This window comes from Pseudomonas sp. 21615526 (assembly GCF_013386245.1).
Taxonomy (GTDB): domain Bacteria; phylum Pseudomonadota; class Gammaproteobacteria; order Pseudomonadales; family Pseudomonadaceae; genus Aquipseudomonas.
In genome coordinates this window covers 1-57,015 of record NZ_JACAOM010000065.1, presented here as the reverse complement: position 1 = coordinate 57,015, position 57,015 = coordinate 1, and the positions used below count along the sequence as shown (strand labels likewise).

53 protein-coding genes, 1 tRNA gene and 1 pseudogene (1 of these 55 only partly in view) are annotated in these 57,015 nt (G+C 61.3%); 29 read left to right on the top strand and 26 right to left on the bottom strand.

What is annotated here, in order from left to right; all coding sequences use genetic code 11:
* On the top strand, positions 1–210 hold the 3' portion of the coding sequence (locus HX786_RS19035; protein WP_003208975.1) for a LysR family transcriptional regulator. It extends 693 nt beyond the left edge of the window; the window shows 210 of its 903 coding nt (coding positions 694–903); its start codon lies off the left edge, out of view; the stop codon is at positions 208–210.
* 9 nt (positions 211–219) lie between these two features.
* On the opposite strand, the gene HX786_RS19030 is transcribed toward HX786_RS19035, so the two are convergent.
* From HX786_RS19030 to HX786_RS19000, 7 genes are all read right to left on the bottom strand, one after another.
* Positions 220–1,566, bottom strand: coding sequence for an OprD family outer membrane porin (locus HX786_RS19030; protein WP_178912467.1), 1,347 nt, complete (start codon positions 1,564–1,566; stop codon positions 220–222).
* Positions 1,567–1,667: 101 nt separating this feature from the next.
* Positions 1,668–3,020: a citrate-proton symporter gene (locus tag HX786_RS19025; RefSeq protein WP_008436037.1), complete on the bottom strand. Its 1,353-nt coding sequence runs from the start codon at positions 3,018–3,020 to the stop codon at positions 1,668–1,670.
* Between the two features lie 95 nt (positions 3,021–3,115).
* The gene (locus HX786_RS19020) at positions 3,116–4,504 is read right to left on the bottom strand and encodes an amidase (RefSeq protein ID WP_008436038.1); all 1,389 of its coding nucleotides are present in this window, start codon (positions 4,502–4,504) and stop codon (positions 3,116–3,118) included.
* A 181-nt stretch (positions 4,505–4,685) separates the two neighbouring features.
* Positions 4,686–5,513, bottom strand: coding sequence for a hypothetical protein (locus HX786_RS19015; RefSeq protein WP_087694888.1), 828 nt, complete (start codon positions 5,511–5,513; stop codon positions 4,686–4,688).
* Positions 5,514–5,516: 3 nt separating this feature from the next.
* Positions 5,517–5,705 carry a hypothetical protein gene (locus tag HX786_RS19010; protein ID WP_003208968.1) on the bottom strand — a complete coding sequence of 63 codons (189 nt, stop codon included), beginning with the start codon at positions 5,703–5,705 and terminating at the stop codon, positions 5,517–5,519.
* Positions 5,706–5,827: 122 nt separating this feature from the next.
* On the bottom strand, positions 5,828–6,418 hold the full coding sequence (locus HX786_RS19005; protein WP_173406084.1) for a helix-turn-helix domain-containing protein: 591 nt from the start codon (positions 6,416–6,418) through the stop codon (positions 5,828–5,830).
* Positions 6,394–8,349, bottom strand: coding sequence for an FAD-dependent oxidoreductase (locus HX786_RS19000; protein ID WP_177049414.1), 1,956 nt, complete (start codon positions 8,347–8,349; stop codon positions 6,394–6,396). Before HX786_RS19000 ends, HX786_RS19005 begins: the two co-directional genes overlap by 25 nt.
* Positions 8,350–8,480: 131 nt before the next feature.
* Here HX786_RS19000 and HX786_RS18995 point away from each other — a divergent pair, with 131 nt between their 5' ends.
* The 11 genes from HX786_RS18995 (at position 8,481) to HX786_RS18945 (ending at position 21,692) form a co-directional block, all read left to right on the top strand.
* Positions 8,481–9,239 (top strand): class II aldolase/adducin family protein, encoded by a 759-nt coding sequence (locus HX786_RS18995; RefSeq protein ID WP_087694886.1) that lies wholly within the window; start codon positions 8,481–8,483, stop codon positions 9,237–9,239.
* Between the two features lie 41 nt (positions 9,240–9,280).
* On the top strand, positions 9,281–9,919 hold the full coding sequence (locus HX786_RS18990) for a TetR family transcriptional regulator C-terminal domain-containing protein (protein ID WP_003208961.1): 639 nt from the start codon (positions 9,281–9,283) through the stop codon (positions 9,917–9,919).
* Positions 9,920–10,073: 154 nt separating this feature from the next.
* Complete coding sequence (locus tag HX786_RS18985; RefSeq protein ID WP_023658721.1) at positions 10,074–10,865, top strand: enoyl-CoA hydratase/isomerase family protein; 792 nt, start codon at positions 10,074–10,076, stop codon at positions 10,863–10,865.
* 41 nt (positions 10,866–10,906) lie between these two features.
* Complete coding sequence (locus HX786_RS18980) at positions 10,907–12,067, top strand: acyl-CoA dehydrogenase family protein (RefSeq protein WP_008436052.1); 1,161 nt, start codon at positions 10,907–10,909, stop codon at positions 12,065–12,067.
* An 18-nt stretch (positions 12,068–12,085) separates the two neighbouring features.
* Positions 12,086–14,185, top strand: coding sequence for an acetate--CoA ligase family protein (locus tag HX786_RS18975; protein WP_178912466.1), 2,100 nt, complete (start codon positions 12,086–12,088; stop codon positions 14,183–14,185).
* 11 nt (positions 14,186–14,196) lie between these two features.
* Positions 14,197–15,807: a 5-guanidino-2-oxopentanoate decarboxylase gene (locus HX786_RS18970; RefSeq protein WP_008436054.1), complete on the top strand. Its 1,611-nt coding sequence runs from the start codon at positions 14,197–14,199 to the stop codon at positions 15,805–15,807.
* Positions 15,808–15,819: 12 nt separating this feature from the next.
* The gene (locus HX786_RS18965) at positions 15,820–17,406 is read left to right on the top strand and encodes an ABC transporter substrate-binding protein (RefSeq protein ID WP_177040169.1); all 1,587 of its coding nucleotides are present in this window, start codon (positions 15,820–15,822) and stop codon (positions 17,404–17,406) included.
* 165 nt (positions 17,407–17,571) lie between these two features.
* A complete protein-coding gene (locus HX786_RS18960) occupies positions 17,572–18,531 on the top strand; it encodes an ABC transporter permease (protein WP_178912465.1) in 960 nt (319 codons plus the stop codon).
* A gap of 3 nt (positions 18,532–18,534) precedes the next feature.
* Positions 18,535–19,362, top strand: coding sequence for an ABC transporter permease (locus tag HX786_RS18955; RefSeq protein ID WP_178912464.1), 828 nt, complete (start codon positions 18,535–18,537; stop codon positions 19,360–19,362).
* Positions 19,363–19,364: 2 nt separating this feature from the next.
* The gene (locus tag HX786_RS18950) at positions 19,365–20,984 is read left to right on the top strand and encodes an ABC transporter ATP-binding protein (RefSeq protein WP_177022042.1); all 1,620 of its coding nucleotides are present in this window, start codon (positions 19,365–19,367) and stop codon (positions 20,982–20,984) included.
* 9 nt (positions 20,985–20,993) lie between these two features.
* Positions 20,994–21,692, top strand: coding sequence for an NAD(P)H-dependent oxidoreductase (locus HX786_RS18945; RefSeq protein ID WP_177020177.1), 699 nt, complete (start codon positions 20,994–20,996; stop codon positions 21,690–21,692).
* A gap of 124 nt (positions 21,693–21,816) precedes the next feature.
* Here HX786_RS18945 and HX786_RS18940 read toward each other — a convergent pair whose 3' ends face one another.
* Entirely contained in the window at positions 21,817–22,893 is a 1,077-nt protein-coding gene (locus HX786_RS18940) for a 3-deoxy-7-phosphoheptulonate synthase (RefSeq protein ID WP_003208943.1), read from the bottom strand.
* 618 nt (positions 22,894–23,511) lie between these two features.
* On the opposite strand from HX786_RS18940, the gene HX786_RS18935 reads away from it, so the two are divergent.
* Both HX786_RS18935 and HX786_RS18930 read left to right on the top strand, forming a co-directional pair.
* Positions 23,512–24,264 (top strand): carbon-nitrogen hydrolase family protein, encoded by a 753-nt coding sequence (locus HX786_RS18935; RefSeq protein ID WP_178912468.1) that lies wholly within the window; start codon positions 23,512–23,514, stop codon positions 24,262–24,264.
* A gap of 13 nt (positions 24,265–24,277) precedes the next feature.
* Complete coding sequence (locus tag HX786_RS18930; RefSeq protein ID WP_178912463.1) at positions 24,278–24,712, top strand: GNAT family N-acetyltransferase; 435 nt, start codon at positions 24,278–24,280, stop codon at positions 24,710–24,712.
* Between the two features lie 64 nt (positions 24,713–24,776).
* Here the strand turns inward: HX786_RS18930 and HX786_RS18925 are convergent, their stop codons facing one another.
* Positions 24,777–25,016 carry a DNA-binding protein gene (locus tag HX786_RS18925; RefSeq protein ID WP_003208935.1) on the bottom strand — a complete coding sequence of 80 codons (240 nt, stop codon included), beginning with the start codon at positions 25,014–25,016 and terminating at the stop codon, positions 24,777–24,779.
* A gap of 81 nt (positions 25,017–25,097) precedes the next feature.
* On the opposite strand from HX786_RS18925, the gene HX786_RS18920 reads away from it, so the two are divergent.
* The 5 genes from HX786_RS18920 (at position 25,098) to HX786_RS18900 (ending at position 28,828) form a co-directional block, all read left to right on the top strand.
* Positions 25,098–25,463 carry a helix-turn-helix domain-containing protein gene (locus HX786_RS18920; protein WP_023658724.1) on the top strand — a complete coding sequence of 122 codons (366 nt, stop codon included), beginning with the start codon at positions 25,098–25,100 and terminating at the stop codon, positions 25,461–25,463.
* Between the two features lie 151 nt (positions 25,464–25,614).
* Positions 25,615–26,256: a UvrY/SirA/GacA family response regulator transcription factor gene (uvrY, locus tag HX786_RS18915; RefSeq protein WP_008436066.1), complete on the top strand. Its 642-nt coding sequence runs from the start codon at positions 25,615–25,617 to the stop codon at positions 26,254–26,256.
* 1 nt (position 26,257) lies between these two features.
* A complete protein-coding gene (gene uvrC / locus HX786_RS18910; RefSeq protein ID WP_032899474.1) occupies positions 26,258–28,096 on the top strand; it encodes an excinuclease ABC subunit UvrC in 1,839 nt (612 codons plus the stop codon).
* A gap of 32 nt (positions 28,097–28,128) precedes the next feature.
* Entirely contained in the window at positions 28,129–28,689 is a 561-nt protein-coding gene (gene pgsA / locus HX786_RS18905) for a CDP-diacylglycerol--glycerol-3-phosphate 3-phosphatidyltransferase (protein ID WP_003208929.1), read from the top strand.
* Between the two features lie 63 nt (positions 28,690–28,752).
* Positions 28,753–28,828, top strand: a tRNA-Gly gene (locus HX786_RS18900).
* A 297-nt stretch (positions 28,829–29,125) separates the two neighbouring features.
* Here HX786_RS18900 and HX786_RS18895 read toward each other — a convergent pair.
* On the bottom strand, positions 29,126–30,169 hold the full coding sequence (locus HX786_RS18895) for an LLM class flavin-dependent oxidoreductase (protein ID WP_102368697.1): 1,044 nt from the start codon (positions 30,167–30,169) through the stop codon (positions 29,126–29,128).
* A gap of 188 nt (positions 30,170–30,357) precedes the next feature.
* Between HX786_RS18895 and HX786_RS32340 the strand changes: the two are divergent.
* A pseudogene (locus tag HX786_RS32340) lies at positions 30,358–31,446 on the top strand (cache domain-containing protein); the annotation flags it as partial.
* Between the two features lie 72 nt (positions 31,447–31,518).
* On the top strand, positions 31,519–32,304 hold the full coding sequence (locus tag HX786_RS32335) for a methyl-accepting chemotaxis protein (protein ID WP_372847089.1): 786 nt from the start codon (positions 31,519–31,521) through the stop codon (positions 32,302–32,304).
* A 42-nt stretch (positions 32,305–32,346) separates the two neighbouring features.
* Here HX786_RS32335 and HX786_RS18885 read toward each other — a convergent pair whose 3' ends face one another.
* Entirely contained in the window at positions 32,347–32,832 is a 486-nt protein-coding gene (locus tag HX786_RS18885; RefSeq protein ID WP_087694309.1) for a flavin reductase family protein, read from the bottom strand.
* 321 nt (positions 32,833–33,153) lie between these two features.
* On the opposite strand from HX786_RS18885, the gene HX786_RS18880 reads away from it, so the two are divergent.
* Complete coding sequence (locus HX786_RS18880; RefSeq protein WP_087694308.1) at positions 33,154–34,560, top strand: cytosine permease; 1,407 nt, start codon at positions 33,154–33,156, stop codon at positions 34,558–34,560.
* 183 nt (positions 34,561–34,743) lie between these two features.
* On the opposite strand, the gene HX786_RS18875 is transcribed toward HX786_RS18880, so the two are convergent.
* From HX786_RS18875 to ribBA, 5 genes are all read right to left on the bottom strand, one after another.
* Positions 34,744–35,898, bottom strand: coding sequence for an ABC transporter ATP-binding protein (locus HX786_RS18875; protein WP_087694307.1), 1,155 nt, complete (start codon positions 35,896–35,898; stop codon positions 34,744–34,746).
* Positions 35,899–35,915: 17 nt separating this feature from the next.
* The gene (locus HX786_RS18870) at positions 35,916–36,725 is read right to left on the bottom strand and encodes an ABC transporter permease (protein WP_087694306.1); all 810 of its coding nucleotides are present in this window, start codon (positions 36,723–36,725) and stop codon (positions 35,916–35,918) included.
* Positions 36,726–36,731: 6 nt separating this feature from the next.
* On the bottom strand, positions 36,732–37,649 hold the full coding sequence (locus HX786_RS18865) for an ABC transporter permease (protein ID WP_168197505.1): 918 nt from the start codon (positions 37,647–37,649) through the stop codon (positions 36,732–36,734).
* The gene (locus tag HX786_RS18860; protein ID WP_087694314.1) at positions 37,646–38,671 is read right to left on the bottom strand and encodes an ABC transporter substrate-binding protein; all 1,026 of its coding nucleotides are present in this window, start codon (positions 38,669–38,671) and stop codon (positions 37,646–37,648) included. The genes HX786_RS18865 and HX786_RS18860 overlap by 4 nt, the downstream gene beginning before the upstream one ends.
* Before the next feature lie 228 nt (positions 38,672–38,899).
* On the bottom strand, positions 38,900–40,009 hold the full coding sequence (gene ribBA / locus HX786_RS18855) for a bifunctional 3,4-dihydroxy-2-butanone-4-phosphate synthase/GTP cyclohydrolase II (RefSeq protein ID WP_178912461.1): 1,110 nt from the start codon (positions 40,007–40,009) through the stop codon (positions 38,900–38,902).
* Between the two features lie 68 nt (positions 40,010–40,077).
* Here ribBA and HX786_RS18850 point away from each other — a divergent pair, with 68 nt between their 5' ends.
* Complete coding sequence (locus HX786_RS18850; protein ID WP_178912460.1) at positions 40,078–40,371, top strand: DUF1330 domain-containing protein; 294 nt, start codon at positions 40,078–40,080, stop codon at positions 40,369–40,371.
* 47 nt (positions 40,372–40,418) lie between these two features.
* On the opposite strand, the gene HX786_RS18845 is transcribed toward HX786_RS18850, so the two are convergent.
* Genes HX786_RS18845 through HX786_RS18815 form a run of 7 tightly spaced genes read right to left on the bottom strand, consistent with a single transcriptional unit; the run spans position 40,419 to position 45,604 of the window.
* Positions 40,419–40,982 (bottom strand): NUDIX hydrolase, encoded by a 564-nt coding sequence (locus tag HX786_RS18845; protein WP_087694303.1) that lies wholly within the window; start codon positions 40,980–40,982, stop codon positions 40,419–40,421.
* Positions 40,983–40,984: 2 nt separating this feature from the next.
* Positions 40,985–41,737 (bottom strand): GntR family transcriptional regulator, encoded by a 753-nt coding sequence (locus tag HX786_RS18840; protein ID WP_087694302.1) that lies wholly within the window; start codon positions 41,735–41,737, stop codon positions 40,985–40,987.
* Positions 41,738–41,760: 23 nt separating this feature from the next.
* Positions 41,761–42,150, bottom strand: a complete 390-nt coding sequence (locus HX786_RS18835; protein ID WP_178912459.1) for a carboxymuconolactone decarboxylase family protein — start codon at positions 42,148–42,150, stop codon at positions 41,761–41,763.
* 11 nt (positions 42,151–42,161) lie between these two features.
* Entirely contained in the window at positions 42,162–42,647 is a 486-nt protein-coding gene (locus HX786_RS18830) for a flavin reductase family protein (RefSeq protein WP_010567340.1), read from the bottom strand.
* Positions 42,648–42,659: 12 nt separating this feature from the next.
* On the bottom strand, positions 42,660–44,141 hold the full coding sequence (locus tag HX786_RS18825) for an aldehyde dehydrogenase (RefSeq protein ID WP_087694300.1): 1,482 nt from the start codon (positions 44,139–44,141) through the stop codon (positions 42,660–42,662).
* Positions 44,138–44,971, bottom strand: a complete 834-nt coding sequence (locus tag HX786_RS18820; RefSeq protein WP_102368700.1) for an alpha/beta fold hydrolase — start codon at positions 44,969–44,971, stop codon at positions 44,138–44,140. Before HX786_RS18820 ends, HX786_RS18825 begins: the two co-directional genes overlap by 4 nt.
* Before the next feature lie 42 nt (positions 44,972–45,013).
* Positions 45,014–45,604, bottom strand: a complete 591-nt coding sequence (locus HX786_RS18815) for an amino acid synthesis family protein (RefSeq protein WP_087694298.1) — start codon at positions 45,602–45,604, stop codon at positions 45,014–45,016.
* A gap of 278 nt (positions 45,605–45,882) precedes the next feature.
* On the opposite strand from HX786_RS18815, the gene katG reads away from it, so the two are divergent.
* A complete protein-coding gene (katG, locus tag HX786_RS18810; RefSeq protein ID WP_178912458.1) occupies positions 45,883–48,153 on the top strand; it encodes a catalase/peroxidase HPI in 2,271 nt (756 codons plus the stop codon).
* A 44-nt stretch (positions 48,154–48,197) separates the two neighbouring features.
* Here the strand turns inward: katG and HX786_RS18805 are convergent, their stop codons facing one another.
* A complete protein-coding gene (locus HX786_RS18805) occupies positions 48,198–49,958 on the bottom strand; it encodes an EAL domain-containing protein (protein WP_178912457.1) in 1,761 nt (586 codons plus the stop codon).
* 216 nt (positions 49,959–50,174) lie between these two features.
* Positions 50,175–51,014 carry an EcsC family protein gene (locus tag HX786_RS18800; RefSeq protein ID WP_003208925.1) on the bottom strand — a complete coding sequence of 280 codons (840 nt, stop codon included), beginning with the start codon at positions 51,012–51,014 and terminating at the stop codon, positions 50,175–50,177.
* A 163-nt stretch (positions 51,015–51,177) separates the two neighbouring features.
* Between HX786_RS18800 and HX786_RS18795 the strand changes: the two genes are divergently transcribed.
* The 5 genes from HX786_RS18795 to HX786_RS18775 all read left to right on the top strand — a co-directional run bounded on the left by HX786_RS18795 (position 51,178) and on the right by HX786_RS18775 (position 56,333).
* Positions 51,178–52,305 (top strand): alpha/beta hydrolase, encoded by a 1,128-nt coding sequence (locus HX786_RS18795; RefSeq protein WP_178912456.1) that lies wholly within the window; start codon positions 51,178–51,180, stop codon positions 52,303–52,305.
* A gap of 142 nt (positions 52,306–52,447) precedes the next feature.
* The gene (locus tag HX786_RS18790) at positions 52,448–53,317 is read left to right on the top strand and encodes an oxaloacetate decarboxylase (protein ID WP_003208921.1); all 870 of its coding nucleotides are present in this window, start codon (positions 52,448–52,450) and stop codon (positions 53,315–53,317) included.
* 165 nt (positions 53,318–53,482) lie between these two features.
* Positions 53,483–54,469 (top strand): taurine ABC transporter substrate-binding protein, encoded by a 987-nt coding sequence (tauA, locus tag HX786_RS18785; RefSeq protein WP_178912455.1) that lies wholly within the window; start codon positions 53,483–53,485, stop codon positions 54,467–54,469.
* Between the two features lie 2 nt (positions 54,470–54,471).
* Positions 54,472–55,305, top strand: coding sequence for a taurine dioxygenase (gene tauD / locus HX786_RS18780; protein WP_178912454.1), 834 nt, complete (start codon positions 54,472–54,474; stop codon positions 55,303–55,305).
* 14 nt (positions 55,306–55,319) lie between these two features.
* Entirely contained in the window at positions 55,320–56,333 is a 1,014-nt protein-coding gene (locus tag HX786_RS18775; protein WP_178912453.1) for a GNAT family N-acetyltransferase, read from the top strand.
* A gap of 2 nt (positions 56,334–56,335) precedes the next feature.
* On the opposite strand, the gene HX786_RS18770 is transcribed toward HX786_RS18775, so the two are convergent.
* Complete coding sequence (locus HX786_RS18770; protein WP_177036940.1) at positions 56,336–56,887, bottom strand: GNAT family N-acetyltransferase; 552 nt, start codon at positions 56,885–56,887, stop codon at positions 56,336–56,338.
* Positions 56,888–57,015 lie beyond the last annotated feature (128 nt).

Here is a 57,015-nt window from a genome sequence, read left to right as displayed (position 1 = left end):
CGGCAACGGGCAGCGGTGCTGATTTTGCCCCAGGTCGAGGCAGACGTGCGGGACCTGGGCGACGGCCTGGTCGCCGTGCCGATCGCCGATGAAGACCTCGGCCGCATCCGCATCGACCTCTGCGTGTACCGCAACCGCCCCCGCTCGGTGGCGGTGCTCAAGTGCCAGGAAATGCTGGCGGGGGCGATGCAGCGTTGTTCGCTGAACTGAGCCTGAGCCTCAGAAGATGTTGATCGGCACATTGGCGACGAGGCGGAACTCATCGTAGCTGCCGTCAATCTGCCCGCCGCTGGCGCGATGGTTGTAGACGATGGTGCGCAGTACGGTGTTCTTGAGTGTTCCGGACTGAATCACATAGGCCAGCATCAAGCCGTTTTCGTTGTGCTTGGCGCCATCCAGGCTGCGCACGTTGTAGCCGGTGTTGTGGCCGTTGCGGTCGCCATCGTAATGGGTGCCGTCGATGTCCCAACCCTTGGCGTGCCACAGGCTGGCGGTGAGGCCGGGCACACCGTAGGCGGCGAAGTCCAGGTCGTAGCGCAACTGCCAGGACTTTTCGTTGGGGCCGTTGTAGTCCGAGTACAGCGAGTTGGCCATGTAGTTGCCGGTGGACTCCCACACGTAGTCGAAGTATTCGTTGCCGAATACCTGCTGCCAGGCCAGGGTCAGGCTGTGGGCCAGGTGCGTGGCGGTGAAGGCCAGGCTGGCGGCGTTATTGTCGATGTAGCCGAGGTTTTTGTCGCCCGAGTCGCTGGTGTGGTAGTAGTTGAAGGCGGTCTTCAAGGCGATGTCGCTTTTGTCACCGATGCGGTGGGTCAGGCCGACGTAGGTCTGGTCCCACATGTCTTCGAAACGCGACGCGTAGAGGCTGGCTTCCAGCCCGTAACCCGGTTTTACCGTGGCTCCCAGGTAGCTGATGCGTGCGCCGCTGTAGGCGCGGTTGCCGAAGGTGGTGGTGAGCTTTTCGGCGCCGGTGCCGGTGCGTGGAATCGCCCGCTCGAAGCTGCCGCCCTGCACCGACAGCCAGTCGAATTCGTTGCTGAACAAGCCCACGCCCTGGAAGCTGGAGGGCAGGGCGCGGTTGTCCTTGTAACGCAGGATCGGATTGTCGGTCATCAGCCGGCCAGCCTTGATCTCGGTGCTGGACAGGCGAAAACGCACGTCGCCCACCCCCAGGCGGCTCCAGGTGGGAATCGCATCGCCGTCGCCGTCCACCAGCACCCGGTCGCCGCCATTGGCCACCTTGCCGTGGCCGCGTTCCAGGTTGACCGCGCTGAAGATCCCCGCGTCCACACCCACGCCAATCAGGCCCTGGGTGTAGCCGGAGCTGTACTTGAGCATGCTGGTCTGCACCCAGGTTTCCCGTACACGCGTGGGCTCGACGCCGCCGGCTTTCTTGATGCTCAAGTGGGTGGTGCGTTGGGTGTGCTGGTTGGAATAGTAGTGACGCAGGTTCAGGTCCAGGGTGCTGCCTTCGAGGAAGCCCGGTGCGCTGGCCTGGGCGTTTTCCTGGGCGAAAGCCTGGGTGCTGGACGCCAGGGTGACGGCCAGCAAAAGACGTGGATACATGGTAAATCCCCATACAAATCAGACGTAAGGCGACCGTCCCGGCAGGCCTTCAGGTGCTGCCGGTCGGTGGCGAAAAGACGCGGGACAGTGGGAAAAGGTATTCAGCGAACCGAAGCTTCTGTGAGCCGGGTTTCGCGGGCCGGGCTGCCGGGCAGCGGCGGACGGGTTTCCTTGGCGAACCAGGCGGCGGTGAGGCACACCAGGTTGGCGATCAGCAGGTACCAGACCGGCGACATCGGATCGCCGGTGGTGCCGATCAGCCAGGTGATGATGATCTGCGCGGTGCCGCCAAACGCCGCCACACCGAAGGCGTAGACGATGGAGAAACCGGTGGAGCGCACGGATTTCGGGAAGCTTTCCACCAGCAACACGATCAGCGCCGCGCCACTCATGCCGTGCAGGCCCGAGAGTACCGCCAGGGTCAGCAGGAAGGTCGCCGGGCTTGGGTGCTCGGTCATCAGTTGCAGGGCCGGGAACAAAATCAACAGCAACACCACCCGCGGTGTCATCAGGATCGTACGGCGCCCGAAGCGGTCGCAGAGCATGCCGCCGGCCACCGCGCACACGGCCATCGCTGCGCCGGCCACCAGGGTCGAGAGCATCGAGATGCTGGTGGGCAGCTTCAGTTCGGTGAGGGCGAAGGTGGTCATGTAGTTGAGGAAGTACTGGGTGATGGTGCTGCCGGAAAGGATCAGCAACCCCAGCACCAGTGCGCGCCGGTGCTTGCCGCAGACTTCCCGTACCAGGTCGCCGGTGCTGGTCTGCTCGCCGTGGCCGTGGAAGGTTTCGGCGAGGTTGCGGCGGATGTAGATGCCGATCGGCAACACCAGCAGGCCGAACACGAACGGCACGCGCCAGCCCCAGCTGTTGAGGTCTTCCGGGGACATGACCTTGGTCAGGGTGAACCCTACCAGCCCGGCCACCATGGCTGCGACGCCCTGGGCGACTACTTGCCAGCAGGCGTAGGTCCCGCGTTTGTGGGGTGGCGCCGCTTCGAGGATGTAGGTGGTGGCGGGGCCGGCTTCACCGCCCCAGGCCAGGCCCTGGATCATGCGGGTGAGCACCAGCAGGATCGGCGCCGCGATACCGATGGTCTCGTAACCGGGCAATATCGCGATGCTGCCGGTGCCCACGGCCATCATCACCAGGGTCAACAGCATCGCCGGTTTGCGCCCGACGCGGTCGGCGTAGGCGCCGATCAGTACTGCGCCCAGGGGCCGGACGATAAAGCCGATACCGAACGCCGTGACCGACAGCATCAGGCTGACGAAAGCGCTGTCGGACGGGAAGAACGTGTGGCCGATCATCACCGCAAAGGTTGCGTACACACCAAAGTCGAAAAACTCCACGGCGTTGCCCAGGACCACGGCGAAGATGCTCTTTTTGCCGGCGTCCGGGGACGGTGTTTCGGGTGCGTGATCAGGATCGGATCGTGTCAATTGCTCAGTGTGCATACCAGCCCCTCGATTTTAGTTATAGGTCGTCCGAGCTCCAGGCCAAGAGGGCCCGGAGCTGGCGTGTGGGTGGGCAGTTCTTACAGCGTCAAAAGTCAGGAAGGATTCGGCCAGTGGTGGATTGCGCCACGCCAGCTCTCGTAGGTTTTAGCGATTTGCAGCAGCCATTGATCGGCAAAACGCGGGGCGATCATCTGCAGGCCGATGGGCATGCCATCGGCGGCGAAACCGCAGTTGATCGACAACGCCGGTTGCTCGCCCATGTTCCACGGCACCGTGAACACGATGTGTTCGAACGGCAGTTGCGGGTTGTTGCTCGGTGATGGCCACTCGGCCGGGAACGCATTGACCTGGTTGGTGGGGGACAGCACCAGGTCGAGTTCGGTGAACACCTGCGCGGCGCGGCGGCGCATTTCAAAGGTCTGGTTGAAACCCTTTACGGCTTGTACGCCGCTGATCTCGGCGCCCGGCGCGGCCCAGTCGCGGATGTACGGCAAGACCTTGTCGAACTGCTCGCTGCTCAGGGCCGACAAATCGCCCCACTGGCGGGCGCGCCAGAAATGGTCGAGGCCATCGAGTTGTGCGCGGTCCATGATTGGCGGGATCAGTGTGACCTTGGCGCCGTGGGCTTCGAACAGCCGCGCGGCTTGCTCCACGGCTTCACACACGAAGCCCTCAGGCTGCATGCCTGCGCCGGGTTCAAGCATCAGGCCGACGCGCAGGCCCCTGACTGACAGCGGCTGGTTACTCCACTGGGTGGTGAGCGGCGGAAGGCTGGTGGCATCGCGGGCATCGGGGCGGGCCAGGTGTTGCATCAACAGCACGCAATCATCGACGGTGCGGGTCATGGGCCCGGCGGCGCGGCCGGTGTAGTACGGGTCGATGGGGATGCGGCCCAGGGTCGGCTTGAATCCCACCAGGCCGCACCAGGCGGCGGGCAGGCGCACCGAGCCACCGATGTCGGTGCCCACGTGCAGCGGGCCGTAACCGGCGGCGGCCGCTGCGGCGGCACCGGAGCTGGAACCGCCGGTGTTGTTGGCGGTGTTCCACGGGTTGCGGGTGATGCCGTGGAAGCTCGACAGGCCGGAAGACAGCATGCCGAAGTCCGGGTTGGTGGTCTTGGCCAGGATTATCGCGCCCGCTTCACGCATGCGGGCTGCGGGCGGTGCGTCCCTGAGGGCCGGGGTCAGGCGGGTGGCCGCGCTGCCGAGGGGAATGGGCACGCCTTCGGTGGCGATCAATTCCTTGAGAGTCACCGGTACGCCATCAAGGGCGCCGTTGGGTTGGCCCTTGTTCCAGCGTTCGGTGGAGGCCTGGGCCTGCTGACGCACCTGTTGCGGGTCGAAGGCATAGAGCGCGTTGATCTGCGGCTCCCAGCGGTCGATGTGGGCCAGGAGTTGGTCGTAGTAGTCGATGGGCGCGAGTTGCCGGCTGGCAAATTGCGCCAGCAGTTCGGCGGCCGTAAGGGTATGCAGGTCAGTCATCGAACGCTTCCTTGTGATGGGCCGGCTGGCTCATGGCGGGTTGCAGTAGGAACGACTATATAAACCCCGGTGTGAAGCGGCCATCACAATCGATGCAGTTCAGTGTTGCGTTTTTGTGTGCACTGAAACCGGCGGGTAGATGTGGGAATGGCTGGAAGGTTTACTGTTTGGCGGGAGGACCTCAGGCGCAGGCACCTGGCGTCTTTTTCCTGCGTGCCGACTCACGACGATAGCTCCGGATAGGCTGGGGTTTCGCCCGTATGCGGGATTGGAAAGACATCCACGTCGCAGGGTCAAAGCGGGTGGCTGATACCACCGCTTCCTGGAGCAGCATGATGGAAATAGCGTCTGACGCATCCGGGTATTCAGTATCGAGGATGATTTCCAAGGTGTCCTTGTCGCGATAGCCGCTGCAGGTCGGAATCAGACTGAAGGCGTGATCTATACCTTCGGACTCATTCGGCTCGCAGATGGATGAAACAACGCCCACATAAACATTCCGATCGTTCAGCGTGAACATGCATTGAGAGCCGCGCGCAATGGATTCCCTGAGTAGGGTCCTGAGGGGGCGCCCCGTTAGAAGCTCGAGCATCAATTGCTGGTTCAGTTCCTCCTCTGAAGCAAGTTGCAGTCTTCGTCGACGCCAACGCACAAATAATCGCGCCCAGCAGTAGGGAATGATCATGGCTGTCAGGCCGACCTGGAGCAAAAATACCCAGAGGCCATGATTTCTCTCGGTGGCAATATCCAGCTCTATCAGCAGCTTGCCCAGATAAGCACTGTAATCAATGGGGATTGTCTGGCCAGCCAGTTGCAGCGGCTGTTTGGACAGGCAAAGAATCAAAGTGGTCAGTACGAACGACAGTACGAGGCAGGTCCAGCCTAATCTTGCGACCTGTAGATAGAGTAACTGGCCCTCAAAGCGGTGGAGGCGGCAGTAATGGCCGGGGTGTTTCAAACACACCAAATAGCCACTCACCAGTAACGGCAGTATCAGTAGTAGCCCCATGGGTTATTTGAATATCAGTTCACGTATCTTGCGCTTGTGTTCCTTGAACTCGGGTGAGTTGGCGATTTCCGCCGGGTCGACAGAAATACCCCACTCACCCACTATCCTCATGGTTTTGTACCGCTTGATAGCCCTGATATTTTCCAGATCTTCCTCAGTGGGTTTCTTGAACCACGCAAACGACTCAAACATGACCGGCACCCTCATAAAAAAGTAGTCGGTTTTATAGCAAGAGCCGTTTTTACCGACTACTGATGGCCCCCATCCAGAACTCCCCGCGTATCGTAGGAAACGTCCTTAGTTGCCCCAACGGTCTAAAACGTCGGCGGCGTAATCACCCAGATCACCACCGCATCCACCTTTCCGGGGTTGCCATAGCGATGGGGCTCACTGCTGGGGAAGCTGAAACTGTCGCCTTCAGCCAGCTGAAAATGCCGCTCGCCCACCCATAACTCAAACGTTCCGCTCAACACATAACCCGCCTCTTCACCCTCATGGCTATAGCTCTGCTGGCTATAGGTGCCCGGTGGAAAGCGCGAGTGCAGCATCTCCAATTGATGATTGGGCAGGGGCGTCAGCAACTGGTCGACGATCCCGTCCTCATAGTGAATGCTCTGGCGATTGTTCCTGCGCACCACAAAACCTTCATCCTCCGCTGCCGGCGTGGTCTCACTGGCAAAAAACCACTGGATCGTCACCCCCAGGCTGCGGGCGATGTTGAACAAGGCCGGGATCGACGGGTAGGCGAGGTTGCGTTCCAGTTGGCTGATATAGCCGGCCGTCAATTCGCTCATCTGCGCCAATTCGGTAAGCGTCATGCCCCGGGCCTTGCGCAAGCCGCGGATGCGGGTGCCGAGAAACAGCTGTGGCGGTTGGTCGTTCAAATGTCCCACGCTACTTTCAATCCTTCATAAATCGCCTCTTCGGCGGTACGCGGCGCCAGGCAATCGCCGATCCGCGTGAACGCCACCAGGCCTTCCAGTTCTGCGCCCAGAGTGTCCACCGGCTGGTGGCCCTGGCACAACACCAGGGTGTCGATATTTTCCAGCAGCATCGGCTCGCCGCTGGCGGTGTGTTGCAGGTAGACGGTAGTGTCGTCGCAGCCGTACAAACGGGCGTAAGGGATGATCGGAATGCCCAGCCGATGCAGTTCGCCGGCCAGTTGGTCACGCACGTACAACGGCAGGTTTTCCCCGCAATGGGTGCCGTTCACCGCCAGTTGCACCTGATGGCCGGCACGGGTGAGGCGCTCGGCAATGCCCGGGCCGATCCAGTCGCAACGCCAGTCCACCACGACCACCGAACGGCCCAGTTGCACCTCATCGCGCAGCACTTGCCAGGCATCCACCACCTGTAGCTCGCCGCCGCGTTCGAAGGCCGGCCAGTAGGGCTCGGCGCCGGTGGCGATGATCACCCGGTCAGGTTGTTCGCGTTCCACCAATGGGCGGTCGACGCGGGTGTTGCGCACCACGCGGACCCCGGCCAGTTCCATCTCGCGCTGCAGGTTGGTACTGGCGCCGCCGAACTCGCTGCGTCGGGGCAGTAACTGCGCCAGAAGCACCTGGCCGCCCAATTGGGCACTGGCTTCATACAAGGTCACCTCATGTCCGCGCTGCGCCGCCACCGCTGCCGCTTTCATCCCTGCCGGGCCGCCACCGGCGACCATGATCCGCTGGCGTCGCAGTGCCGGTTGCAGTTGGCCAAACTGCAATTCGCGGCCGGTCTCGGGATGCTGGATGCAGGAGATCGGCAGGCCTTTGTGGAAGTGGCCGATGCACGCCTGATTGCAGGCGATGCAGGCGCGTACATCCTCGGCATGGCCGCTTGAGGTCTTGGCCGGCATGCGCGGGTCGCAGATCAGCGCGCGGGTCATCCCGCACACATCGGCCTGGCCGCGTTGCAGCATCAGTTCGGCCTCCTGGGGCTGGTTGATGCGCCCGGTGACGAACAGCGGAATCGACAGGTGCGTCTTGAACGTCGCCGCTTCTGTCGCCAGGTACGCCGGGGCAATGGCCATGGGCGGCACGATATGGATCGCGCCGCCGAGGGAGGCCGAGGTGCCGGCAACGATGTGCACATAATCCAGGTGTGATTGCAGCTGTTGCACGGCGGCCAGGGAATCCTCTTCGGTCAGGCCTTCGGGGTCGCGTTCATCGGCAGAAATGCGCAGCCCGATGATGAAGTGCTCGTCGGTTTCGGCACGCACCGTGGCGATGATTTCCCGCAGGAAACGCAGGCGTTGTTCCAGCTCGCCGTTGTAGCCGTCGGTGCGGCGATTCACCCGCGGGTTGAGAAATTGCGCAGGCAGGTAACCATGGCTGGCGACCACTTCCACACCGTCAATCCCGGCCTGATACAGGCGCCTTGCCGCAGCGCCGTAGCCGGCGACGATCTCGTCGATCATTGTCTGGTCAAGGGCGCGCGGCATCACCCGGAAGCGTTCGTTGGGCACCCCGGAAGCCGAGTAAGCCACCGCCAGCAAACCGTCGGCCGACTCCATGATTTCCCGCCCTGGATGGAAAATCTGCGACAGCACCACGGTGCCGTGGGCGTGGCAGGTTTCGGCCAGTCGGCGATAGCCGTCGATGCAGCTGTCATCGGTGGCCATCAGCACATGGGAGGTGTAGCGGGCGCTGTCGTGCACCCCGGCCACCTGCAACACAATCAACCCCACGCCGCCTTCGGCGCGTGCCCGGTGGTAGGCGATCAACTGCTCGTTGACCTGGTTGTCGGTGGGCATCGAGGTGTCGTGCCCGCTGGACATGATGCGATTTTTCAGGCGTTTGCCACGCAGTACCAACGGTTCAAAAAGATGCGGAAAGGCATGGGGCGACATGGTGCGGATACTCCAGGCGCTGTTGTTATTATTTTTCTATAGGAGGTCAGCCTCAGTAAAAAATCAACTTGTTTTTTTACTGGCGACTGGATTAGCGTCAACCACATCACCCACCCGCCTGGAGAATAAAAATGCCTGGGGCCACCGAACGACAGCTGCGCGAAGAGCTTGCCGCCTGCTACCGGCTGATCGCGCACTTTCGCATGAGCGATTTGATTTTCACCCATATCTCGGTGCGTATCCCGGGGCCCGAGCATCACTTTTTGATCAACCCCTATGGGCTGATGTTCGAGGAGATCACCGCCTCCAGCCTGGTGAAGATCGGCCTGGACGGACGTGCGGTCGAGGCTTCGGCCCATGGCGTCAACCCGGCGGGGTTTGTGATTCACAGCGCGATTCACGGCGCCCGCGAAGATGCGCAGTGCGTGCTGCACACCCATACCCGCGCCGGCTGTGCGGTGGCGGCCCTGGAATGCGGGCTGTTGCCGGTGAACCAGATTTCCATGGAGTTCTACGGCAAGGTCGCCTACCACGACTACGAAGGCGTGGCGCTGGACATGGACGAGCAACAGCGACTGGTGCACGACCTCGGCGACAAGCCGGTGTTGATGCTGCGCAACCATGGTTTGTTGACGGTAGGGGAGACGGTCAGTCAGGCGTTCCTGCGCATGTATTACCTGGAGAAGGCCTGCGATATCCAGATCGCCGCCCAGGCGTGCGGCAAGCTGATCCTGCCGCCTGCGCACGTGTGTGAATACACCGAGCGGCAGTTCAACGAGCCAGGCCGGCCACTGGAAGAGGGCGAACTGGCAGACCCGGACGCCATGCAACTGGCATGGGCGGCGTTGCTGCGGTTACTGGATCGGGTGTCGCCGGGGTTCCGGGAGTGAGGTAGAGTCGTCCAGCCGACTCAACCCAAGGACACCGCCTCATGACCCAGGAATCCCGTTTCTCCCGCATGGAACCGGAGTTGCGCAAGGCCAATCTGGTGCAGGCGACGTTGGCCTGCCTCAAGCGCGACGGCTTCCAGGGCGCGTCGATCCGCAAGATCAGCGCCGAGGCCGGGGTGTCGGTGGGGCTGATCAGTCATCACTACTCGGGCAAGGATGAGCTGGTGGCCGAGGCCTATCGGTCAATCACCCGGCAGGTCATGGACCTGCTGCGGGATGCGATGGCCAAGGCGCCGCCCAGTCCGCGGGAGCGGCTGTCGGCGTTCTTCCGCGGCTCGTTCTCCCCCGAATTGCTCGACCCGCAACTGCTGGATGCCTGGCTGGTGTTCTGGGGGGCGGTCAAGACGGCCCCGGCGATCAACCAGGCCCACGAACACTCCTATGGCGAGTACCGCACCATCATGCGTTCGGCCTTGGTGGACATGGCCGGGGAGGAGGGCTGGAAGCAGTTCGATGCCGATTTGGCGGCCATCGCCTTGAGCGCCTTGCTCGACGGCTTGTGGCTGGAATCGGGGCTCAATCCCGGCACCTTCACCCCGGAGCAGGGCATCCAGATCTGCGAAGCCTGGGTCGATGGCTTGCAGTCGGGCGGGCGCAAGCGCTTCCAGATCAAACCCTGACCTGACGATTCCGCGCCGCCTGGACGCAATGTCCGGGCCGGCATTTTCCCCTCGAAAAATATTTGCAGTTACCCGATTGCCTCCTTACTGAACACTCGTTTAGTATCGCCCCATGTCGCACCCCTCAAGCCAATTAAAATAATTCGAGGATTCCATGACTACAGATCCGTCCGTGCTCACTCAGGTGCAGGCAGGTGTTGCCTGGATCACCCTCAATCGCGGCCCTCAGCGCAATGCCCTGGACATCCCGACCCTCAAGCACCTGCACGCCTTGCTGGACGGTTTCAACCGCGACCCGGCTGTGCGCGTGGTGGTACTGACCGGCAGTGGTCGCAGCTTCTGCGCCGGTGCCGACCTTGCCGAATGGGCCGATGCCGAAGCCCGTGGCGCCCTCGAAACCTACGGCTGGACCGAAACCGCCCACGCCCTGATGACCCGCCTGCACACCCTCGACAAACCTACCCTCGCCGCCATCAACGGCACGGCGGTCGGTGCCGGCATGGACCTCACCCTGTGCTGCGACCTGCGCGTCGCCGCGCAATCGGCACGCTTCAAGGCCGGCTACACCAGCATGGCCTACTCGCCGGACGCCGGCGCCAGCTGGCATCTGCCGCGCCTGATCGGCAGCGAGCAAGCCAAGCGCCTGCTGTTCCTCGATGAATTGTGGAGCGCCGACCGCGCCCTGGCCGCCGGGCTGGTGGGCGAAGTCGTTGCCGACGAGCAACTGCATACCCACGTCGCCGAGCTGGCCACGCGCCTGGCCAACGGCCCGACCTTTGCGTTTGCCCAGACCAAAACCCTCATCCGCGAAGGCGCCGGGCGCAGCCTGCCCGAGCAGCTCCAGGCGGAACTCGCCGCCGGCCTGCTGTGTGGACGCAGCGCCGACGGTGCTGAAGCCCTGCGCGCCTCGATGGAAAAGCGCCCACCGAACTTCTCCGGCAACTGATTCCCCTTCAAAACACCCTCGAACGATCGACAGGTAGCGCCATGAATTTCCAGCCCAGCCAAGAACAAGACATGTTGGTGGACGCGGTACGCAGTTTTGTTGCCAAGGAGTTGTTGCCCCACGAGGAGGCGGTGGACCGCGCCGATGAAGTTTCGCCGGAGCTTGCCGCGCAGATTCGTGACAAGGCCATCGCTGCCGGTTTCTATGCCTTCAACATGCCGGAAGACGTCGGCGGTGGCGGCCTGGATTACCTGTCACAGGCGTTGATTGAGCGCGAGTTGTCGAAAGTCTCCTGGGCGCTGCATGTGTTTGTCGCCCGGCCGTCGAAAATCCTCATGGCCTGCACCGGCGCGCAGATTGGCGAGTACCTGTTGCCGTGCGTGCAGGGCAAGAAGATCGACTGCTTTGCCCTGACCGAACCGGGTGCCGGTTCCGACGCCAATGCGATCAAGACCCGCGCCGTGCGCAGCGGTGATGACTTTGTGCTCAATGGCAGCAAGCACTTCATCAGCCACGCCGGCCACGCGGATTTCGCCATCGTGTTTGCCGTTACCGACACCTACGAACACAACGGTCGCCAACGCAATGCCGTGACCTCGTTCCTGGTGGACCGTGGCACGCCGGGCATGACCATTCGCCGGGGCCCCAAGTGCGTCAGCAACCGCGGCTACCACACTTATGAAATGTTCTTCGACGACTGCCGCGTACCAGCCTCCAAAGTCCTCGGCGAAGTCGGCAAAGGTTGGGAAGTCGCCAATGCCTGGCTGACCGCAGGCCGGGTGATGGTGGCTGCCAACTGCGTCGGCCAGGCCCAGCGTGCGCTGGACGTTTCCCTGCAATGGGCGGCCGACCGCAAGCAGTTCGGCCAGCCCATCGGCACCTACCAAGGCATCTCGTTCAAGCTCGCCGACATGGCCACGCAAATCCGTGCGGCCGAACTGCTGACCCTGAACACCGCCTGGAAAATGGACCAGGGCACCATGACCGACGGCGAGGCCGGCATGGCCAAGTTGTTTGCCAGCGAAGTACTGGGCAAGGTTGCCGATGAAGCAGTGCAGATCTACGGCGGCATGGGTTTGATGGACGAAGGCCCGGTGGAGCGCATCTGGCGCAACGCGCGGATCGAGCGGATCTGGGAAGGCACTTCGGAAATCCAGCGCCACATTATTGCCCGCGAACTGTTGCGGCCACTGTTGCGTTGATCGGGTCGGAGAACGCTTATGTCCCAGGCTATTCGCGACAATCTCAAGCGCCTGCTGGCGCCCCGTCACTTGGCGTTTGTCGGTGGGCGCAGCATGGCCCGTGCCCTCAAGCGCTGCGCCGACGGTGGTTTTGCCGGCCAGATGTGGCTGGTCAACCCGCAACATGACAGCCTCGATGGCGTTCCCTGCGTGCGTCGCGTGGCCGATTTGCCGTGCGGTCCGGATGCGGTGTTTATCGCTACCAATCGCGAGCTGACCCTGACCTGTGTCGCCGAACTGGCGGCCATTGGCACCGGTGGCGCCATCTGCTACGCCTCCGGGTTTGCCGAAACCGGCGCCGAGGGCCAAGCCTTGCAGCAACAACTGCTCAAGGCCGCTGGCGAGATGGCACTGCTGGGCCCCAATTGCTATGGCCTGCTGGATTACCTGCACAGCTCGGCGTTGTGGCCGGTGGCCCATGGCGGCAAGCCGGTCGAGAAGGGCGTTGCGGTGCTGACCCAGAGCGGCAACTTTGCCTACAACCTGTCCATGAGCGACCGTTCGCTGCCGGTGGCCTATATGGCGTCGGTGGGCAACCAGGCGCAGTTGGGGGTTGCCGAGTTGATGGACGTGCTGCTCGACGAGCCGCGCGTTACAGCGATTGGCTTGCACCTGGAAGGCTTGAAGAATGTGCCGGGGTTCGCCCGTGCGGCCCACAAGGCCCTGGAGAAAGGCATTCCGATCATCGCCCTGAAAACCGGGGTGTCACAGATCGGCGCCGAGTTGGCTTTGAGTCATACCAGTTCGTTGTCGGGTTCCGATGCGCTGTACGACAGTCTGTTCGCGCGCCTGGGTGTGATCCGGGTCAGCGGGCCGGTGAGTTTTGTCGAGACCCTGAAGGCGGCGGCCTGCGGTAATCTGCCGGCGGGCAACAGCCTGATCGCCCTGGCCTGTTCCGGTGGTGATGCCGGGTTGATTGCCGACTACGCCGAGCGCAACGATTTGAGCCTGCCGAAGCTCGACGAAGGCCAGCGTGAAGAGTTGGCGCAGGTGCTGCCCAGCTACGCCAATCTGGTCAACCCGCTGGATTTCACCACGGCCATCTGGGGCAACAGCGACGCGCTTAATACGATGCTCGACACGGCACTGCGCACCGAAGCGGATGCGGCAATGCTGGTGCTCGACTACCCGGCGGAATTTACCGGTGAGCGCAAGGAGTGCGACCTGCTGCTGGAGCTGTTTTGCAGTGCGCTGACTCGCCACGGCAAGACTGGCTTTGTCACCTCTGCATTTCCCGAATTGCTGCCGGCCCACGCTCGCGAGCGTCTGCATGCCCAGGGCGTTGCCGCGTTGCAAGGCGTGGAAGATGCGCTGGCGGCCTGGGGCCGGATTGCTGACTATCAAAACAATCGCCGGGCGTTGTTGGCGCGGGGTGAGTCGATACTGGTGCCGCTGTGCCCGCAAGCGCTTGAGCAACACGGACAGTCGCTTGATGAGTGGGATTCCAAGCAGGCTTTACGGGCTTTCGGCCTGACCACGCCAGCCGGTGTCTTGAGCACTCCCGAGCGGGCCATAGCCGATGCCAAAGTGCTGGGTTACCCGCTGGTACTCAAGGCCGTCAGTGCCGACTTGCCGCATAAAACCGAAGCCGGCGCCGTGGCGCTCAACCTGCAGGACGGCTTCGCCTTGACCGCCGCCCTGGCCCATATGCGTGAGCGGATCGCGGCCCATGCACCGAATGTACCTTTCGATCAGCTGCTGCTGGAGTCCATGGCTACGCCGCCGCTGGCCGAGCTGATTGTGGGCATCAAGCGCGAAAACGACTTCGGCCTGGCGCTGGTGATCGGCGCTGGTGGAATCCTTGTGGAGTTGCTCAAGGACAGCCGCAGCCTGCTGCTGCCCACCACCGACGACGCAATCCGCAACGCCTTGCTCGGCCTGCGCAGCGCCGCATTGCTGCAAGGCTTTCGCGGACGGGAAGTTGCCGACATGGAAGCTCTGGTGGCGGCGATTCGTGCGGTGGCCGACTACGCCTGCGCCAACGCCGGGCAATTGCTGGAACTCGATGTAAACCCATTGCTGGTCAATGCCCGGGGCGCCACGGCGGTCGATGCATTGATCCGTCTCGCCCAGGCGTGAAGGAGATGACAATGCAAAGCAAAACCTTGACGGGCGGCCAGGCCCTGGTGCGATTGCTGGCCAACTATGGTGTCGACACGGTGTTCGGGATTCCCGGCGTGCACACGCTGGAGCTGTATCGCGGCTTGCCGGGCAGCGGTATTCGGCATGTGCTGACCCGCCACGAGCAGGGCGCCGGCTTTATGGCCGACGGTTATGCGCGGGTCAGCGGCAAGCCGGGGGTGTGTTTCATCATCACCGGGCCGGGGGTGACCAATGCCGCGACGGCGATCGGCCAGGCGTATGCCGACTCGATTCCGCTGCTGGTGATTTCCAGCGTCAACCACACCGCCAGCCTCGGCAAAGGCTGGGGCTGCCTGCATGAAACCCAGGACCAGCGGGCGATGACCGCGCCCATCACTGCGTTTTCGGCAGTAGCGTTGAGTGCCGAGGATTTGCCGGAGTTGATCGCGCGGGCCTACGCGGTGTTCGACAGTGAGCGACCGCGCCCGGTGCATATTTCGGTGCCGCTGGATGTACTGTCGGCGCCGATCAAACGGGACTGGAGCAATGAGGTGGTGCGCCGTCCCGGACGCGGTTTGCCATCGGCTGAAAGCCTTGATCAGGCAGTGGCAAAACTGGCCGCGGCCAAGCGCCCGATGATCATTGCCGGTGGCGGTGCGCTGTTGGCGGCCGATGCCTTGCAGCGCTTGAGTACGCAGTTGGCGGCGCCGTTTTTCAGCAGTGTCGCCGGCAAGGGATTGTTGCCGGTGGAGCATCCGCTGAATGCCGGTTCGACCCTGTGTGTCGAGCCCGGCTGGCAGCTCATCGCCGAGGCGGATGTGGTGTTGGCCATCGGCACCGAAATGGCCGATACCGACTTCTGGCGTGAACGCCTGCCGATTAATGGCGAGCTGCTGCGGGTGGATATCGACCCGCGCAAGTTCAACGATTTCTATCCTTGCGCCGTCGCGTTGCACGGTGATGCCCAGCAAACGACGCTGGCTTTGCTGGAACGCTTGCCAGCCACGCCGCGCAACGCGGATGCCGCCACCGCTGCGGTCGCGACGTTACGCCAGGCAGTCAGCAGCGGCCATGGTCCGTTGCAACGCATTCACCAGGCGATTCTCGACCGCGTGGCCGCCGAGCTGCCGGCCAATGCCTTCATCAGCAGCGACATGACCCAACTGGCTTACACCGGCAACTACGCCTTTCCCAGCAACGCCACCCGTAGTTGGCTGCATCCCACCGGCTACGGCACCCTGGGCTATGGCCTGCCGGCCGGTATCGGCGCCAAGTTCGGCGCACCGCAACGGCCCGGCCTGGTGCTGGTGGGCGACGGCGGCTTTCTCTACACCGCCCAGGAACTGGCCACGGCCGTGGAAGAACTGGACAGCCCGCTGGTGGTGTTGCTCTGGAACAACGACGCCCTGGGGCAGATTCGCGACGACATGCTGAACCTGGACATCGAACCCATCGGCGTACTGCCGCGCAACCCGGACTTTGCCGCCCTGGCGCGGGCGTTCGGCTGCACGGTCAGCGAGCCACAGAACCTGGATGAGCTGCAGACGGATTTGCGTAACGGTTTCAAGCGCAACGGCGTGACCTTGATCGAGTTGAAGCATGCCTGTGTGAACCTTTAGAGGAGCAACACCATGAGCGAAAACAACAACAAAATGACTCAAGCGATGCACCGGCGGGACTTCCTCAAGCACAGCGCCGTAGCCGGTGCCGTGGCCGCCGCGTTTTCCATGGGCCTGCCGCTGCAGGCCTTTGCCGAGGAGGCCACGCCCAAGCCGGGCGGCGTGCTGCGCATGGGCCTGGCCGGCGGCAGCACCACCGACTCCCGCGACCCGGGATCCTGGGTCGACACCTTCACCTTCGTCGGCTTTTCGGCGGTGTACAACACCCTCACGGAAATCGCGGTGGACGGCAGCGCTATCCCCGAATTGGCCGAAAGCTTCGAGTCGACGCCCGACGCGCGCATCTGGACCTTCAAGCTGCGCCAGGGTGTGACCTTCCATAACGGCAAAAGCCTGACCGCTGACGACGTGGTGGCCTCGATCAACCATCACCTGGCAGCCAACTCCACCTCGGCGGCCAAGACGGTGATCGGCGATGTGGCCAGTGTCAGCGCCAAGGGCAGCGATGCAGTGGTGTTCGAACTGCACTCGGGCAATGCCGATTTCGCCTATGTGGTCGCCGATTACCACCTGGTGATCATGCCCGCCAAGGACGGCGCCGCCGACTGGCAGGCCGGGATCGGCACCAGCGGTTATCGCCTGAAAAGCTTCGAGCCGGGCGTACGCATGGACCTGGAGCGCAACCCTGATTACTGGAAGCCGGGCAGGGCACACTTCGCCAGCGCCGAGCTGTTGGCGATTGCCGACGGCGCAGCGCGGGTCAATGCGCTGGTCACCGGGCAAGTCGACGTGATCAACAAGGTCGACCTGAAAACCGTAGCCCTGCTCAAGCGCAATCCCACGCTGGTCATCGAAGAAACCAAGGGCGCCCAGCACTACACCTTCCCGATGTTGTGCGACAGCAACGAGTTCAAGAACAACGACATCCGCATGGCGATGAAGCATGCGATCAACCGCGAAACCCTGCTGGCCTCGGTGCTGCATGGCTATGGCCTGGTGGGCAACGACCATCCGATCCAGCCGGGCAGCCGTTTCATCAACGCCGCCCTGGAGCAGCGCACCTACGACCCGGACAAGTCGCGGTTCTACCTGCGCAAGGCCGGTGTGGAGGCGCTGAAGGTGCGCCTGCAAGCTTCCGATGCCGCCTACACCGGCGCAGTGGATGCTTCGGTGCTGTTCAAGGAGCAGGCGCGCCAGGCCGGGATTGATATCGACGTGGTGCGCGAGCCGGCGGATGGCTATTTCTCCAATATCTGGATGAAGCAGCCGTTCACCACCTCGTTCTGGTACAGCAGCCTGACTGCCGACCGCATGTTCAGCATCGGCTACGCCAAGGGCGCGGCGTGGAACGAAACCCATTGGGATAACGACCGCTTCAACCAGTTGCTCAACGCAGCGCGGGGCGAGATGAACGCGCCGCTGCGCCAGGAGATGTACAACGAAATGCAGAGCCTGTGCCGGGACGACGGCGGGGCGATTGTGCCGTTGTTCGCCAGCTCCGTGGCGGCCCGCTCGAACCGCGTCAGCCATGGACCGCTGACGGCGCCGTATGGGGAACTGGATGGGTTGCGGCTGATCGAGCGGTGGTGGCAGGCGTGAAGATTTCAGAAACGCCACCAATCAAATGTGGGAGCGGGCTTGCTCGCGAATGCGGTGGATCAGTCTCTATCTGTATTGGCTGACACACCGCTTTCGCGAGCAAGCCCGCTCCCACATTGGTCCTGTGTCGCCTTCGAGAACATGCCCAACTCATGAGAACCGAACATGAATAGCCTATTCAAACTGGTACTCCAACGTCTCGCCCTTGGCCTGCTGTCGTTGTTCGCCGTCTCGGTGATCATCTTCCTGGCGGTCGGCATGCTCCCCGGTGATATCGCCCAGGCCATGCTCGGCCAGTCCGCCACGCCGGAAACCATCGCCGCCTTTCGCGCCCAACTGGGCCTGGACCTGCCGCCCCTGAGCCGGTTCGTGCAATGGCTGCTGCGCCTCCTGCACGGCGACCTCGGCGCTTCCCTGGCCAACCAGCGGCCCATCGCTGAACTGATCGGCGCACGCCTGGGCAACACCTTGCGCCTGGCGGCACTGGCGGCGTTGGTCTCGGTGCCCCTGGCGCTGGTGCTGGGGATGCTCGCCGCGCTGTACCGCAACAGCTGGTTCGACCGCCTGCTCAACACCTCGGCCCTGAGTGCGGTGTCGTTCCCGGAGTTCTTCGTCGCCTACCTGCTGATCCTGGTGTTTTCGGTCAAGCTGGGCTGGTTTCCCAGCCTGTCCAACCTGGCGCCGGATGCCTCATTCGCCACCATTCTCGAACGTTCGGTGTTGCCGGTGGCCACCCTGAGCCTGGTGGTGATCGCGCAGATGATGCGCATGACCCGCGCCTCGCTGATCAACCTGCTGGCCAGCCCGTATATCGAAATGGCCCGGCTCAAGGGCATCAGCCAGTCGCGGATTATCTGGCGCCACGCACTGCCCAATGCCCTGGCGCCCATCGTCAACGTGATCGCGCTCAACCTCGCGTACCTGGTGGTGGGCGTAGTGGTGGTGGAGGTGGTGTTTGTCTACCCGGGCCTCGGCCAGTTGCTGGTGGACTCGGTGTCCAAGCGCGATATCCCGGTGGTGCAGGCGTGCAGCCTGATCTTTGCCGCCACCTACATCCTGCTCAATACCGGCGCCGATGTGCTGTCCAGCGCCACCAACCCACGCCTGATGCATCCCAAGGGGTAGACCATGAGCCTTCTCACACAACTGGCCCGGGCGCCATTGAGCGCGAAGTTCGGCCTGCTGGTCATCGTGCTGTACGTGCTGGTGGCGTTGTTTGCACCGCTGCTCGCGCCCTATGGCGAAACCCAGGTGGTAGGCGACGGGTTTGCGCCCTGGAGCGGCCAATTCCTGCTGGGCACCGATAACCTCGGGCGGGACATGTTCAGCCGCCTGGTGTATGGCGCGCGCAACACCTTGGGCATCGCTTTTTTGACCACGGTGCTGGCGTTTTTGCTGGGCGGTTTGAGCGGCTTGATAGCCGCGATCAAGGGCGGCTGGGTCGACCAGGGATTGTCGCGGGTGGTGGATATCCTGATGGCGATCCCGCAACTGATCTTCGCCTTGCTGATCCTCAGCGTGGTGGGCACCAATGCCACCTCGCTGGTGCTGGTGATTGCAATGCTGGATTCGACCCGGGTGTTTCGCCTGTCCCGGGCCGTGGCGATGACCGTGGTGGTGCAGGACTTCGTCGAAGCCGCGCGCTTACGTGGGGAAGGGCTGTGGTGGCTGGTCACCCGCGAAGTGCTGCCCAATGCCGCCGCGCCATTGATTGCCGAGTTCGGCCTGCGGTTCTGTTTCGTGTTCCTGTTTATCAGCGCGCTGTCGTTCCTTGGCCTGGGCATTCAACCGCCCACCGCCGATTGGGGCAGCATGGTCCGCGACAACGCGGTGCTGATCACCTTCGGTGACATCAGCCCGTTGCTGCCGGCCCTGGCGGTGGCGTTGATCACCGTCAGCGTGAATTTTGTCGTCGACTGGATGCTGCATAAATCCAGCGGCCTGAAGGAGTGTTGAGGATGGACAAGCCATTGCTGGAAATCCGCAACCTGCAGATTGAAGGGCATTACGAAGACGCCTGGCATCCGTTGATCAAGGGTATCGACCTGACGTTGCAACGGGGTGAGGTACTGGGGCTGATTGGTGAGTCTGGCGCGGGTAAATCAACCCTGGGCCTGGCGGCCATGGGCTTTGCCCGCGACGGTTGTCGCATCACCGGTGGCTCGGTGTGCTTTGACGGCATTCAACTGTTGCAGGCCAAACCCGAAGCCTTGCGCAAGCTTCGAGGACTGCGGATTGCCTACGTAGCGCAATCCGCTGCCGCGTCGTTCAACCCGGCCCACCGGCTGATTGACCAGCATGTGGAAACCGCCGTGATCAACGGTGGCATCAGCCGCGCCCAGGCTGAACGCGAGGCGGTGGAGTTGTACCGCGTGCTGCGCCTGCCCAATCCGGAAACCATCGGCCAGCGTTATCCGCATCAGGTCTCCGGCGGGCAACTGCAACGGGTGATGACCGCCATGGCGATGGCCTGTCACCCGGACCTGATCATCTTCGACGAACCCACCACCGCCCTCGACGTCACCACCCAGATCGAAGTGCTGGCGGCGATTCGCGATGCGGTGAAAACCTTCGGCAGTGCCGCGCTGTATATCAGCCATGACCTGGCGGTGGTCGCGCAGATGGCCGACCGCATCATGGTGCTGCGCCACGGCAAGCTGGTGGAGGAGGCCGAGACCCGCACCATGCTCAGCGCCCCGCAGCAGGACTACACCAAATCCCTGTGGGCGGTGCGCAGCTTTCGCACCGAACCCAAGGCCTGTCCCCAGCAGCAGATGCCGTTGCTGGAAGTGCGTCAGGTGTGCGCCAGCTACGGGCATCAGCCGGTGCTGCATGACGTGTCGATGAGCTTGCATCGCGGCCAGACGTTGGCGGTGATCGGTGAGTCCGGCAGCGGCAAAAGCTCCACCGCACGCCTGATTACCGGGTTGCTGCCGGCTACGGCGGGGCAGGTGCTGTATGACGGTGAAGCGTTGCCGGCGGACTTTCGTCGGCGCAGCAAGGAGCAGTTGCGACGGATCCAGATGATCTACCAGATCCCCGATACCGCGCTGAACCCGCGCCAGCGCATCGTCGACATCATTGGCCGGCCACTGACCTTCTACCTCGGCCTCAAGGGCAAGGCCATGCGCGCCCGAGTCGCCGAGTTGCTGGAGATGATCGAGCTGGACCCGGCCACCTTCATGGAGCGTCAGCCCCGTGAGCTGTCCGGCGGCCAGAAGCAACGTATCTGCATCGCTCGCGCCCTGGCGGCCGACCCACAATTGATCATCTGCGACGAAGTGACCTCGGCCCTGGATCAGTTAGTGGCCGAGGGCGTGCTGAAACTGCTCAACCGCATTCAGCAGCAGTTGGGCGTGGCCTACCTGTTTATCACCCATGACGTGGCCACGGTGCGCGCCATCGCCGACGAAGTGGTGGTGATGCAGCGGGGCAGGGTGGTGGACCAGGGCAGCCGCAGCGCGATCTTCACCCCGCCGTATCAGGACTACACCGGCCTGCTGTTTTCATCGGAGCCGGAAATGGACCCCGACTGGCTCGACCATTTGCTGGCCAAACGGGCCGCGCTTACTTCTTGAGGAGTTTTTATGAAGGTGTTGATTGTCCACGCCCATCCCGAGCCGCAGTCGTTTACCGCGGCCTTGCGTGACCAGGCCACGGCTACCCTGCAAGCGCAGGGGCATGAGGTGCAGGTCAGTGATTTGTACGCGATGAACTGGAATCCCGTAGCCAGCGCCTCGGACTTCACCTCGCGGGAGAACCCCGACTACCTGGTGTATGCCCTGGAGCAGCGCCTGGGGGTGAAAAGCCAATCCATCGCGGCGGATATCCAGCAGGAGTTGGACAAGCTGCTGTGGGCCGATCTGCTGATCCTCAATTTCCCGATCTTCTGGTTCTCGGCGCCCGCGATGCTCAAGGGCTGGATTGACCGGGTTCTGGTGTCGGGCGTGTGCTACGGCGGCAAGCGGTTCTATGATCAGGGCGGGCTCGCCGGCAAGAAAGCGCTGGTCACGGTGACCCTCGGCGGGCGCGAGCATATGTTTGGCGAGGGTGCGATTCACGGGCCGTTGGAGGACATGCTGCGGCCGATCCTGCGTGGCACGCTGGCGTATGTCGGGTTTGAGGTGCTGGAGCCGTTTGTGGCGTGGCATGTGCCGTATATCAGCGCCGAGGCCCGGCAGACTTTCCTGCACAGTTACCAGCAGCGATTGGAAGGGCTGGCGGATGACCAGCCGTTGGTGTTTCCGAAGTTGGCGCAGTTTGATGAGGCTCTTTATCCACTTTAGTCAAGTGAATGAAGATCCAGTGTGGGAGCGGGCTTGCTCGCGAAAGCGGTGCGCCAGTTGATGCATGTGCTGGCTGAACCACCGCATTCGCGAGCAAGCCCGCTCCCACATTTGATCTTCATTGTCAGGCGCGATTGTGTACCCGCAACCGCTCGGCAGCGCTGCGCAGCAGCTGTTCCGTGCCGTCCCAGCCCAGGCAGCCATCGGTGATCGACACGCCGTATTTCATCGACGGGCTCAACGGCTGGCAGCCTTCAAACAGGTGGCTTTCGATCATCATGCCGATCAGCGAGGTGTCGCCCTGCAGGCGCTGTTCCAGCACGTCGTTGAACACCGCCGGTTGGCGCAGCGGGTCTTTGCCGCTGTTGGCGTGGCTGCAGTCGACCATGATCCGCGGCGCGACTTTGCTCTTGGCAAGGTCGGCGTGAACCTGGGCCACGCTCTGGCGATCGTAGTTCGGCCCACGATGGCCGCCGCGCAACACGAGGTGAGTGTCGGGGTTGCCCGGGGTCTGGATGATCGCCGGATGGCCCTGGCTGTCGACACCGAAGTGACGGTGCGGGTGAGCGGCGGAGCGCATGGCGTCACACGCGATGGCCACGCCGCCGTCGGTGCCGTTCTTGAAGCCGACGGGCATGCCGAGGCCGCTGGCCATTTCGCGATGAATCTGCGATTCGGTGGTGCGCGCGCCAATGGCGACCCAGCTCAGCAGGTCATCGAAGTAGCCGGCAGCCATCGGTTGCAGTAGCTCGGTGGCCACCGGCAGGCCCAGGCGCAGCATTTCCCGCATCAGTTCCCGGGACAGGGTCAGGCCGGCGGCCATGTCGTCGCTGCCATCCAGGCGCGGGTCGTAGGCCAGGCCTTTCCAGCCGATGGTGGTGCGGGGTTTTTCGACGTAGGCGCGGATCACCAGCAGCATCTGGTCACTGACTTCATGGGCCAGTTTTTTCAGGTTGCGCGCGTATTCCATGGCCGATTCCGGGTCGTGGATCGAGCACGGGCCGACAATCACCAGCAGGCGTGAGTCTTCACCCTTGAGGATGGCGCGCACGGCTTGGCGATGGGCGTGGATCTGTTCATTGAGGAATGGGCTCAGGGGCAGTTGGTGCTTGAGCTCAAGGGCACTGGGCAAACGCTGGGTCAGCGCTTCATTGGCGCAGGACAGGGTGGAAACAGGCAGAGCGGCGATCGAGGCGTTCATATTCGGGCTTCCTGGGCAAGCGGCGGGCTGTTCCCGCACGCTCTGCCCTACTGGGGTGTTCGACAATTGGCCGTATTGGCTACGTGTGTTGGCTTGCCACCAATAGGTGACCGATCGGAGGCGGCAGGCTGTCCCGAACGGAGCTTGCTAAATCGCCAGGCGGTGGAGGTGTCGTAGCGGTAATAGGTGGCGTAGTTCATGGCGTGAGTCCTTTAAGTGTTCGGTGTGTGGCAAAAATAATAAGGGCTGAAAAAACAAAACCCCCGGTCGGGGAGCCGACCGGGGGTTAGATTTCTCTGGTAGGCGACCCCTTGAGTAGTGGGCGCCGATTTCAGGTATCAGGCGCGCCAGTGGCTAAACCAATACCCAAAATAAAAGCTGACCAGTGCGCTCAAACCGCTCACACGGGCAGCCACGACCGAGCGCTGGGCGCTGGCAGCAGGGCAAACCTGAGTGTGGGTGAGTTGCAACATGGTGTGTCTCCAAATGATGGGGGGAGCTTAACTGAGGCGAGCGGGTGGATTCAATCAGTAATTTCTATTGAGGTTGGGTACTTACGGCTATGACCCAAGTGTCGATATGCTGCACGGACTTCACGATGATTGCCTGGATGCGACCATGACGGCCTTGACGATTGCTGCTGCCCAATCCATTTCCATTGCGGGCGACGTACCCGGAAATATCGCGCGTCACTTGGCTTTCATGCGCGTGGCGGCGGAGCACGGCGTGCAGTTGCTGGTGTTTCCGGAACTGTCCCTGACCGGCTATGAACCGTCACTGGCCGCCGGGCTGGCGATCGCGCCAGGGGATGATGTAGTGGCGCCGCTGCGGGAGATGGCCCGTGAATTGCGCATTACCGCGGTGGTGGGCATGCCGATTCGCCTGGGGGGCGCCAGTGAGGTGTTGATCGGTGCGCTGGTGCTGGGGCCGGATGGCTCGGTGGCGGTCTATACCAAGCAGCATCTGCATTCCGGTGAAGACGTGGCGTTTGCTGCGGGGCAGGGCGGGGCGGCCCTTGAATGGGGGGACGACCGGATCGCCCTGGCGGTATGCGCGGATTTTTCCCACGCCAGCCACCCTCGACAGGCTGCCGAGGACGGGGCGAACATCTACGCTGCGGGTGTGCTGATCAGCGAAGGCGGCTACGCGCCGGACACCGCCTTGCTACAGGGCTATGCCGCCGAGCACCGGATGCTGGTGCTGATGGCCAACCACGGCGGTCCATCCGGTGGCAGGGCCTGCGCCGGGCGCAGCGCAATCTGGGGCGCCGACGGTGGTTTGATCGCGGCTAGCCCGGGTGTAGGCGATACGCTGGTGATTGCACGACGCGACACCGGCGGCCAGTGGCAGGGAGAACAGGTGGCAATCTAGGGAGTTCAGGCACATGGCGTTTCAACTGCAGGCCGCGACCAACCAACACCTGGCCTTCGCCCGGACCCTGACCCACCAGGCCATGGGTAATTATTATCGCCAATACGACTTGTCGTGGTCCGATGCCGGTTTCGATACCGCCTGGGCCGGACGAGAAAACTGGCTGATCTGTCGCGATAACGAGGTGCTGGGTTTCATCAGCATCAGTCGTGACCCCAAAGCGTTGTATATCCGCGAATTGCACATCCTTGAGGCGTTTCGTCATCAAGGGGCTGGCGGCTGGGTTATCGAGCAGATGGTGTACAAGGCGCGCGCGGAAGGGCTGGGTCTTTTACGGTTGACCGTTTTCAAGACCAACCCGGCGCGACGGCTGTATCAACGCAAGGGCCTGGAAATCGTAGATGCGGAGGATTGCTTCTGGCGCATGGAGCGCAATTGCCGGCCGTGATCAGGTGTGAGTACTGCCAATTTTGGGAAAACAGGCACTTGGTTTTAATAAGCGCATACTGACTTCAAGAAATGACTTCCTGATCTTGCCTTACGGTTTCGTCCTCAACCGGGATGATCCCGTCCTTCATGCCTAACAGGACCGCGACCTTGTGGGCTTCTCCCCGCCGTCCCTTTTTGCGCCCAGCGAGCACTTGATAAGTGGTTGCCGGGTCCACGCCATGTTCCCGGGCGAACGCTTGAACAGACTTACCTTGATGTTCCAGCCAAGCCTTGGCTTGTGCAGCAGTGCGAATACCGGGCATAGTTCAAAACCGTTCAAGTTTGTGTAAAACGAGATGAGTGTGTCACCTCTTGGGGTGTGCCAAATAGGATCATACATCCAAATGAGTGGAATCGGTTTCCGGTTAAGGCAAGAAAGAGAGCGACTTGGCCTGTCGCAGAAAACTTTTGGTGAAATAGGAGGTGTAGAAGCTAACGCACAGGGGAAATACGAAAATGGCGGCCGTGCGCCCAAGGCCGATTACTTGTCCCGCGTGGCAGAAAAAGGTGTCGATATCCTGTACGTGTTGACCGGCACGCCGACGCCGACCCAACTGGAAAATCTGAGCCAAATCGAAGAAAAAGTGCTGGGCAACTACCGTGCGATGTTCAAGGAAGACCAGGATGCAATCCATCGCCTGACCTCTACCCTGGCCGAGCATTCACTCTCCACCAATGGAAAAAACCGGTCATCGGCCCCGGATTCCTGACCTTTTACGCAGGAAATTGAGCCGCCCGCCACTCGGCGGCGGCCCGTTGTGCATTGAAACTCTATATATATGACGCTTGCAGCTAGGTCTGCGCCGTGGTTTTTTGCTAAGGTGTTCAGCAACCTATAAGACCATATCGCGAGGTGTCTGCTTGATTAGGGTGCTAGTAGTCGATGACCATGATCTCGTTCGTACAGGCATTACACGAATGCTGGCTGACATCGATGGCCTGCAAGTAGTCGGCCAGGCCGAGTCAGGGGAGGAATCCCTGATCAAGGCCCGGGAGTTGAAGCCCGATGTGGTTTTGATGGACGTCAAGATGCCTGGGATCGGCGGTCTTGGCGCCACTACAAAGTTGTTGCGCAGCCATCCGGATATCAAAGTCGTGGTAGTGACCGTGTGTGAGGAAGATCCTTTTCCTACACGGCTGCTACAAGCGGGCGCGGCTGGCTATCTGACAAAAGGCGCGGGATTGGCGGAAATGGTCCAGGCCATTCGCCTGGTATTTGCCGGCCAACGCTACATCAGCCCGCAGATTGCCCAGCAGCTGGCGATCAAGTCGTTCCAGCCCACCAGCGACTCGCCGTTCGATGCGCTGTCGGAGCGCGAAATCCAGATCGCCCTGATGATTGTCGGCTGTCAGAAAGTCCAGTCGATCTCCGACAAGCTGTGCCTGTCGCCGAAAACCGTGAACACCTACCGTTATCGGATTTTCGAAAAGCTTTCCATCAGCAGTGATGTTGAATTGACCCTGCTGGCGGTACGCCACGGCATGGTAGACGCCAGCGCCTGAAATGACAGCTCCTGAAATAAAGGTCCAATTCGATCCGAGTGCGTTCCTTGCAACCTGCAGTGGCCGTCCCGGCGTGTATCGCATGTTCGACAGCGAAGCGCGCCTGCTCTACGTTGGTAAAGCCAAGAACCTGAAGAGCCGCCTGGCGAGTTACTTCCGCAAGACCGGCCTGGCAACGAAGACGGCGGCACTGGTGGCGCGTATCGCCCAGGTGGAAACCACCATCACCGCCAATGAAACCGAGGCGCTGCTCCTTGAGCAGACGCTGATCAAGGAATGGCGGCCGCCCTACAACATCCTGCTGCGTGACGATAAGTCCTACCCGTACGTGTTTCTCTCGGACGGCGACTTCCCACGCCTGAGCATCCATCGCGGTGCCAAGAAGCAGAAGGGCAAGTACTTCGGGCCTTACCCCAGCGCCGGCGCCATTCGCGAAAGCCTGAGTCTGCTGCAAAAGGCATTTTTCGTTCGCCAGTGCGAAGACAGTTTCTACAAGAACCGCAACCGTCCGTGCCTGCAGTACCAGATCAAACGCTGCAAGGCGCCATGCGTAGGCCTGGTTGAGCCGGCGGAATACGCTGAGGACGTGCGCCATTCGGTAATGTTCCTAGAAGGCCGCAGCAATGCCCTGGCCGATGAACTGTCCGGCGCCATGGAGCAAGCGGCCAGCACCCTGGATTTCGAGCGCGCCGCCGAACTGCGCGACCAGATCTCCCTGCTGCGCCGCGTGCAGGACCAGCAGAGCATGGAGGGCGGCACCGGTGACGTCGACGTCATCGCCGCCTTCGTCAACCCGGGCGGTGCTTGTGTGCACCTGATCAGCGTGCGCGGCGGCCGGGTGCTGGGCAGCAAGAACTTCTTCCCCCAGACCGGTATAGAAGAGGAGGTCGCCGAAGTCATGGCGGCGTTCCTTGGCCAGTACTACGTCAGCAGCCCCGAGCGCGACCTGCCGAGCGAGCTGATCGTCAACGTGGTGCATGAGGACTTCCCGGCGCTGATCGAAGCGATTCACGAATTGCGCGGCCGCGAGCTGGACATCAGCCACCGCGTACGCGGCACCCGGGCCCGCTGGCAACAACTGGCCGTGACCAATGCCGAACAGGCCCTGGGCGCACGTCTGGCCAACCGCCAGCACGTCGCCGCACGGTTTGACGCTTTGGCCGAAGTCCTCAACCTTGACGAGCCGCCCCAGCGCCTCGAGTGCTACGACATCAGCCATTCCAGCGGCGAAGCCACCGTGGCCTCCTGCGTGGTGTTCGGGCCTGAAGGACCGATCAAGTCCGACTACCGGCGCTACAACATCGAAGGCGTTACTCCGGGCGATGACTATGCCGCCATGCACCAGGCCCTGACCCGCCGCTTCAGCAAACTGAAGGACGGCGAGGGCAAGCTGCCGGACATCCTGCTGGTGGATGGTGGCAAGGGCCAACTGTCCATGGCCCGCGACGTGCTCAATGAACTGGCGGTGCCCGACCTGATCCTGCTCGGCGTGGCCAAGGGGGCCACCCGCAAGGCCGGTTTTGAAACCTTGTACTTGAATGATGCCGCCCATGAGTTCACTTTGAAGGGCGACTCCCCGGCGCTGCATCTTATCCAGCAGATCCGCGACGAAGCCCACCGTTTCGCCATCACCGGCCACCGCGCCCGACGTGGCAAGACCCGGCGTACCTCAACCCTGGAAGGGGTGGCGGGGGTCGGGCCAACGCGGCGGCGGGACTTGTTAAAACATTTTGGTGGCTTGCAGGAGCTGTCCCGTGCCAGCATCGAAGAAATAGCCAAAGCTCCCGGTATCAGTAAAAAGCTCGCAGAGTTGATTTATGCAAATCTGCACAGCGAGTAGAATGCCTTCTCACCTCGTAGCCAGTTGTGCCGATGAATATCCCTAATCTGATCACCGTACTACGCGTCCTGCTCATTCCGATTTTCATTTTGCTGTTTTACCTGCCGTACGAATGGAGTTACATGGCATCCAGTTCGGTCTTCGCCTTCGCGGCTGCCACCGACTGGCTGGACGGCTACCTGGCCCGCCGCCTGGAGCAGAGCACGCCGTTTGGCGCGTTCCTGGACCCGGTGGCCGACAAACTGATGGTAGCGGTCGCCCTGGTGCTGCTGGTGCAGGAACACGGCAACCTGTGGCTGACGTTGCCGGCGGCCGTGATCATCGGTCGCGAGATCGTGGTCTCCGCCCTGCGGGAGTGGATGGCCGAAATCGGCGCCCGAGCTCACGTGGCCGTTTCCAACATGGGCAAATGGAAAACCGCGGCGCAGATGCTTGCCCTGGTGATCCTGCTGGCCAACCCGTCGGATTTCTCCTTCTGGGTATTGCTGGGCTATGCCTTGCTGCTGATCGCTGCGGGCCTGACCTTGTGGTCCATGCTGCAATATTTGCGCGCCGCCTGGCCGCATCTGCGCACCGAGGTTGAAAAGAAATAAAACTTTTTTGAATCAAGGGGTTGACGGGTGATGAGGAATCTATAGAATGCGCATCACCAAGACGCGGGAATAGCTCAGTTGGTAGAGCACGACCTTGCCAAGGTCGGGGTCGCGAGTTCGAGTCTCGTTTCCCGCTCCAAACACAAAGAAAAAGCCACTCAATAGAGTGGCTTTTTTTTGCCTGGGATTTAAGGAATAGACGCTTCGGCGTCTTTTTTCGTTTCTACGCAAAACTACTGAAATCTGTCTCCAGCCACTTTTTTAAGTACATTTTTGAGTACATGGAATGCGGGCAGTGGGCACAGCGGTTTTTGGGCGGAGCACCCCGGTCCGGCATCGTATACATCTCCTCGACCCGAAGCACATGCCGCATTCCCGCCACCCGAAACAACAACGCCGGCAAGTGCCGGCGCTGTGTGCGGTTCAGGCATTACCCTCAGCGAAATGCCGGCACCACGTGCTTGATAAACAGCTCAAGGGATTTTTTCTTCTCCGCGTGGGGCAAGCTGTTATCACACCAGAAGCTGAACTCGTCCACACCCAGCTCCTGGTAGTACTGGATGCGCGGGATGATTTCTTCAGGCGTGCCAATCATTGCGGTCTTGTGCAGGCTTTCCAGTTCAAACTCCGGACGCCCGGCGAATTTTTCTTCCGGGCTCGGGTCAAGGAAGCCGTTGACCGGCACGGTCTTGTTGCCGAACCAGGCATCAAAGGTGCGATAGAATCGGGCGATTGCCTTGGCCCCGACTTTCCAGCCGTCAGGGTCGTCTACCGCGTGCACGTGGGTGTGACGCAACACCATCAGTTGTGGGCGTGGCACATCCGGGTTGTTGTCCAGGGCAGCCTGGAATTTATTTTTCAGGTCGAGGACTTCTTCGTCGCCCTTCATCAACGGCGTGACCATCACGTTGCAGCCATTAGCTACCGCAAAGTTATGCGAGTCCGGGTCGCGTGCGGCAATCCACATCGGCGGGTTGGGCTGCTGGATCGGCTTGGGCACGCTGGTGGAGGTGGGGAACTTCCAGATGTCGCCGTCATGGGCATAGTCGCCTTTCCACAACGCACGTACCACCGGCACCATCTCGCGCAGCGCCTGGCCGCCGGATGAGGCGGGCATGCCGCCGGCCATGCGGTCGAACTCCACCTGGTAGGCACCACGGGCCAGGCCGACTTCCATGCGTCCGTTACTGATCACGTCGAGCAGCGCGCATTCGCCTGCCACCCGCAGTGGGTGCCAGAACGGCGCGATGATGGTACCGGCGCCCAGGTGAATGGTGGTGGTTTTGGCCGCGAGGTAAGCCAGCAGCGGCATCGGGCTGGGCGAGATGGTGTATTCCATGGCGTGGTGTTCGCCAATCCAGACGGTGCTGAAACCACCGGCTTCCGCCATCAGGGTCAGTTCGGTCAAGTCTTCGAACAACTGGCGATGGCTGACACTTTCATCCCAGCGTTCCATGTGCACGAACAGGGAAAATTTCATGACGCTTACCTCGGATCTATTGTGATCGGCCTGTCGACTGCGGGCCCTTAGGTGCTCTCGCCAATGTGAAGCTTGCCAGTGATGAAGGCTATTCGGCGGATTGATTGTTGGTATACCATAATACGGAATATCTGCAAAACTTTTCTCTCCAGCGGTCGCACATTCACTTCACAAGGAAGGCGAGCTAGATGAACATAAAACAAAAATTGATCCTGGCCTTTGCGGTGATCGCCAGCCTTCCAGTCATTCTGGTGGCAGTGATGATCATCCTCAACGTGCGCCATGAGGCACGGGACGGCTTTATCGACGGCAGCGAACGCGAGATTCGCCAGGTCGACAATGCCATGCAATTGTTTTTTGAAGGTATCAGTCAGAACGTCGCCTACCTGGCGGCGCATCCGCAGTTGCAAAGTATCAACGGCGATGTGAAACGCTATCTGGCCAGCGACGCCGCCCAAGTCGCACTCGGCGAGCGCGATCAGCAGTTGTTCAAGCTGTTCGAGGGCCTGGCCAAGAGTCATTCGGCCTACACCTACCTGTCACTGGGTACTGAAGATGGCGGCTATGTATTCTGGCCGGGTGACCCGAAGCTGGCGAGCTACGACCCGCGCACCCGGCCCTGGTACAAGACGGCCATGGCGCAACCGGGCAAGACCCTGCGCACCGAGGCGTATTACTGGGCCGCCGATGACGTGGTGCTGGTCAGTACGGTGCGAAGCTTCAATGACCGCCAGGGCAACGCGAGCGGGGTGGTGAACATCGATGTTTCCCTCAAGCAACTGACCGACCTGGTCAAACAGATCAAGCTGGGTGACAGCGGCTACCTGATGTTGATGGAAGCCAATAACACCGTGTTGGTGGACCCGAATGACCCGTCTCACAACTTCAAGAAACTTAGTGAGTTGGGCGAGGGTTACCGGCAGTTGAGCGAGGCTGGGCAGGGCCTGGTGCAGGTCGAGTTGGCAGGCGAGCGCTACATGGCGTTTGTCTGGCCGTCCAGGGCATTGGGCTGGCGGTTTGTCGGAGTGGTGCGGGAAAGTGAAGTGATGGCCGGCGCGGCGCGCCTGACCTGGCTGATCGCGGCGATCGCCCTGGTGTGTGCCGTGTTGTTTGCAGTGGTGGGCGCCTGGTTTGCCGGGCTGATCGTCAAGCCGATTCGTGGTGTGGCCAGCGGCCTGGAAGGCATCGCCCAGGGCGAAGGAGACCTGACGGCGCGCCTGCCGGTAAAAGGGCGAGACGAGACGGCACAACTGGCCGGCTGGTTCAACCAGTTCCTCGAAGCGATCCGCACGCTGATCCAGCGCATCGGCCAGGCGGCCGGGCAGATCCACAGCAGTTCGGGGAGTGCCATGGAGGTCTCGGTGGAAATGGCTGAGGTCGCCTCACGCCAACGGGAGGCCGTGGACATGGTGTCCACCGCGTTTCATGAGATGGTCGCCACCTCCAATGAAGTCGCGCGCTCCTGCAGCCAGGCCGCCGACTCTGCCGACAACGGACAGCGCCAGGCGCACACCGGCCAGCAGCAGATCGACGCAGCAGTGAGCAGCGTAGGGCGCCTGAGTGAGGAAATCGGCCACTCCGCCCAGTCCATGGAGCAACTGGAAAAAGACAGCAACGACATCCAGTCGATACTCGGCACCATCCGCTCCATCGCCGAACAGACCAACCTGCTGGCGCTGAACGCTGCCATCGAAGCCGCCCGAGCCGGTGAACAGGGGCGTGGTTTTGCCGTGGTGGCAGACGAAGTGCGGGCCCTGGCCAAGCGTACTTCGGACTCCACCGGCGAGATCGACGGGCTGCTGGGCAACCTCGCCCGGCGTACCCATCAGATGGGTAAACAAATGCATGCCAGCATGGAGGTGTCCCAGGAAACGGTGGTGTCGATCAACGACGCACGGGCCAGTTTTGGGTTGATTCGCGAGTCGGTGGACGTGATCCGCGACATGAATACGCAAATCGCAACGGCTGCCGAAGAGCAGCACCAGGTGGCTGAAGACATCAATCGGCACATCAGCCAGATTCACGGGGATGCACAGTTGGTGGCGAGCCTGGCTGATTCCACGCGCCAGGATGCGCAGCAATTGACGACGTTGTCTCAGACGTTGAATCAGTTGGTCAGCCGCTTCCGCACCTGACCGGTGGGCGCCCGGGCTGCCGGGCGCCTGCAACGGTAACGATCAGGCAATGGCGGGCAGGGCGCCCATCTTGCCGTGGCAATACACCAGTGGCCCGGCGTTCTGCCGGGGCACGATCAGGTTCTTCACCGCACCGACCATGATTGCATGGTCACCGCCTTCATACTCACGCCACAATTCGCACTCGATCACCGCCGTGGCATTGGCGAGGATCGGGTTGCCCAGTTCACTCAACGTCCATTCGATGCCCTGCGCCTTGTCTTTGCCCTTGCGCGCAAAAGCATAGGCTTCGCTTTGCTGCCCACCGGACAGCACATGAATGGCAAAGCGCTGGTTCTTGATCAGCACCGGATAGGAGTCGGAACTGTAGTTGGGGCAGAACAGCACCAGGGCCGGCTCCATGGACAACGAGCTGAACGCACTGGCGGTAAGTCCGACTATCTGCCCGTCATCATCGAGCGTGGTGATCACGGTGACTCCGGACGGAAACGAACCCATCACTTGTTTGTAGATGGCGGCATCGATCATGGGACGGTCCTCGTAGGGTGAAGCGGATTTTATAGATTTGTAGGTCTGATGGTATACCGTAATACAATCTAATCAAGGGCTTTTTCAGGCGGCCGATGAACGTTGACCTTTGGTCTTATAGCCAATGAATACGGGGGTTAGCCCGCTGAATGAAGAGGGGCCGTGTGGCACAATAGCGGATCAGATGCGTGCCAGGACTACGGATCAGTCTTGTGAAAATGTTGGAATACCATAATATGGTGTTCGTATGGGGGTGGCCAGAGAGCTCCCCCGGTTTGGCGTCAAACAACTATAAGATCAGACAAACGCGAGTTCATTTCCATGCCCCAGATGTCCCGGCAAGATCCCCTGATCGAGAATCACACGGTCGATTACGTCCCCCTCGCGGAGCGCCATGGAAAGGCCCGCGACCTGTTCACCCTATGGTTCAGCACCAACATTGCACCGCTGCCCATCGTCACCGGCGCTATGGTGACTCAGGTGTTCCATCTCAACCTGGTGTGGGGGCTGCTGGCGATTGCCCTCGGGCACATGCTCGGCGGTATTGTCATTGCCCTCGCGTCGGCCCAGGGCCCGCGCATGGGCATCCCACAGATGGTGCAGAGCCGGGGTCAGTTCGGGCGCTACGGAGCGCTGCTGATCGTTTTCTTCGCGGCCCTGATCTACATTGGCTTTTTCATCTCCAACATTGTGCTGGCGGGCAAGTCCATCGTCGGCATCGTGCCGTCGGTACCGGTGCCGGCCAGCATCCTGATCGGCGCGCTCAGCGCCACGGCCATTGGCGTGATCGGCTATCGCTTTATCCATACCCTGAACCGCATCGGCACCTGGGTGATGGGCAGCGCATTGCTGGCGGGTTTCCTCTACATTTTTTCCCACGACCTGCCGGCAGACTTCCTCACCCGTGGCGGCTTCAATCCGGCCGGCTGGCTGGCGACGGTGTCGTTGGGAGTGATCTGGCAGATCAGCTTCTCCCCCTATACCAGCGATTATTCGCGCTACCTGCCGGCTGATATCGGCATCACCCGACCCTTTGTCGCCACCTACCTGGGGGCCACTCTCGGCACCATTTTGTCGTTCTCCTTTGGCTTGGTCGCCGCCCTGGCGACACCCGAAGGCACTGAGGCGATGGTCGCGGTCAAGCAAGCCACCGGCTGGCTGGGGTCGATCCTGATGGTGCTGTTTCTGCTCAATATCATCAGCCACAACGCCCTGAATCTGTATGGTGCGGTGCTGTCGATCATCACCTCGATCCAGACCTTCGCCAGCCAGTGGACACCCGGCATCAAAGTGCGTGTGGTGCTGTCCAGCGTGGTGCTGGCCGGATGCTGCGTGGTGGCATTGGGCGCGTCGGCGGACTTCATCTCGCAATTTATCGGCCTGATCCTTGCGCTGCTATTGGTGCTGGTGCCGTGGGCGTCGATCAACCTGATCGATTTCTACATCATCAAGCGTGGCGCCTATGACATTGCGTCGATCTTTCAGGCGGACGGCGGGGTTTACGGACGCTTTAACCTGCATGCGATCGTGGCGTATTTCATCGGCATCATCGTGCAACTGCCGTTTGCCAATACGTCGCTGTACGTGGGGCCATGGGCCAATCTGGTAGAGGGCGCAGACCTGTCGTGGCTGGTGGGGTTGGTGGTGACGTGTCCGCTGTATTACTGCCTGGCGACGCGCGAGCATAGCCGGAAGATGAGGACGGTAAAGTTGGGCTATACCGACTGATCATCGAATGAACTGAAATGCCCGGCCAATGCCGGGCATTTTTTTATCTGCAGTTAAGGCCTGCCGATGCAGCCGTATCCTTGTAGCAAGCTGGCTTGATGATCAATGACATCCGGCCAGGTCCAATGTTAGCAGGCAAAAAAAGGCCGCCACAACCCGACGTTGTGGCGGCCCAAGGGTGACTCAATGGGCGCCGGCGGCCTTGTTCAGATCGCTTTCAGCCCATGCGGTATAGACGCAAGCATCCGCCGTGGCCCAGCGCACGCGCACCGGGTCGCCGGCCTTGAGTGGCATGCCCGCAGCAGACAACGCCTTGACTGTCATCGAGGTGCCGCCAAGGGTTTTCACGGTGCAGGTCTGGCTTTCGCCGAGGAACAGCACCTCGCCTACAATCGCTGACACCTCATTCCAACCCGCCGCCAATGCCTGCTCGGTAGCTTGCTCGACACTCAGCGCCAAGGCTTTTTCCGGGCGTACCATCAACAGCACCTCCTGCTCGGTTTGCAAGCCGCTGGTCAGGCGGATCGACAGCGATTGGCCTTCAAACGATGCCACCGCATTCCCCTGCGCCTTGAGCTTGAGGAAGTTGGAGTTACCGAGGAACGAGGCTACAAACGCATTTGGCGGGTTCTGGTACAGGTCGTAGCCACTGCCCAGGCCGACAATCTTGCCGTGGCTGAAAATCGCGATGCGCTGGGACAGGCGCATGGCTTCTTCCTGGTCGTGGGTTACGTAGACGATGGTGATGCCCAGGCGCCGATGTAATTGGCGCAGTTCGTCCTGCAGGTCTTCACGCAGTTTTTTGTCGAGGGCGCCGAGGGGTTCGTCCATCAGCAGGATGCGCGGCTCGTACACCAGCGCCCGCGCGATGGCGACGCGTTGCTGCTGGCCGCCGGAGAGTTGCGAAGGGCGGCGATGGGCAAATTGCTCAAGCTGCACCAGCTTGAGCATGGCGTCGACGCGCTTCTCGCGCTCGGCGCTGGCCAGTTTGCGAATCGCCAGGGGGAAGGCGATGTTGTCGCGCACCGACAAATGCGGGAACAGCGAGTAACGTTGGAACACCATGCCGATGTCGCGTTTGTGCGGCGGCACATTGACCAGGGATTGGCCGCTCACCAGGATCTCGCCGCTGCTTGGCGTTTCAAAGCCTGCGAGCATCGACAGGGTGGTGCTTTTGCCAGAGCCGCTGGAGCCGAGGAAGGTCAGGAATTCGCCGTCCTTGATGTCCAGCGAGATGTTATCCACGGCGGCAAATTCACCGTAGTACTTGTTCAGGTTGCGCAAGCTGACCAGGGGTTGGCCATGGTTTTGCGCGGTATCTTGGATCACTGCACTCATGTCTTGCTCCTGGGCGCTCAAGCGCGGGTTTCTGTGCGCCGGCGAAGGGCGGCGGCGATGACCATGACGAGCACCGAGAGGCCGATCAGCAACGTCGAGGCGACGGCAATCACAGGCGTCAGGTCCTGGCGCAGGGTGGTCCACATTTTTACGGGAAGGGTTTGCAGGGTCGGGCTGGCCATCATCACGCTGAGCACCACTTCGTCCCATGAGACGAGAAAGGCGAACAACGCGCCGGCCACCATTCCCGGGCGAATCGCCGGGAATGTCACCTTGAATACGGCCTGCAGGCGCGATGCGCCGCAGATCACCGCCGCATCTTCAATCGATTGGTCGAACAGCTTCAGCGAGTTGATGATCGAGATAATGGTGAACGGCAGCGCGACAATCACATGGCTCACTACAAAGGCGAACATCGTGCCGGTATAGCCGAGCTTGAGGAACAGTGCGTACACCGCCACCGCGATGATCACCAACGGCACGATCATCGGCAGGGTGAACAGGCCGTAGAGCAACTCGCGGCCAGGAAATCGCCCACGCACCAGGGCAAATGCGGTGGGCAGGCCCAGCGCCACGGCGAACACGGTGGTCAGTACCGCAACCTTGAGGCTCGCTACCGCCGCGTTCATCCAGTCGGCATTGGAGAAGAACTGGCCGTACCATTTCAGCGTCCAGCCCGGTGGCGGGAACACCAGCCATTGGGACGAGCCGAACGACAGCAACACGATGAACACGATCGGCAACAGCAAGAACAGGCCAATCATGCCGGTGGTGGTGTAGAGGCCCAGGCGCATCCTGCGGCTCATGGCATTGGAAGTCAGGAGCATGACGGCTTACCTCGCGTTGCTGGCGCCAACCGGGGATTCCGGCTGAAGCTTCAGGTAGAAGTAGAACAGCACCAGCGTGATAAAGATCAGCAATGCGGCGCCGGCACTCGCCAGGCCCCAGTTGAGGAACGACTGCACCTGCTGGATGATGAACTCAGGCAGCATCATGTTCTGCGCGCCGCCGAGCAGCGCCGGGGTGACGTAGTAACCGAGGGACATCACAAACACCATCAAGCCGCCGGAAAACAACCCCGGTCGGCACAGCGGCAGGAACACCCGGAAGAAGTTGGTCCAAGGGCTGGCACCGCAGATGGAGCCGGCCTGCAGGATCATCGGGTCGATGGCCTGCATGGTTGCCTGCAATGGCAGCACAATGAACGGGATCATGATGTAGCTCATACCGATCACCACACCGGTCAGGTTGTGCACCATCTCCAGCGGCTGGTCGATGATGCCCATCGCCATCAGTGCCTTGTTGATCACCCCGGAGGCTTGCAGCAATACCAGCCATGAATAGGTGCGGGCGAGCAGGCTGGTCCACATCGACAGCAGCACGATGTTCAGGATCCAGCGCCCCCAGCCGCGTGGTACCAGGGTAATCACCCAGGCCAGCGGGAAGCCCAGCAACAGGCTGAACAGGGTCACCAGGCCGGCCACCGAAAAGGTATTGAGCAGTACCCGGGCGTATGCCGAGTTAGCGAACAGTTGCTCATAGTTGCCAAGGCCCGGTACGGGCTCCAGCACGCCGCGCAGCAACAGGCCGATCAGCGGCGCGAGGAAGAACAGGCCGAGGAACAGCAGCGCCGGGATCAGGTTGCTCGACCCCCGCCAGCGCTGCGCCAGGGATGGCGCACCTGGTTTGCAGGAAACTGCGCCAGCAACGCCGAGGGCGCTCCCGGTCGGCGTGGTTGCCGTCATTTTCATTTGACTAGCCATTCATTCCACCGTGTCGCAATGGCCGGACCGTTCTTGGCCCAGTAGGCGAAATCGAGGGTGATCTGGTCCTTGGCATACGCCGTCGGCAGGTTGGGCGCCAGCACTGAGTCCAGGCGCTGCACACTGTCGATGTTCACCGGTGCATAAGCGGTCAGGTTAGAGAAGTCGGCCTGGCCCTTGGCGCTGCTGGCACTGGCCAGGAACTTCATCGCCGCGCCTTTGTTTTTGCTGCCTTTAGGCACGACCAGGATGTCCGCCATCACCAGATTCTGTTTCCAGCTTACGCCTACGGGTGCGCCATCTTCCTGCAGGGCATGAATGCGGCCGTTCCAGAACTGACCCATGCTGACTTCGCCCGAGGCCAGCAGTTGCTGGGACTGTGCGCCGCCGCCCCACCAGACGATGTCTTTCTTGATGGTGTCGAGTTTCTTGAAGGCGCGGTCCAGGTCCAGGGGGTAGAGCTTGTCGGCTGGAACGCCGTCAGCCAGCAGCGCCAGTTCGAGCACGCCAGGGCTTGGCCATTTGTAGAGGGCACGTTTGCCGGGGTAGGTTTTGGTGTCGAACAGCGCGGCCCAGTCCTGTGGCTTGCCAGCGCCGAGCTTGCCCTCGTTGTAGCCGAGTACGAAGGAGAAGAAAAACGAGCCGACGCCATGGTCGGAGACAAACCGCGGGTCGATCTTGTCGCGCTGGATCACCGAAAAATCCAGGGGTTCGAGCAGCCCTTCAGCGGCGGCGCGCAAGGCGAAGTCAGCCTCCACGTCTACCACGTCCCACTGCACGTTGCCGCTCTCGACCATGGCCTTGAGCTTGCCATAGTCGGTGGGACCGTCCTGCACCACAGTGATCCCGCTGGCCTTGCTGAAAGGATCGGCCCACGCCTGCTTTTGCGCATCCTGGGTGCTACCGCCCCAGCTCACGAAATTGACGCTTTCGGCCGCCAGGGCCGCGTGAGTGGCCGTGGCCAGCAAACCCGCGAACAGCATCGCGGTTGCACGTTTGTTCAACACCATTTTCACGCCCTCATTTGTTTTGTTATTGAGCGGGCCTGGTAATGCCCGCCTATCGGGAGCAGTAGGTCTCTCGAAGCCTCTATTGCGAAGCCTCAAAAGTCGACCGTACCAAGGCTTGTTACTGGCGCTATCCCTGGCATGCGCACTTGGCAAAAGTACTCGGTCGATGGAATATCATATTATGGTATTCCAAGCTTTGTGCAAGCACTTTGCCTTACCGGTTATCCGTCATTCGGTGAACGGAATGCTCTCCACCACCTCCAGGTCGTAGCCTGTCAGCCCGGCGTATTTCAGCGGAGGGCCAAGGTGGCGCAGCTTGCAGACGCCAAGGTCCTGCAATATCTGCGCGCCGGTGCCGACTTCCGAATAGATCCGCGACTGCGAACGGATGAACTGGCGCGGCGTCTGGGTCAACTGCGGGACGCGTTCGAGCAGGGCCTGGGAGGATTCATGATTGGCCAGCACCACCACCACGCCGCTGCCTTCTGCGGCGACGCGTTGCAGGGCGGCCCATAAGGTCCAGTTGGGGGGGCCGCTATACTCGGCGCCCACCAGGTCGCGCAGCGGGTCGATCACGTGCACGCGCACCAGGGCGGGCGTGTCGCGGTGTAACTGCCCCATGACCATCGCCATGTGCACGCCGCCATCAATGCGGTCCTCAAAGGTGATCAGGCGGAACGTGCCGTGCACTGTGGGCAGGTCGCGCTCGCCGATGCGCACTACGGTGCGCTCGGTACTGAGGCGGTAGTGGATCAGATCGGCGATGGTGCCGATCTTGATCCCATGCTTGTGCGCGAACACCTCAAGGTCAGGGCGACGTGCCATGGTGCCGTCATCGTTCATCACTTCGACGATCACCGAGGCTGGTGTGTGCCCGGCCAGGCGCGCCAGGTCGCAACCGGCTTCGGTGTGCCCGGCGCGCGTCAACACGCCACCATCCTTGGCGCGCAACGGGAAAATATGCCCCGGTTGCACGATGTCGGCCGGCCCCGCATCGGCATTCACGGCCGCGGCCACCGTGCGCGCCCGGTCGGCGGCGGAGATGCCGGTAGTCACGCCGGTGGCGGCTTCGATGGACACGGTAAACGCGGTGCTGAACACGCTGCCATTGCTCGGCACCATCTGCTGCAGGCCGAGGCGCTGGCAGTGTTCGTCGGTGAGGGTCAGGCAAATCAGGCCACGCGCTTCCCGGGCCATGAAGCTGATAGTCTCGGCGGTGCAGCACACCGCGGGCAGCAACAGGTCGCCTTCGTTCTCCCGATCCTCGTCGTCCACCAGGAGCACCATTTTGCCTTGGCGGTAGTCTTCGATGATGTCTGCGATGTTGTTGAAAGACATGGTGGCTGCTCGAGTTATTGGTTGTATGTATTATGGTATACCACAAAACCAAGCAAGAGGATGTCACGATGAAGGCTTACTGGATTGCCCATGTAAATGTGTCCGATGCAGAGCAGTACACGCAGTACACCCAGCGCGCGCCTGCGGCCTTCGCGAAGTTTGGCGGGCGCTTCCTGGCCAGGGGCGGGCGCAGCGCCGCGATGGAAGGCGGGCCTGCCAAGCAACGTAATGTGGTGATCGAGTTCGACAGCTACGAGCAGGCGCTGGCCTGTTATGAGTCTGCGGAGTATCAGGAGGCAAAGGCGCGTCGTGAAGGGGCGGGCGAGGCGCAGATCATCATCGTGGAAGGGCTGGTGCCTTAGGGTTATCAGGCATACACCACATTTTTGATCCGTGTCGGGGCTGACGATCAGCGGATGAAGTGAATCTTGCCGCTGTCGTCGTTACCGATGTAGATGCCATACACCCCAGCCTGGCGTTCCTCGATATAACGCTCGAGGATCTGCCGGATCGCCGGGTAGTAGATGCTGTCCCAGGGAATGTCCTCGGGCGCGAAGAACTTGTAGTCGAGGGTCTCCGGCCCGAACTGGCCGGTGATCTGCAGCGCGATGGCGCGGAAGATGATGTACACCTCGCTGATCTTCGGCACGCTGAAAATCGAGTAGGGCGAGAGGATCTCCGCGCGTACGCCGCTTTCTTCCCAGACTTCGCGTAGTGCGGCCTGTTCAGTGGTTTCGCCACCTTCCATGAAGCCGGCCGGCAGCGTCCAGGTGCCAGGACGCGGCGGGATGGCCCGCTGGCAAAGCAGATATTTGCCGTCCTGCTCGATGATGCAGCCGGCGATAATCTTCGGGTTGATGTAGTGGATGTAGCCGCAGCCCCGGCACATCAGGCGCTCATGGGTATCACCCGGTGGCAGCTGGTGACCGAGGTCACTGCTGCCACATGTCGGGCAAAAACTGGGGCTGGGCATGGTCAGTGACCTATGCGCGGTTCTTTGAGGGCGATGGGCAGTGTGATCTCGGGGATCTTGCCGGTCTCTTCCTGCTTGCGCTTGAGGTAATCCAGGGCCACGGCGGCGGCGGCGCGCACGTGGTCGACACAGGCCTGGTGGGCGGCGAGCGGGTCGCCGCTCTTGATCGCCTGGACCATACGCTCCATTTCCTGGTTGCTGGTACCGCGACGGTTTTCCTGGGATACCGAGGTCGCGCGCAAGTAGCTGATACGTGCCTGCAACTGACGCAGTTGGGTGGCCGCCACGTGGTTGCCGGAGCCTTCGAGCAACACGTCGTAGAATCCTTGTACCGAATCAATGACCTGTTGCAGCTCACCGTCCTTGAGGGCCTTGCGGTTTTCCTCAAGGGCTTTTTCCAGTGCCTTGATGTCCTTGGCCTTGGCGCGCAGGGTGAACAACTGCACGATCAAGCCTTCGAGCACGCAACGCAGTTCATAGATGTCGACGGCATCGGCCAGGGTGATGATCGCCACTTGCGGACCCTTGGCATCGGCGAATTCCACCAGGCCTTCGGACTCCAGGTGGCGCAAGGCTTCGCGCACCGAGGTGCGGCTGACGCCGAGGCGGTCGCAAAGGTCGCGTTCCACCAGGCGGTCACCCGGCAGCAGTTGGAAGTTCATGATGGCGCTGCGCAGTTTTGCCAGCACGATTTCGCGCAGGGTGACCGGGTTGTGATTGACCTTGAAGCTGTCGTCGAGTGGCAGGCGTTTCATGGGGGCTGCTCTGAATGTTGCGGTTAACTGGAGGCCTCGGCGTCGGTTTCGGCGAAGGCTTCACGGGCCAGTCGGAAACTGTCCACGGCGGCGGGAACCCCGCAATAAATGCCGACCTGAAGCAGAATTTCGCGTATTTGTTCACGACTCAGCCCGTTACGCAAGGCGCCGCGCACGTGCAGCTTGAGTTCATGGGGCCGATTGAGGGCCGAAATCATCGCCAAGTTTATCATGCTGCGTTCATTAAGCGACAAACCCTCACGGCCCCACACATGGCCCCAGCAGTATTCGGTGACCATCTCCTGCAGGGGGCGAGTGAAGTCGTCGGCGTTCTCGATCGAACGTTGCACATAGGCTTCGCCCAGCACTTGCGTACGGATTTTCAGGCCCCGTTGGTACTTGTCGTCGCTCATCAATCAGCTCCTCAGGCCAGGGTGGGCAGCGGGCCCAGCTTGCCCTTGTGGTAGATCATCGGTGTGACCGGTTGCTCGGGCAGGATCAGGTTTTTCACCGCTCCGACGATGATCGCGTGATCGCCACCGTCGTATTCGCGCCACAACTCGCACTCGATGATCGCCGTGGCCTTGGCCAGCAGCGGATTGCCCAGTTCGCTCAAGTGCCACTCGATGCCCTTGGCCTTTTCCTTGCCCTTGCTGGCAAAGGCATAGGCTTCGGCGGTCTGGTCGGCGGACAGCAAATGAATCGCAAAGCGCTTGCTGTCGCGCAGGATCGGATAGGTGTCCGATGCATAGTTGGGGCAGAACAGGACCAGTGCCGGGTCGATCGACAGCGCACTGAATGCGCTGGCGGTGATGCCGACGATGCCGCCATCCGGGTCGAGGGTAGTGACAACCGTCACCCCGGACGGGAATGAACTCATGACGTCTTTGTAAATGCCGGGTTCGATCATGGTCGGGGTCTCTTAACGCATCACAAAAGGATCAGGCATGGGCGCCTGGGAAAGGTTGATCCACACCGTCTTCAGCTCGGTGTAAGCCAGTACCGAATCGATGCCACTTTCACGTCCATAGCCGCTGTTCTTGAAGCCGCCAATGGGCGCCATGGCCGAGACGGCGCGGTAGGTGTTGACCCAGATAATCCCCGAACGCACGTCGCGGGCCAGGCGGTGGGCACGACCGAGGTCGCGGGTCCAGATGCCGGCGGCGAGGCCGAACTGAGAGTCGTTGGCGATGGCCAGGGCTTCGGCTTCGTCCTTGAAACGGATGACCGAGGCCACCGGGCCGAACACTTCTTCCTGCATGATCTTCATCGAGTTGCGGTCGCACTCGAACAGGGTCGGCTCATAGAACCAGCCTTCGCCCAGGTTCTGCGGACGCTTGCCACCGGTACGCAGGCGCGCACCTTCAGCGATGGCATCCGCCACCAGGCCTTCGACCACGGCCAGTTGCTGTGCGGTGGCCATGGGGCCCATTTCACTGGCGTCGTCCTGCGGGTTGCCGATGCGAATGCGTTTGGCGCGCTCTACCAGGCGCTCGACGAATTCGTCGTAGATTTCATCCTGCACCAGCAGGCGCGAGCCAGACACACAGCTTTGCCCCGACGCCGCGTATATCCCGGCAATCGCACCATTGATGGCGCTGTCGAGGTCGGCATCGGCAAAGATGATGTTCGGTGACTTGCCGCCCAGTTCCAGCGACAGCTTGGCGAAGTTCTCGGCGCTGCTGCGTACTACGTGCCGCGCCGTGGCTGCGCCGCCGGTAAAGGCGATCTTGCGCACCAAAGGGTGGCGGGTGAGGGCGGCGCCGGTGCTTGGGCCGTAGCCAGTCACCACATTGACCACGCCCGGCGGAATGCCAGCCTCCAGGGCCAGGCGCGCCAGTTCGAGGATGGTCGCCGAGGCGTGCTCCGACGGTTTGATCACGATGGTATTACCCGCTGCCAGGGCCGGCGCGAGTTTGATTGCGGTCAAGTACAGCGGGCTGTTCCATGGAATGATCGCGGCCACCACGCCCATGGCTTCGTGCACGGTGTAGGCGAAGAGGTCCGGCTTGTCCAGCGGCAGGGTGCCGCCCTCAAGCTTGTCGGCCAGGCCTGCCGTGTAATGGAAGAACTCCGGCAGGTAACTGACCTGACCGCGTGTCTCGCGGATCAGCTTGCCATTGTCGCGGCTTTCGAGCTGTGCCAGTTGTTCCTTGTTTTCGGCAATCAAATCTCCCAGGCGGCGCAGCAGTTTGCCCCGCGCGGTAGCGGTGAGGCCACGCCAGGCCGGGCTGTCGAAGGCGCTTTGCGCGGCCTGCACGGCGCGCTCCACATCCGTCTCGTCGGCGTCGGGCAGTTGCGCCCAGGGTTCGGCCAGGGCCGGGTTGAGGCTGTCGAAAGTCTTGCCGGACAGAGCATCGACCCATTCACCGCCGATGCACATCTGGAAGCGTGCGAGTGTCATGCAACGATCCCCTTTATTGGATTTTTTTGGGTGTACACCGTGTCAAGAAAGCCCAGCAGCAGTTGGTTGACCAGCCGCGGCGATTCCACTGGCATCATATGCCGTTGCTCGGCCAGCACTGCAACCGTCGCACCGGGAATGCGATCGGCCAGTTGCCGGGCCATCTCCGGGGTCGAGCCCGGGTCGAGTTCACCGGTGGCGACCAGGGTCGGCGCGCGCAAACCCTTGAGGTCGTCGGCGCGGTACATGTCCTGGGTCGCGAACAGCTCGTACGTGGTGAGGTAGCCCTGGGGGTCGTTGCCCGCCAGGGTTTCACGCAGCGCAGCGATCTGCGCCGGGTTGGCTGCCTGGTACTCGCGGCTGAACCAGCGTGACAGCGCGGCTTCGGCATTCGCATCCGGGCCATGCTCGGCGGCCTGGGCAGTGCGTGCGATCACCCCGGCACGCTGTTCGGCGCTGCGGTTGAACACACTGTTGAGCACCACCAGGCCTTGCAGGCGTTCGGGGTAATGCAAGGCAAACGCCCGCGCAACCAGGCCGCCCATGGAAAACCCGATCACCGTTGCCTGAGGCAGTTGCAGGTGGTCGAGCAGTTCCAGCAACTGGTCGGCATACCCCAGCAGCGGGGTGCCGGCAGCCGGGCGCGGGCTGGCGCCATGGCCCAGCATGTCATAGGTGATCACGCGATAATTCGTGGCCAGGCCAACGACTTGCCCGCCCCACATTTCTTTATTCAGGCCCACGCCGTGGATCAAAACCACAGGCTGGCCTTGGCCGGTCGCCAGATAACTGGTGCCAGCCGGGGTGCGATCAGCGGTGAGCTGAATCATGGAGCGCTCCTGCATGTTTTTTGTTTGGGTGACCGGTCTTGCTTACTGGGCTTTCTCGGCTGCCAGCTCTTCCAGGTCGATGTAACGGTTGCCGATGCGTGGGTGCAGGCGGCCGCCGTCGGCGCACCCAAGGACCACCACGATCTCGTCGGCACGCGGGGAATCTTCTATCTGCATTTCCAAGGTGATGTAGTGCGAGCGCAGCCCTTCGTCATCCTTGTGCATCATCGGGATTTGAATCGATGTGCCCGGGCCACCGCGCTTGTTGGTAAAACTCAGGTAGCTCTTGGCCTTGACCGCTTCGCGGTAGTGGTTGCCAAAGCGCAGGGTATGGATGATTGCCGAGGCGTGTTCGATTTCACCGTCGGCACCGACCACGGCGGCCTTGCCATAGGCTTCGATGTTGTCTGCACCACCGATAATGCCAATCAGGCGCTCCACCATCAGTGCGCCGAGATCCGAGCAGTTGGCACGGATTTCCGGTTTCAGGTCTTCGACAAAACCGCGACCCAGCCACGGGTTTTTCAGGACGACAGCCAGGCCCACCATAGTCACTGGCGTGTCGGAGGCCTTGCCGCCTTCAATAAAGGTTTCTTCTACATAGCTGACGATCTTGCGGATTTCAAAACTCATGGCTGCTCCACCTGGGTGCTGATTGGTTTGTGTATGATGGTATACCATAATACCGCAAGCGCAAGAGCTGCAAGCAAACTGAAGATGGGTTCGCGCGATAAAAGGTCGAGCGGATGGCTTTTTCTGGTCTTGAGATCCCAGTGGCTCTTATGCAGGGCGGGGCCCCAGGACGGCTTTCAATCCCAAGAACAGGTCTATCAGGGGATAACGTTGCAGCTATTAGAGTTTTCTGCGAACGAGGCTAATCTTTGAAAACGTCACTAAAAGGTGTGCCAAGCATGTCAACTGAATCGAAATGCCCTTTCAACCACGCTGCGGGTGGCGGCACCACGAACCGAGACTGGTGGCCCCAGCAACTGAACCTGAAGATCCTGCATCAGCATTCCTCCCTCAGCGACCCCATGGGTCAGGGCTTCGATTACGCCAAGGCGTTCAAGAGCCTTGACTTCGAAGCGGTCAAGCAGGATTTGCGCGATGTCATGACGCAATCCCAGGACTGGTGGCCGGCGGACTTTGGCCATTACGGCCCGCTGTTCATTCGCATGGCCTGGCACAGCGCCGGGACCTACCGTACCGCCGACGGTCGCGGCGGTGCCGGTTCCGGTCAGCAGCGCTTTGCACCGCTCAACAGCTGGCCTGACAACGTCAGCCTGGATAAGGCCCGTCGCCTGATCTGGCCGGTCAAGCAAAAGTACGGCCGGCGGATTTCCTGGGCCGATTTGATCGTACTCACCGGTAACGTTGCGCTGGAGTCGATGGGGTTCAAGACCTTCGGGTTCTCCGGCGGTCGCCCGGATGTCTGGGAGCCGGACGAGGACGTTTACTGGGGCGCCGAGACCACGTGGCTGGGGGGAGAAGAGCGTTACGGCGTGCAAAAGAAAATGCAGCAGCCGGGTGATGGTCCGTTGGTGGCTGAACCGCAGAACCATGGCAACGAAGAAAGCCGCACCGGGGGCGGTGAGCGCAACCTGGAAAATCCCCTCGCCGCTGTGCAGATGGGCTTGATCTACGTGAACCCGGAAGGGCCTGAAGGTGTTCCGGATCCGGTTGCCTCGGCGAAGGATATCCGTGAAACCTTCGGTCGCATGGCGATGAATGACGAAGAGACCGTAGCCCTGATCGCCGGCGGTCACGCCTTCGGCAAGACCCACGGCGCAGGTCCGGCGGATAACGTCGGCCCGGAACCGGAAGCGGCTGGCCTGGAAGAGCAGGGGCTGGGCTGGAAAAACAGCTTCGGCAGCGGCAAGGGCGGTGACACCATCACCAGCGGGCTGGAGGTGACCTGGACTTCGACGCCGACAAGATGGAGCAATGAGTACCTCGAAAACCTCTTCGGCTTTGAATGGGAACTGACCAGGAGCCCGGCGGGCGCCCATCAGTGGGCACCGAAGAACGGTGCCGGCGCCGGCAAGGTTCCGGATGCCCATGATGCCGGCAGGCGGCATGCGCCGAGCATGCTGACCTCGGACCTGGCGCTGCGTTTCGATCCGGCGTACGAACAGATCTCCCGACGTTTCCTGGCCAACCCGGACCAACTGGCAGACGCCTTTGCCCGTGCCTGGTTCAAACTTACCCACCGCGACATGGGTCCGCTTGCGCGTTATCTCGGCCCGGAAACCCCCGCGGAAGAGTTGCTGTGGCAGGACCCGATTCCTGCGGTCGATCATCCACTGGTGGATGAGCAGGATGTGGCGGCGCTCAAGCAGAAGATTCTCGCCGCGGGGCTGACGGTCTCGCAGCTGGTTTCGACGGCATGGGCAGCGGCGTCCACCTTCCGCGGCTCCGATAAACGCGGGGGAGCCAATGGCGGGCGCCTGCGCCTGGCTCCGCAGAAGGACTGGGCGGTCAACCAGCCTGAGCAACTGTCGGGCGTACTGAAGCGTCTCGAAGCTATTCAGGGAGACTTCAATACCGCACAGACGGGAGGCAAAAGGATTTCCCTGGCCGATCTGATCGTGCTGGCGGGCAGCGTGGGGGTTGAGCGGGCGGCCAAAAATGCCGGCCGCCAGACCACGGTGCCTTTCACGGCAGGGCGCACGGATGCTTCCCAGGAGCAGACGGATGTCGAGTCGTTCGGTTTCCTTGAACCGGTCGCCGATGGCTTTCGCAACTACCAGAAGGGGCACTACAAGGTGTCGTCCGAAGCGTTGCTGATCGACAAGGCGCAACTGCTGACATTGACCGCACCCGAAATGACGGTGCTGTTGGGCGGACTGCGGGTCTTGGGTCTAAATGTCGGGGAAAGCAAGCACGGGGTGTTCACCGAGCGCCCGGGAACCCTGACCAATGACTTCTTCAGGAACCTGCTGGACATGGGCGTTGAATGGAAGCCAGTCACCGGCACCCACGATACCTTTGAGGCGCATGACCGCAAGACCGGTGCCGTCAAGTGGACGGGCACCCGGGTCGACCTGGTGTTCGGTTCGCATGCCCAGTTGAGGGCGCTGTCCGAAGTCTATGGCAGTGCCGACGCCGAGGAGAAGTTCGTCGAGGACTTCGTGGCGGCCTGGACCAAGGTGATGAACCTGGATCGCTTTGAACTGGCCTGACACTGGCGCCTGACGTTTACAGGCCCACGCTGTGGGCCTGTTCGCTAGAGGCCCTGGCTTATCCAGGTTTCCAGGTCCGTTGCGGTCATGGGCTTTGCTATCAGGTAGCCCTGCGCTTCGGAACATCCCCACTGTATCAAGAGGTCGAGGATTTCCTGGTTCTCTACGCCTTCGGCAACGACTCGGTAGCCGAGCCCTTTCGCCAGGCCTATCAGGGTTTTAACCAACTGCTTGTCATTTTGATTGCTGCCCAGCCCGCTGATCAATGATTGATCCAGCTTGACGGTAGTGGCCGGCAGTTCCTTCAGGTACGCCCAGTTACTGTAGCCCGTGCCGAAATCATCAACCGCGACCTCTATGCCAATCTGCCGAACGCGCTGCAGTTGCCGGATGACTTCCTCAGGGTTGGTCATCAACATGCTTTCGGTAAACTCAAGTTCAAAGTCGGCAGGGTCAAGGTCATGCCGGTGAAGCTCATGAATCATCGCGTCCACGAACTCGGAGCTTTCCAGATCGCTGACGGTAATGTTCATCGCTATTCGCAGGCGCACGCCTTGTGCTTTCCAGGCTGCGGCTTGCCGGATGATTGCGTTGAGCACCCATAATCCAACGGACGGTATCAACGCGGTTTTTTCGGCCAGGGGGATGAACTCGGCAGGGCTGATGGGGCCAAGCAACGGATGGTTCCAGCGTAGCAATGCCTCTACCGAATCACAGCTTCCCGAGGGCAGTTTGACTTTGGGCTGATACACCAGGCTGAACTGTTTGTCGCAGCTGACCGCTTCCGGCAACGAACTCAACAACATGAACGCGCGTTGTTGAGCCGCATCAAACTGGGGTTCATAAAGAGACCAGCCCAGCTTGCGGTCACGCGCCTCATCTGCCGCACTCACCAGCAGGCGTAGCCAGTCTTGCGGGCCGGAATGGTGAATGGGCAGCACGCCAATCCCGACTTGCATGAGGATGGGGATGCCGTGGCATTCAACAGGCTTTTTGAAGTCCTTGAGAATACTTTCGCAGATGTGCTCGGTGGTTTGATTCTCCTCTAGGATGAAGCCAAACCGCGTCGGGCTGATTTTGTAAAGCAGGCACTGCGCGGGTAACAGGTTTTGCAGGCGAGATTTGATCGCCAGAACCAGGTCTCCGGCAAAGCTGTAGCCCAGGGCCTTTACGATATCGTTGAGAAACTTTGGCGAGATAATGTCAACTGCGTACACATGGCACGCGTTTTCAAGCTTGAGCGCTTGACGTATATCTTCCTCAAGCCTGAGTCGATTGAATAGCCCCGTGGGTTGGTCTACGAAGTTGCGGGACCGCATGCCCTGTATGCGCATCATGACCAGCTCGGCAAAGTCGTTGAGCATTGCACTGTCACGCTCGCTCATGGGAGGGCGGGGGACAGTATCAATGATGCAGAGACTTCCCAGGGTAAAGCCATCCTCCGTGATCAATGGCGCGCCCGCGTAATAACGAATATGCGGCGGCCCCGTAACCAGGGGATTATCTTTGAAGCGGGCATCCAGCGTTGCGTCCGACACCTCCAGCAGGGCGTTGTCCAGGGTAGAGTAGGCGCAAAAAGACACTTCTCGCGGTGTCTGCGTTTCTGTAATTCCCACCCGTGCCCTGAACCATTGCCGGTGTTTATCGACAATTGAAATCAGTGCGATGGGGGCGTTGTAATAGGCAGACGCCATCTCGACGATCTTTTCAAATACATCATCACTATCGCTGTCGGTTGGACAAAATTTCGCGACCTCTTTTAGCCGTTCAATTTCATTCGGCGGAATAGGAGCGCCTTCGCCCATGACAATCCTCAAAGTGGTTATGTTCGTACAACAAGGTATCAGACAGTGCCATCATTATGATGTTGTTTTTCTATTCATCAGATAGCTCAAGGGTATGGCGTCCGGGTGATCTCTTCCTGCGTATCTCCCTAATTCTTGCGCCCTGCGGATGAATGTACGCGCGAGGCAGCGAAGTGGATGCACGGCATTAAAAATTTTTCCGGCATTTCCGCGCTTCTAGTTCACCCGGGGCGCCGCCTTGATGGCCATGTACGCATCCTTGATGGGCTCAAAACCATATTTCTCTTCCAGCCGTTTCACGATGAAGTGCCCCCGCGCCATGTCCTGGTAGAAGTGGGTGAACAGCGTATTGATCGTCGCCCCGGTAAAGGCGCCCATCACCGGAACGGCCTGGGCTGCGAACTTGCTGGAAATGGTAAAGCCAAAACGTGTCGCGACTTTATCGATGAGGATCGCCAGCCATTTCCCGGCTTGGCCCGGGGACAAGCTGCTGATGGCCTTGGAGCCCTGCTTGGCGGCGATCCCCGCCAGTTCCTTGGACAGTTGTTGCATGGCCTGGGTGGTGAAGCTGCGGGTCATGTAGTAACCGGTCTCCGTTGCATCATCGGCCTGGCTGGTGCCACCCATGGCAAACACCTCGATGCAGGCTTGTTTGGTCGAAAAGTCGCCCAGGTCGAAACCCTCGCTGCGCGCCACGTCGGCGACCGCGCGCATCATGATGGTGGTAGAGATCGGCAGCTCGATAAACAGCGCCGCGAAACCGAAGGCCCCGCCGATGGCGCCCGAGGTGGCCGCAAAAGCCTTGTGCAGCCGGGTCGAGGCCGGTTTTCTCGGACTGTTGTCCAGGCTTTTCAGCGCCGCGCCGGCGGATGAATGCAGCGCTGCCGCCACCGCGCCATTGATCCGTTTGGAAACCACCCCCGGCAATGCCTTTACCGCGCTTTCAATCGGGGAGCCGATCATGCCGGACAGCCTGGCCGTCAGGGAGGGTGACTCCAGCAAACCGACGGCCCGCTTGAGATCCTGATAGTCCTCGGGATTGTCTCTGATGCTCACAGGCGTCTCCTTGAAATTTTTCCGGCTTTGATAAAACAAAGACCCGCGAAGAGGGCCATCGTGCCGTCACGCTTTACCCATTCTTTACCTGCGCGGGTGCTGCGTTCGCCGGCGGGTCGGTTAGGCTGCCAGTTACCTTGAACTGAACGGCGGTGTGAATCGAATGAACCTTCAACCTCGGTACTGGCTGGCGGTGAGCGCCCTGGTGGGCAGCCTGGGATTGATTGCGGGGTGTGCGGGCGATCCGCCAAACCCGCGGGCCGAATTCAGCGAGCGGGTCAACAAGGAACTGAGCACCGCGTATCAACCGTCCCATTATGAAACGTCCGGCTGGGGCGCGACCTGGCAGCTCGATAAGCAACCGGTGAACGTTGCGTGGCTGGCACCGGTGACCCACGAGCGCTTGCCGCTGATTATCTACTTGCCGGGGTTGGGTGAGCCGGCCTCGGGCGGGGTGGCGTGGCGCAAGGCTTGGGCGCAGGCCGGTTATGCGGTGTTGTCGGTTCAGGAACCCGCCCATGATCAGTCGATCTTTGCCTCGCAGCAGGCGTTATATGGCGACTTTCGCGGGATGGCGAGCAGTCATTACTCCGCCGCCGCCCTGCGTGACAGGCTGTCGACCTTGCAGAAAGTCCTGAGCGAAGTTCGGGCACGGGCCGCCAAAGGCGACGCGCAACTGGCGGCCATCGACTGGAACCAGGTGGTGGTGGCCGGCTTTGATTTTGGCGCGCAGACCGCTGAGGCACTCGCCGGGGCGCTGGAGCCTGGGGCCACCCCGGGTGTCGGGCTTCAACCCAAGGCGGTGTTGCTGCTCAGCCCTTATGTGGACGCCGATGCCCGGCCGGACGTGTTCGCCCGGATAACGGCGCCCGTGCTGTCGATGACCGGCCAGCAGGATGAAGACCCGTTCAACTGGGTCAGCTCTTACCGTCAGCGAGAGGTGTTGGGCGAGTCGGTGACAGCGGCGGGCAGTGTTCAGCTGGAGTTGAACAGTGCGACGCACAAGACCTTGTCCGGGAGCGAGCTGTTCAGCCGACCGGCGAAAAAGGCCGACAAGGGCAGTGCTTCGTCTGGCGACGCACCCAAGGGTCGAGGGCACAAGCACGGTGCCAAACCTGGCGGCGGCGGCCCGATGGCGGGCGAACCGGCGCCGGACCCCAAGCAGGTGGCCGCGATTCAGGCCATGGGTGTGGCGTTCCTGGATAGCCGGGTCAAACACAATCCCGCCGCCACCGAATGGTTGCACCAGGCCGCGTCAACCTGGCTGGGTGAGGCGGGACGGTTGAAGTAATGGCGGCGGGCTTCCCCCCGCCAAGCGTGATGTATAAGTTTCTCAAACGTCATCAACCATCTTTTTACGGCGTGATACGCTAGCCTTACTTTTGAATTGGCACTGGTCGTTCCCGCGTATACGGCGACAGTGAGGAGTGAACATGTCGAAAATTTCCCACCAGGATCTACGGCGCTCGTTTCGCGAGCTGCTGGCCTCCCAACACTGCTTTCACACCGCCTCGGTGTTCGACCCGATGTCGGCCAGGATCGCTGCAGACCTGGGCTTCGAAGTCGGCATCCTGGGAGGCTCGGTGGCGTCATTACAGGTCCTGGCTGCACCGGACTTCGCGCTGATTACCCTGAGTGAGTTCGTCGAGCAGGCCACCCGCATCGGCCGGGTGGCGCAGCTTCCGGTGATCGCCGACGCCGACCACGGCTACGGAAATGCACTGAACGTGATGCGCACCGTCCAGGAACTGGAGCGTGCTGGCGTCTCTGCGCTGACCATTGAAGATACCCTGCTGCCCGCGCAGTTCGGGCGCAAATCCACCGACCTCATCAGCACGGAAGAGGGCGTGGGCAAGGTCAAGGCGGCCCTGGAGGCCCGGGTCGATCCGCAGCTTTCGATCATCGCCCGGACCAACGCCGCCGTATTGCCGGTGGAAGACGTTATCCATCGCACCAAGGCGTATCAAGAGGCTGGCGCAGACGGCATCTGCATGGTGGGTGTCCGTGACTTCGACCACCTTGAACAGATCGCCGAAGGCCTGACGGTGCCGTTGATGCTGGTGACCTACGCCAACCCGCATCTCAATGACAACGAACGCCTGGCCAAACTGGGTGTGCGGATTGTGGTCGCCGGCCACGGCGCGTACTTCGCCTCGATCAAGGCCACCTACGACAGCCTTCGCGAACAGCGCAACCTGACGCGCAGCACGTCAAACCTGACCGCCAGCGAACTGACCCACACCTACACGTTCCCCGACACCTACGTGAGCTGGGCCAAAGAGTTCATGGATGTCCAAGAGTGACATGACCCTGCAGGAGCGAGCTTGCTCGCTCCTGCAGAAGCTCTAAGCTAATTCCATAAAATTATTTATTTTATTTTTTATAGATCAATATCATCTAACTGAGTTGACCCTTGGAGAGCCGGAGTCCGCGCTGCTCAAGTCTTATCCGCTCAGGAATCTATAAAAATGAACACGCTGAAACCGGCCCGCAACCTCCTCTCGGCCATGGGCCTCGCTGTCCTCTCCCTAAGCGCTCAATCCGCTGACCTCACCATCGGCTACATCAACGGCATCGACCCGATCAAACGCGCCATCGCCGATGGTGAATATGAAAAAGGTATCGGCCAGAAGATCGATTGGCGCAAATTCGACGCGGGCCCGGCCGTCCTGGCCGCCATGGCTTCCGGTGATGTGCAGATCGGCAACCTGGGTTCCAGCCCGTTGGCTGCGGCGGCTTCGCGAAACATGCCGCTGGTGGCGTTCATTGTCAGCGCGCAGATTCGCAGTTCCGAGGCCCTGGTGGTTCGCGACGGCAGCGGGATCAAGACCCCTGATGACCTGATCGGCAAAACCATCGCCGTGCCCTTTGTGTCGACCTCCCATTACAGCCTGCTGGGCGCGCTGAAGCACTGGAACCTGGACCCGCGCAAAGTCAACATCGTCAACCTGACACCGGCACAAATCACCGCCGCCTGGGCCCGCGGCGATATCGACGGGGCGTTTACCTGGTCGCCTGCCCTGGGTGAAATCCGCAAGACCGGTAAGATCCTCACGGATGCTGCCGAAGTTTCCAACTGGGGCGCCCCGACCTTTGAGGTGTGGGTAGCGCGCAAGGATTTCGCTGAAAAGAATCCGAAGGTCGTTGCCGATTTTGCCAGGGTCAGCCTGGCGGCGATTGCCGATTACGCCGCGCATAAAAAAGACTGGACCGTTGATTCTGCCCCCGTGAAGAGCATCGCCCGACTCACAGGCGCCAACGCTGCGGACATTCCCGAGCTGCTCGAAGGCTCGTCGTTCCCGACGGCCGCCGAACAAAAAAGCGCGCAATACCTCGCCGGTGGCACCGCCAGGGAAATTGGCAAGACCGCCGAATTTCTGAAAGAGCAGGGAAAAATCGAAAAGGTCCTGCCTGACTATTCCGCCTTCGTCAGCGACAAGTTCATCGGAGAATAATCATGGGCCTGACGCTTCATCCCCTTGGCCCTAGCATCGGCGCGGAGGTTGAGGGGCTGGATATGGCCCTGCCTCTGACGGATCAACAACACGACTGGGTGGAGCAAGCACTGCTGCAGCACCAGGTGTTGTTCTTCCGTAACCAGGCCATTACCCCCGGGCAGCACGTGGCATTTGCCGCGCGGTTTGGTGATTTGCACCGGCATCCGATTTACCCGCACGTTGACCGGCACCCGGAATTGCTGCTGATCGACACCGCCGTGACCGATGTCCGCGACAACGCAATCTGGCACACCGATGTGACCTTCCTCGCCGCACCGGCGATGGGCTCTGTGTTGGCGGCCAGGCAAGTGCCTGCGTTCGGCGGGGATACGTTGTGGGCCAATGGCGTGGCTGCGTTTGAAGGGTTATCGGCCCCCGTCAGGCAACTGCTCGACGGCCTGACCGCCACCCACGAATTGACCAAATCATTTCCCACCGAGCGCTTCGGCAGCACGCCCGAAGCATTGGCGCGCTACGAAAAAGCCCGGAAGGATCACCCGCCGCTGTCACACCCGGTGGTCAGGACGCATCCTGCCACCGGGCGCAAGGCGTTGTTTGTGAATGAAGGCTTTACCACGCGGATCAATGAGCTTGAGGCGGCGGAAAGTGATGCGTTGTTGCGGTTATTGTTCAGCCACGTGAGCCGTCCGGAATTCACCGTGCGTTGGCGATGGAAGGCGAATGATGTAGCGTTCTGGGATAACCGCATTACCCAGCATTACGCGATTGATGATTACCGACCGCAAAGGCGGGTGATGCACCGCGCGACGATGTTGGGCGACGTGCCTTTTTGATGGAGGATCGGTCGATGGACTTGCCCTTGGTGATCAACCCTGACGACTATCTGGAAACCGAGTTCGGCAGGGAATTCACGCCTGAACGAAATCGACAGGCATGGCAGCTCGCGTATGCGCGGTTGAGGCACGAGCTGTCACAGGCGGCAAAGGGCACTCATGTGTACGTGGTCATGGGCGTGCAGGGGGCGGGCAAGTCTCGCTGGGTGGCGGAAAACCTTGAGCGGTTGGGGCACGGCGCAATCGTCTTCGATGCTGCTTTGCCGGCGCGGCGTCATCGGCAGGAGCTGCTGTCCATCGCGTGGGACTATGCAGTCCCGGTGATCGGCATCCTGGTGAGCGCACCGCTGGAGCTGGCGTTATCGCGAAATGCCCAACGCAATGCTGACAAAAAGGTGCCGGAGGACGCGCTGAAAAGCGTGTTCAGCATGCTCGAGCCACCCAGTGAAGACGAAGGATTCGTGTGGGTGCAAACCATTGAACAGCAGGCGCCGCTGCCCACAACCCTGCAAACTGACCGGATGACCCTGGTTGCGCCTGATGTGGCGCTCGCTGAAAAACTCGCCGATGCCTTGAACGCCAGCTACGCACTGCACCGCCGGTTTCTCGTATGGAGCAAGCCGCACTGGACGCGGGAGGACACGCAGGAAAGCCTGCAGCGCGCGGCAAAAGACTTCGATGCGCCTGTCGGGGAGAAACGGTATTTCCTGTTATCTCGCGACGATCCCCAGGCATTGGTGGGCTGTATCGGCCTGCTGCCGCTGGCCGATGAGATTCACAGCTACGAAGTTGGCTATTGGGGCAATCAGGCACACGCCGGTCATGGGCTGATGAGGGAGGCATTGAACGCTCTGGTTTCGCAGTTGAGCGGGCACACACTGCGCCTGACCACTTCTTCGGCGAACATATCCAGTCAACGACTGGCTGAGGCAACGGGGTTTGAATGGGTGGAAACCCTTCAAGGCGCGCGGCGCTGCGAGTACTTTGGCGTACGCGATACGCTGGTTTACCGCCGGACCGCGCGCTGACCCTAAAGGTACTCACACTCCCCACGCAGCAGCGAAAGCTGAACCAGGTCTTGATGAGCTGCGTTCCAGTAACCCGCCTGCCTCAACGTTCCTTCACGCACGAACCCGGCTTTCTCAAGCAGGTTCAGTGACCGAGCGTTGTCAGGATGAACCAGCGCCTCGATCCTGTTGAGTTCCATGTGCTGGAACGCCCATCGAAGGGCGGCGTAAACCGCCTCCTTCATGAGCCCCTGTCCCTGTGCCGATTGCGCCATCTCAAACCCGATGGCACAACTGCGCCACATACGATTCCATTTGAAGAAACCACAGGTGCCGATCAGCGCTGCCGTGGCTATGTCTTCAATCCCCCAGCGAATCCCCGGATTGGGTGAGGTGCGCCAACTGGCAAACAGCTCGATCAGTTGCTCCGCTTGATGAGGCTCGGTAATTGGGTCGGCACCGAACCACTTCATTGCTTCAGCGTCGCTATGAATCGCAAACAACCCCACCGCATCCTCCTGTGTAAGTTCTCTGAGGGTCAGGCGTTCGGTTTTGAGAGTCGGAAAATCGGACACTGCGGGCGTCACCTTTTAGAAAAACGATTCGCTAAGGTGTGTCGTGCGGAATAAAAAATCAATCTGTTCAGTGGTGACGCAGGGCGTCACGGGATACGAACACACGCTCCTGATCAACTGAGATCAAC

Bases quoted from the DNA above. Each gene is read 5' to 3' on its own strand.
- HX786_RS19030 (WP_178912467.1), bottom strand. From the start codon at position 1,566: ATGTATCCACGTCTTTTGCTGGCCGTCACCCTGGCGTCCAGCACCCAG.
- HX786_RS19025 (WP_008436037.1), bottom strand. From the start codon at position 3,020: ATGCACACTGAGCAATTGACACGATCCGATCCTGATCACGCACCCGAA.
- HX786_RS19020 (WP_008436038.1), bottom strand. From the start codon at position 4,504: ATGACTGACCTGCATACCCTTACGGCCGCCGAACTGCTGGCGCAATTT.
- HX786_RS19015 (WP_087694888.1), bottom strand. From the start codon at position 5,513: ATGGGGCTACTACTGATACTGCCGTTACTGGTGAGTGGCTATTTGGTG.
- HX786_RS19010 (WP_003208968.1), bottom strand. From the start codon at position 5,705: ATGTTTGAGTCGTTTGCGTGGTTCAAGAAACCCACTGAGGAAGATCTG.
- HX786_RS19000 (WP_177049414.1), bottom strand. From the start codon at position 8,349: ATGTCGCCCCATGCCTTTCCGCATCTTTTTGAACCGTTGGTACTGCGT.
- HX786_RS18995 (WP_087694886.1), top strand. From the start codon at position 8,481: ATGCCTGGGGCCACCGAACGACAGCTGCGCGAAGAGCTTGCCGCCTGC.
- HX786_RS18990 (WP_003208961.1), top strand. From the start codon at position 9,281: ATGACCCAGGAATCCCGTTTCTCCCGCATGGAACCGGAGTTGCGCAAG.
- HX786_RS18985 (WP_023658721.1), top strand. From the start codon at position 10,074: ATGACTACAGATCCGTCCGTGCTCACTCAGGTGCAGGCAGGTGTTGCC.
- HX786_RS18980 (WP_008436052.1), top strand. From the start codon at position 10,907: ATGAATTTCCAGCCCAGCCAAGAACAAGACATGTTGGTGGACGCGGTA.
- HX786_RS18975 (WP_178912466.1), top strand. From the start codon at position 12,086: ATGTCCCAGGCTATTCGCGACAATCTCAAGCGCCTGCTGGCGCCCCGT.
- HX786_RS18970 (WP_008436054.1), top strand. From the start codon at position 14,197: ATGCAAAGCAAAACCTTGACGGGCGGCCAGGCCCTGGTGCGATTGCTG.
- HX786_RS18965 (WP_177040169.1), top strand. From the start codon at position 15,820: ATGAGCGAAAACAACAACAAAATGACTCAAGCGATGCACCGGCGGGAC.
- HX786_RS18960 (WP_178912465.1), top strand. From the start codon at position 17,572: ATGAATAGCCTATTCAAACTGGTACTCCAACGTCTCGCCCTTGGCCTG.
- HX786_RS18955 (WP_178912464.1), top strand. From the start codon at position 18,535: ATGAGCCTTCTCACACAACTGGCCCGGGCGCCATTGAGCGCGAAGTTC.
- HX786_RS18950 (WP_177022042.1), top strand. From the start codon at position 19,365: ATGGACAAGCCATTGCTGGAAATCCGCAACCTGCAGATTGAAGGGCAT.
- HX786_RS18945 (WP_177020177.1), top strand. From the start codon at position 20,994: ATGAAGGTGTTGATTGTCCACGCCCATCCCGAGCCGCAGTCGTTTACC.
- HX786_RS18940 (WP_003208943.1), bottom strand. From the start codon at position 22,893: ATGAACGCCTCGATCGCCGCTCTGCCTGTTTCCACCCTGTCCTGCGCC.
- HX786_RS18935 (WP_178912468.1), top strand. From the start codon at position 23,512: ATGACGGCCTTGACGATTGCTGCTGCCCAATCCATTTCCATTGCGGGC.
- HX786_RS18930 (WP_178912463.1), top strand. From the start codon at position 24,278: ATGGCGTTTCAACTGCAGGCCGCGACCAACCAACACCTGGCCTTCGCC.
- HX786_RS18925 (WP_003208935.1), bottom strand. From the start codon at position 25,016: ATGCCCGGTATTCGCACTGCTGCACAAGCCAAGGCTTGGCTGGAACAT.
- HX786_RS18920 (WP_023658724.1), top strand. From the start codon at position 25,098: ATGAGTGGAATCGGTTTCCGGTTAAGGCAAGAAAGAGAGCGACTTGGC.
- uvrC (WP_032899474.1), top strand. From the start codon at position 26,258: ATGACAGCTCCTGAAATAAAGGTCCAATTCGATCCGAGTGCGTTCCTT.
- pgsA (WP_003208929.1), top strand. From the start codon at position 28,129: ATGAATATCCCTAATCTGATCACCGTACTACGCGTCCTGCTCATTCCG.
- HX786_RS18895 (WP_102368697.1), bottom strand. From the start codon at position 30,169: ATGAAATTTTCCCTGTTCGTGCACATGGAACGCTGGGATGAAAGTGTC.
- HX786_RS32335 (WP_372847089.1), top strand. From the start codon at position 31,519: ATGGAGGTCTCGGTGGAAATGGCTGAGGTCGCCTCACGCCAACGGGAG.
- HX786_RS18885 (WP_087694309.1), bottom strand. From the start codon at position 32,832: ATGATCGATGCCGCCATCTACAAACAAGTGATGGGTTCGTTTCCGTCC.
- HX786_RS18880 (WP_087694308.1), top strand. From the start codon at position 33,154: ATGCCCCAGATGTCCCGGCAAGATCCCCTGATCGAGAATCACACGGTC.
- HX786_RS18875 (WP_087694307.1), bottom strand. From the start codon at position 35,898: ATGAGTGCAGTGATCCAAGATACCGCGCAAAACCATGGCCAACCCCTG.
- HX786_RS18870 (WP_087694306.1), bottom strand. From the start codon at position 36,725: ATGCTCCTGACTTCCAATGCCATGAGCCGCAGGATGCGCCTGGGCCTC.
- HX786_RS18865 (WP_168197505.1), bottom strand. From the start codon at position 37,649: ATGAAAATGACGGCAACCACGCCGACCGGGAGCGCCCTCGGCGTTGCT.
- HX786_RS18860 (WP_087694314.1), bottom strand. From the start codon at position 38,671: ATGGTGTTGAACAAACGTGCAACCGCGATGCTGTTCGCGGGTTTGCTG.
- ribBA (WP_178912461.1), bottom strand. From the start codon at position 40,009: ATGTCTTTCAACAACATCGCAGACATCATCGAAGACTACCGCCAAGGC.
- HX786_RS18850 (WP_178912460.1), top strand. From the start codon at position 40,078: ATGAAGGCTTACTGGATTGCCCATGTAAATGTGTCCGATGCAGAGCAG.
- HX786_RS18845 (WP_087694303.1), bottom strand. From the start codon at position 40,982: ATGCCCAGCCCCAGTTTTTGCCCGACATGTGGCAGCAGTGACCTCGGT.
- HX786_RS18840 (WP_087694302.1), bottom strand. From the start codon at position 41,737: ATGAAACGCCTGCCACTCGACGACAGCTTCAAGGTCAATCACAACCCG.
- HX786_RS18835 (WP_178912459.1), bottom strand. From the start codon at position 42,150: ATGAGCGACGACAAGTACCAACGGGGCCTGAAAATCCGTACGCAAGTG.
- HX786_RS18830 (WP_010567340.1), bottom strand. From the start codon at position 42,647: ATGATCGAACCCGGCATTTACAAAGACGTCATGAGTTCATTCCCGTCC.
- HX786_RS18825 (WP_087694300.1), bottom strand. From the start codon at position 44,141: ATGACACTCGCACGCTTCCAGATGTGCATCGGCGGTGAATGGGTCGAT.
- HX786_RS18820 (WP_102368700.1), bottom strand. From the start codon at position 44,971: ATGATTCAGCTCACCGCTGATCGCACCCCGGCTGGCACCAGTTATCTG.
- HX786_RS18815 (WP_087694298.1), bottom strand. From the start codon at position 45,604: ATGAGTTTTGAAATCCGCAAGATCGTCAGCTATGTAGAAGAAACCTTT.
- katG (WP_178912458.1), top strand. From the start codon at position 45,883: ATGTCAACTGAATCGAAATGCCCTTTCAACCACGCTGCGGGTGGCGGC.
- HX786_RS18805 (WP_178912457.1), bottom strand. From the start codon at position 49,958: ATGGGCGAAGGCGCTCCTATTCCGCCGAATGAAATTGAACGGCTAAAA.
- HX786_RS18795 (WP_178912456.1), top strand. From the start codon at position 51,178: ATGAACCTTCAACCTCGGTACTGGCTGGCGGTGAGCGCCCTGGTGGGC.
- HX786_RS18790 (WP_003208921.1), top strand. From the start codon at position 52,448: ATGTCGAAAATTTCCCACCAGGATCTACGGCGCTCGTTTCGCGAGCTG.
- tauA (WP_178912455.1), top strand. From the start codon at position 53,483: ATGAACACGCTGAAACCGGCCCGCAACCTCCTCTCGGCCATGGGCCTC.
- tauD (WP_178912454.1), top strand. From the start codon at position 54,472: ATGGGCCTGACGCTTCATCCCCTTGGCCCTAGCATCGGCGCGGAGGTT.
- HX786_RS18775 (WP_178912453.1), top strand. From the start codon at position 55,320: ATGGACTTGCCCTTGGTGATCAACCCTGACGACTATCTGGAAACCGAG.